General features: G+C 66.7%; 39 protein-coding genes, 1 tRNA gene and 2 pseudogenes. 22 read left to right on the top strand and 20 right to left on the bottom strand.

What is annotated here, in order from left to right; all coding sequences use genetic code 11:
* The first annotated feature begins 167 nt into the window (after nt 1–167).
* From glgA to L6D75_RS25130, 8 genes and pseudogenes are all read left to right on the top strand, one after another.
* On the top strand, nt 168–1,727 hold the full coding sequence (gene glgA / locus L6D75_RS25165) for a glycogen synthase GlgA (RefSeq protein ID WP_176517982.1): 1,560 nt from the start codon (nt 168–170) through the stop codon (nt 1,725–1,727).
* Between the two features lie 14 nt (nt 1,728–1,741).
* Complete coding sequence (treZ, locus tag L6D75_RS25160; RefSeq protein ID WP_176517983.1) at nt 1,742–3,484, top strand: malto-oligosyltrehalose trehalohydrolase; 1,743 nt, start codon at nt 1,742–1,744, stop codon at nt 3,482–3,484.
* Nucleotides 3,481–5,550: a 4-alpha-glucanotransferase gene (gene malQ / locus L6D75_RS25155; RefSeq protein WP_176517984.1), complete on the top strand. Its 2,070-nt coding sequence runs from the start codon at nt 3,481–3,483 to the stop codon at nt 5,548–5,550. The genes treZ and malQ overlap by 4 nt, the downstream gene beginning before the upstream one ends.
* Nucleotides 5,547–8,321, top strand: a complete 2,775-nt coding sequence (locus tag L6D75_RS25150; protein ID WP_176517985.1) for a malto-oligosyltrehalose synthase — start codon at nt 5,547–5,549, stop codon at nt 8,319–8,321. The genes malQ and L6D75_RS25150 overlap by 4 nt, the downstream gene beginning before the upstream one ends.
* Before the next feature lie 14 nt (nt 8,322–8,335).
* Nucleotides 8,336–8,599: pseudogene (locus L6D75_RS25145) on the top strand (DUF2934 domain-containing protein); the annotation flags it as partial.
* A 49-nt stretch (nt 8,600–8,648) separates the two neighbouring features.
* Entirely contained in the window at nt 8,649–10,802 is a 2,154-nt protein-coding gene (gene glgX, locus L6D75_RS25140; RefSeq protein ID WP_176517986.1) for a glycogen debranching protein GlgX, read from the top strand.
* Nucleotides 10,803–10,860: 58 nt separating this feature from the next.
* A complete protein-coding gene (locus tag L6D75_RS25135; protein ID WP_176517987.1) occupies nt 10,861–11,655 on the top strand; it encodes an endonuclease/exonuclease/phosphatase family protein in 795 nt (264 codons plus the stop codon).
* A 319-nt stretch (nt 11,656–11,974) separates the two neighbouring features.
* A complete protein-coding gene (locus tag L6D75_RS25130; protein WP_176517988.1) occupies nt 11,975–13,054 on the top strand; it encodes an autotransporter domain-containing protein in 1,080 nt (359 codons plus the stop codon).
* Between the two features lie 108 nt (nt 13,055–13,162).
* Here L6D75_RS25130 and glgB read toward each other — a convergent pair whose 3' ends face one another.
* The 3 genes from glgB to L6D75_RS25115 all read right to left on the bottom strand — a co-directional run bounded on the left by glgB (nt 13,163) and on the right by L6D75_RS25115 (nt 20,878).
* Entirely contained in the window at nt 13,163–15,373 is a 2,211-nt protein-coding gene (glgB, locus tag L6D75_RS25125; protein ID WP_176517989.1) for a 1,4-alpha-glucan branching protein GlgB, read from the bottom strand.
* A complete protein-coding gene (gene treS, locus L6D75_RS25120; protein ID WP_176517990.1) occupies nt 15,374–18,691 on the bottom strand; it encodes a maltose alpha-D-glucosyltransferase in 3,318 nt (1,105 codons plus the stop codon).
* A gap of 168 nt (nt 18,692–18,859) precedes the next feature.
* Nucleotides 18,860–20,878, bottom strand: coding sequence for an alpha-1,4-glucan--maltose-1-phosphate maltosyltransferase (locus L6D75_RS25115; protein WP_176515657.1), 2,019 nt, complete (start codon nt 20,876–20,878; stop codon nt 18,860–18,862).
* 144 nt (nt 20,879–21,022) lie between these two features.
* Here L6D75_RS25115 and L6D75_RS25110 point away from each other — a divergent pair, with 144 nt between their 5' ends.
* Nucleotides 21,023–21,184, top strand: coding sequence for a hypothetical protein (locus L6D75_RS25110; RefSeq protein WP_008089933.1), 162 nt, complete (start codon nt 21,023–21,025; stop codon nt 21,182–21,184).
* A 116-nt stretch (nt 21,185–21,300) separates the two neighbouring features.
* Here L6D75_RS25110 and L6D75_RS25105 read toward each other — a convergent pair whose 3' ends face one another.
* Nucleotides 21,301–22,971: an AMP-binding protein gene (locus L6D75_RS25105; protein WP_176515655.1), complete on the bottom strand. Its 1,671-nt coding sequence runs from the start codon at nt 22,969–22,971 to the stop codon at nt 21,301–21,303.
* A gap of 227 nt (nt 22,972–23,198) precedes the next feature.
* On the opposite strand from L6D75_RS25105, the gene L6D75_RS25100 reads away from it, so the two are divergent.
* From L6D75_RS25100 to L6D75_RS25085, 4 genes are read left to right on the top strand one after another with little or no spacing between them, the layout of a single operon-like run.
* Nucleotides 23,199–24,362 carry an isovaleryl-CoA dehydrogenase gene (locus L6D75_RS25100; RefSeq protein ID WP_176515653.1) on the top strand — a complete coding sequence of 388 codons (1,164 nt, stop codon included), beginning with the start codon at nt 23,199–23,201 and terminating at the stop codon, nt 24,360–24,362.
* A gap of 20 nt (nt 24,363–24,382) precedes the next feature.
* A complete protein-coding gene (locus L6D75_RS25095) occupies nt 24,383–25,990 on the top strand; it encodes a carboxyl transferase domain-containing protein (RefSeq protein ID WP_176515651.1) in 1,608 nt (535 codons plus the stop codon).
* Between the two features lie 3 nt (nt 25,991–25,993).
* The gene (locus L6D75_RS25090; protein ID WP_176515649.1) at nt 25,994–26,809 is read left to right on the top strand and encodes a gamma-carboxygeranoyl-CoA hydratase; all 816 of its coding nucleotides are present in this window, start codon (nt 25,994–25,996) and stop codon (nt 26,807–26,809) included.
* Nucleotides 26,806–28,758, top strand: coding sequence for an acetyl/propionyl/methylcrotonyl-CoA carboxylase subunit alpha (locus tag L6D75_RS25085; protein ID WP_176515647.1), 1,953 nt, complete (start codon nt 26,806–26,808; stop codon nt 28,756–28,758). Before L6D75_RS25090 ends, L6D75_RS25085 begins: the two co-directional genes overlap by 4 nt.
* Nucleotides 28,759–28,864: 106 nt before the next feature.
* Here the strand turns inward: L6D75_RS25085 and L6D75_RS25080 are convergent, their stop codons facing one another.
* Complete coding sequence (locus L6D75_RS25080) at nt 28,865–29,572, bottom strand: LexA family transcriptional regulator (protein ID WP_176515645.1); 708 nt, start codon at nt 29,570–29,572, stop codon at nt 28,865–28,867.
* Nucleotides 29,573–29,660: 88 nt separating this feature from the next.
* Between L6D75_RS25080 and L6D75_RS25075 the strand changes: the two genes are divergently transcribed.
* From L6D75_RS25075 to L6D75_RS25065, 3 genes are all read left to right on the top strand, one after another.
* Nucleotides 29,661–29,972, top strand: coding sequence for a DUF6124 family protein (locus tag L6D75_RS25075; protein ID WP_176515643.1), 312 nt, complete (start codon nt 29,661–29,663; stop codon nt 29,970–29,972).
* A gap of 435 nt (nt 29,973–30,407) precedes the next feature.
* On the top strand, nt 30,408–30,923 hold the full coding sequence (locus L6D75_RS25070) for a DUF4880 domain-containing protein (protein WP_176515641.1): 516 nt from the start codon (nt 30,408–30,410) through the stop codon (nt 30,921–30,923).
* Nucleotides 30,924–31,098: 175 nt separating this feature from the next.
* A complete protein-coding gene (locus tag L6D75_RS25065; protein WP_176515639.1) occupies nt 31,099–32,247 on the top strand; it encodes a M14 family metallopeptidase in 1,149 nt (382 codons plus the stop codon).
* A 101-nt stretch (nt 32,248–32,348) separates the two neighbouring features.
* Here L6D75_RS25065 and L6D75_RS25060 read toward each other — a convergent pair whose 3' ends face one another.
* From L6D75_RS25060 to L6D75_RS25030, 7 genes are read right to left on the bottom strand one after another with little or no spacing between them, the layout of a single operon-like run.
* Nucleotides 32,349–33,320 (bottom strand): Csu type fimbrial protein, encoded by a 972-nt coding sequence (locus L6D75_RS25060; protein WP_176515637.1) that lies wholly within the window; start codon nt 33,318–33,320, stop codon nt 32,349–32,351.
* Nucleotides 33,317–35,701 carry a fimbria/pilus outer membrane usher protein gene (locus L6D75_RS25055; RefSeq protein WP_236193884.1) on the bottom strand — a complete coding sequence of 795 codons (2,385 nt, stop codon included), beginning with the start codon at nt 35,699–35,701 and terminating at the stop codon, nt 33,317–33,319. Before L6D75_RS25055 ends, L6D75_RS25060 begins: the two co-directional genes overlap by 4 nt.
* 15 nt (nt 35,702–35,716) lie before the next feature.
* Nucleotides 35,717–36,481 carry a fimbrial biogenesis chaperone gene (locus tag L6D75_RS25050; protein WP_176515635.1) on the bottom strand — a complete coding sequence of 255 codons (765 nt, stop codon included), beginning with the start codon at nt 36,479–36,481 and terminating at the stop codon, nt 35,717–35,719.
* Between the two features lie 39 nt (nt 36,482–36,520).
* On the bottom strand, nt 36,521–37,024 hold the full coding sequence (locus L6D75_RS25045) for a Csu type fimbrial protein (protein WP_176515633.1): 504 nt from the start codon (nt 37,022–37,024) through the stop codon (nt 36,521–36,523).
* Nucleotides 37,025–37,033: 9 nt separating this feature from the next.
* Entirely contained in the window at nt 37,034–37,567 is a 534-nt protein-coding gene (locus L6D75_RS25040) for a Csu type fimbrial protein (RefSeq protein ID WP_176515631.1), read from the bottom strand.
* Nucleotides 37,568–37,586: 19 nt separating this feature from the next.
* Entirely contained in the window at nt 37,587–38,123 is a 537-nt protein-coding gene (locus L6D75_RS25035; RefSeq protein WP_176515629.1) for a Csu type fimbrial protein, read from the bottom strand.
* A gap of 30 nt (nt 38,124–38,153) precedes the next feature.
* Nucleotides 38,154–38,681: a Csu type fimbrial protein gene (locus L6D75_RS25030; RefSeq protein WP_176515627.1), complete on the bottom strand. Its 528-nt coding sequence runs from the start codon at nt 38,679–38,681 to the stop codon at nt 38,154–38,156.
* Nucleotides 38,682–38,931: 250 nt separating this feature from the next.
* On the opposite strand from L6D75_RS25030, the gene L6D75_RS25025 reads away from it, so the two are divergent.
* The 3 genes from L6D75_RS25025 to L6D75_RS25015 are packed head-to-tail and all read left to right on the top strand — an operon-like array spanning nt 38,932 to nt 44,080.
* The gene (locus L6D75_RS25025) at nt 38,932–41,202 is read left to right on the top strand and encodes an ATP-binding protein (RefSeq protein ID WP_176515625.1); all 2,271 of its coding nucleotides are present in this window, start codon (nt 38,932–38,934) and stop codon (nt 41,200–41,202) included.
* 15 nt (nt 41,203–41,217) lie between these two features.
* A complete protein-coding gene (locus L6D75_RS25020; RefSeq protein ID WP_176515623.1) occupies nt 41,218–41,679 on the top strand; it encodes a response regulator in 462 nt (153 codons plus the stop codon).
* 13 nt (nt 41,680–41,692) lie between these two features.
* Entirely contained in the window at nt 41,693–44,080 is a 2,388-nt protein-coding gene (locus tag L6D75_RS25015) for a hybrid sensor histidine kinase/response regulator (protein WP_176515621.1), read from the top strand.
* Nucleotides 44,081–44,241: 161 nt separating this feature from the next.
* On the opposite strand, the gene L6D75_RS25010 is transcribed toward L6D75_RS25015, so the two are convergent.
* Nucleotides 44,242–44,316 (bottom strand) — tRNA-Gln (locus L6D75_RS25010).
* A 271-nt stretch (nt 44,317–44,587) separates the two neighbouring features.
* Here L6D75_RS25010 and L6D75_RS25005 point away from each other — a divergent pair.
* Both L6D75_RS25005 and zapE read left to right on the top strand, forming a co-directional pair.
* Nucleotides 44,588–44,830, top strand: a complete 243-nt coding sequence (locus L6D75_RS25005) for a hypothetical protein (RefSeq protein ID WP_176515619.1) — start codon at nt 44,588–44,590, stop codon at nt 44,828–44,830.
* A 103-nt stretch (nt 44,831–44,933) separates the two neighbouring features.
* Nucleotides 44,934–46,004 carry a cell division protein ZapE gene (zapE, locus tag L6D75_RS25000; RefSeq protein ID WP_176515617.1) on the top strand — a complete coding sequence of 357 codons (1,071 nt, stop codon included), beginning with the start codon at nt 44,934–44,936 and terminating at the stop codon, nt 46,002–46,004.
* Nucleotides 46,005–46,089: 85 nt separating this feature from the next.
* Here the strand turns inward: zapE and L6D75_RS24995 are convergent, their stop codons facing one another.
* Entirely contained in the window at nt 46,090–47,979 is a 1,890-nt protein-coding gene (locus L6D75_RS24995) for a propionyl-CoA synthetase (RefSeq protein WP_176515615.1), read from the bottom strand.
* A 183-nt stretch (nt 47,980–48,162) separates the two neighbouring features.
* Between L6D75_RS24995 and L6D75_RS24990 the strand changes: the two genes are divergently transcribed.
* Complete coding sequence (locus L6D75_RS24990) at nt 48,163–49,029, top strand: LysR family transcriptional regulator (RefSeq protein WP_176515613.1); 867 nt, start codon at nt 48,163–48,165, stop codon at nt 49,027–49,029.
* On the opposite strand, the gene L6D75_RS24985 is transcribed toward L6D75_RS24990, so the two are convergent.
* The 6 genes and pseudogenes from L6D75_RS24985 to L6D75_RS24960 form a co-directional block, all read right to left on the bottom strand.
* Entirely contained in the window at nt 49,003–50,160 is a 1,158-nt protein-coding gene (locus L6D75_RS24985; protein WP_176515611.1) for an HPP family protein, read from the bottom strand. The genes L6D75_RS24990 and L6D75_RS24985 overlap by 27 nt on opposite strands.
* A 291-nt stretch (nt 50,161–50,451) precedes the next feature.
* The gene (locus L6D75_RS24980) at nt 50,452–51,771 is read right to left on the bottom strand and encodes an ATP-binding protein (protein ID WP_176515610.1); all 1,320 of its coding nucleotides are present in this window, start codon (nt 51,769–51,771) and stop codon (nt 50,452–50,454) included.
* The gene (locus tag L6D75_RS24975; protein ID WP_176515609.1) at nt 51,768–52,436 is read right to left on the bottom strand and encodes a response regulator transcription factor; all 669 of its coding nucleotides are present in this window, start codon (nt 52,434–52,436) and stop codon (nt 51,768–51,770) included. Before L6D75_RS24975 ends, L6D75_RS24980 begins: the two co-directional genes overlap by 4 nt.
* Complete coding sequence (locus L6D75_RS24970) at nt 52,437–52,751, bottom strand: PepSY domain-containing protein (protein ID WP_176515608.1); 315 nt, start codon at nt 52,749–52,751, stop codon at nt 52,437–52,439.
* On the bottom strand, nt 52,751–53,059 hold the full coding sequence (locus L6D75_RS24965) for a PepSY domain-containing protein (protein ID WP_176515607.1): 309 nt from the start codon (nt 53,057–53,059) through the stop codon (nt 52,751–52,753). The genes L6D75_RS24970 and L6D75_RS24965 overlap by 1 nt, the downstream gene beginning before the upstream one ends.
* A gap of 177 nt (nt 53,060–53,236) precedes the next feature.
* Nucleotides 53,237–53,352, bottom strand: a pseudogene (locus L6D75_RS24960) (IS110 family transposase); the annotation flags it as partial.

The following is a 53,352-nucleotide window of genomic DNA, read 5'->3' as shown; positions in this document are numbered from 1 at the left end:
CCCCAACCCGCTCACTCGCCTTCGGCCGGAATGCCGATTGCGCCGTGCCTGCGCGCACGACCCTGGGGCAAGGACCGCACTACGAAGATACGAACCAGAGAAAACCAACAACGAAACAAGAGCAACGGGTGCCAGCACCCGGCCACAACATAGGGACGGAGAGAAGTATGATCAGTGCCGCTGTCGAACCTCACGTAGATTCATTCAACCCGGAAAACCGCGAACCCCTCACCCCAGGCTTCGCCACGACAGCCAAGGCACCCGGCGCCCAGCGCCAGCACAACCCGAACAAGCGCAAGATCCTGTTCGTCACTTCGGAGATCGCTGACCTTGTGAAAACCGGTGGCCTGGGCGACGTTTCCGCCGCACTGCCCCGGGCCCTTGCGCACCTGCACGATGTGCGGGTACTGATCCCCGGCTACAGCCAGGTGATGGAAAGCGACAACCCCATCCATATCGTCGGCGAACTCGGTGGCCACGCCGCCCTGCCGCCGTGCAAGATCGGCCGCATGGACATGGCCGACGGCCTGGTCATCTACGTGCTCATCTGCCCCGAGCTGTACCAGCGCGACGGCACGCCCTATGGTGCCAACAACGGTCGCGACTGGCCCGACAACCACATCCGTTTCGCCCGCCTGGGCCTGGCCGCCGCCGAAATCGCTGCCGGCGAAGGCAAGATCCACTGGAAGCCCGAAGTGGTGCACGCCCACGACTGGCCTGCCGGCCTGGCCCCGGCCTACATGCACTGGCGCGGCCTGAATACGCCGACCCTGTTCACCATCCACAACCTGGCCTACCAGGGTGTGTACAGCCGCGCCTGCAGCCCGGAGCTGGCGATCCCCGACCATGCCATGCAGCAGGAAGGCATGGAGTTCTACGGCAAGCTGTCGTTCCTCAAGGCCGGCCTTGCCTACTCCAGCCACATCACCACGGTCAGCGCCACCTACGCCCGTGAAATCACCACCCCGGAATTCGGCTGCGGCCTGCACGGCTTTCTCGCCAGCAAGGCCCAGCAAGGGCTGCTCGGCGGCATTCCCAACGGCATCGATGAGAGCTGGGATTCGGCCACCGACACCCACCTGCAGCACAATTTCAGCATCAACGACTGGGAGGGCAAGGCACGCAACGCCGAAGCGGTGCGCCGCCTGTTCGAACTCGAACCGTCCAGCGGCCCGTTGTTCGCCGTGGTCTCGCGCCTGGTGTACCAGAAGGGCCTGGACCTGACCCTGGGCGTGGCCGACTACATCGTCGAGCAAGGCGGCCAGATCGCCATCATCGGCCGCGGCGAGCCGGAAGAAGAACAAGCCATGCGCGAACTGGCGCTGCGCCACCCGGGCCGCATCGGCGTGCGCATCGGCTTCAACGAAACCGATGCCCGGCGCATGTTCGCCGGCAGCGACTTCCTGCTCATGCCATCGCGCTACGAGCCCTGCGGCCTGAGCCAGATGTACGCCCAGCGCTTCGGTTCGTTGCCGGTGGCGCGCAACACCGGCGGGCTGGCCGACACCATCGAGAACGGCGTCACGGGTTTTCTGTTCGACGAATCGACCGTGGAAAGCTACCGCGAGGCGCTGAGCCGGGCCTTCTATATCTATGGGAAGAAGAACCTGCTCAATGCCATGCGCTGCCTGTCCATGACCCAGCCGTTCAACTGGTGCCAGGCGGTCGAACCCTACGCCCGCCTCTACGAGGACCTGGTCAAGCAGGCACAGTTCAGCCACTACTGAGCGGGGAGTCGAAGATGCACAGGCATGGCGCACACCTTCTGGACGCCACGTCGGCGCGCTTCGCCCTGTGGGCGCCCGATGCGCGCAGCGTGAGCTTGGAGTTGCAGCAGCAGCCGGCAATCGAGCTGCTGCGCGAAGACAATGGCTGGTTCACCGGCGTGGCGCCCTGCCAGGCCGGGGACCGCTACCACTACCGCATCGATGGCCAGTTGCAGGTGGCCGACCCGGCCTCGCGCTACCAGCCCGAAGGGGTGCAGGGCCCAAGCCAGGTGGTCGACACCCAGGCCTATGCCTGGCAACACCCCTGGCATGGCCGGCCCTGGCACGAAGCGGTGATCCAGGAACTGCACGTCGGCGTGCTGCAAGGCTACGACGGCGTCGCCCGGCAGTTGCCGCGCCTGGCCGAGCTTGGCATCAGCGCCATCGAGCTGATGCCCATCGGGCAGTTCCCCGGCGAGCGCAACTGGGGCTATGACGGCGTGCTGCCCTATGCACCGCAGCACAACTACGGCAGCCCCGAGCAACTGTGCGCGCTGGTGGATCAAGCCCACGGCCAGCGCCTGATGGTGCTGGTGGACGTGGTCTACAACCATTTCGGCCCCGACGGCAACTACCTGCACCAGTACGCCAGCGCGTTCTTTCGCGAGGACCGGCAGACGCCCTGGGGCGCCGCCATCGATTTTCGCCGCGCCGAAGTGCGCGAGTTCTTCATCCAGAATGCCCTGATGTGGTTGTGCGAATACCGCTGCGACGGCCTGCGCCTGGACGCTGTGCACGCCATCGATGCACCGGACTTTCTCGTCGAACTGGCACAGCGTGTGCGCGCCGCCATCGAGCCAGGCCGGCACGTGTGGCTGGTGCTGGAGAACGAGCACAACCAGGCATCCTTGCTCGAACAGGGCTTCGATGCGCAGTGGAACGACGATGGCCACAACGCCCTGCACGTATTGCTGACCGGCGAAACCGAAGGCTACTACGCCGACTACCAGCAGCGGCCGATCGACAAGCTGGCCCGCTGCCTGGCCGAAGGCTTCGTGTTCCAGGGCCAGGCCAACCGCCACGGCACACCACGCGGCGAGCCCAGCGGCCACCTGGAGCCCAGTTCGTTCGTGCTGTTCCTGCAGAACCACGACCAGATCGGCAACCGCGCCCTGGGCGAGCGCCTCACCCGCCTGTGCCCGCCCCAGGCCCTGCGCGCAGCCACTGGCCTGCTGCTGCTGGCGCCGATGATCCCGCTGCTGTTCATGGGCGACGACGACGGCAGTTGCCGGCCCTTTCTGTTCTTCACCGACTTCCACGACGAACTGGCCGATGCCGTGCGCGAAGGCCGGCGCGGCGAGTTCGCCCACTTCAACGCCTTCGCCGACCCGGCCCAGCGCGAACGCATCCCCGACCCCAACGCCGAGCAGACCTTCGAAGCTTCACGGCCCCAGCGCCAGGAAGTCATCGCCGGTTGGCACGGCCTCTATCAACAGCTGCTGGCGCTGCGCCGCATCCATGTGATCCCGCACTTGCCCGGCAGCCGCGCGCTGGGCGCCGACGTGCTGGGCGACAAGGCCCTGACCGCACGCTGGCGCCTGGGCGATGGCAAGACCCTGCGCATCGACCTGAACCTTGCGCCCACGCCCCAGGCAGTCACCTTGCCCGCCGCCGAACGGCGCCTTTACGACAGCAGCGACACCACGCACCCAGACACCGCACTGTCGGCCTACAGCTGCGTGGTCAGCCTGCTTGCCCCTGGCCAGGAGAGCCCATGAGCGAAACCGCCCTGCACCGCCTGGCCGCCCGCGTGGGCCTTGCCCGCGACTGGGTCGATGCCAACAACCGGCCACAACAGGTCAGCGACGAGGTGCTGCGCAAGGTCCTCGCTGGCCTGGGCCACCCGGCTGGCGACGACCACGAGGTGCACAGCAGCCTACAGGCGGTGGCAACCGCCGAAGACAGCCAGCACCTGCCACCACTGCTGACCGCCGACGTGGATCAGCCGCTGGCCTTGGCGCACTACTTCCAGCCCGCCAGCACCGCGCGTTGCACCCTGGAAGATGGCAGCCAGCGCAACGTCGCCCTCGACAGCCAGGCGCGCCTGCCCGGTGTGTTGCCCGTCGGCTACCACCAGGTGGAAATCGAAGGCCAGCGCTTCACCCTGGCCGTGGCGCCTGCGCGCTGCCACAGCCTGGAAGACGCGGTGCAACCACCACCACCACGCTGCTGGGGCCTCGCCGTGCAGCTCTACAGCCTGCGGCGCAGCGGCGATGGCGGCTTCGGCGACTGCCTGGCCCTGGAGCAACTGGCACGCAGCGCCGCCGAGCGCGGCGCCGATGCCCTGGCCATCAGCCCGATCCATGCCCTGTCGGCGGTTGACCAACTGCACTACAGCCCTTATTCGCCCTCCAGCCGCCTGCTGCTCAACACCCTCTATGCCAGCCCCGCCGCCGTGCTAGGCGAGCGCGCCGTGCGCATGGCCATCGAGGCCTGCGGCCTGGAGCAGGCCCTCGAAGACCTGGAACAGCAACCGCTGGTCGACTGGCCTCGGGCCGCCAACGCCCGCCTGAGCCTGCTGCAGGCGCTGTACCAGGACTTCAGCCAGGGCGACCACCCGCTGCGCAAGGACTTCGACAGCTTCCGCGCCGCGGCCGGCCAGGCCCTGGAGCACCACTGCCGCTTCGAGGTGCTGCAGGCGCAAGCCGTGGACCACGGCCTGGGCGGTGACTGGCGCAACTGGCCCAGCGCCTGGCACGACCCCTACCACCCCGAGGTCGAAGCCTTCGCCAACGCCTACCCGGCCAAGGTCGAGTTCCACGCCTTCTGCCAGTGGCTGGCCGACCGCAGCCTGCAACGCGCCCAGGAAGCGGCGCGCAGCAACGGCATGGCGGTGGGCCTGATCGCCGACCTGGCGGTGGGCGCCGACGGTGCCGGCAGCCAGGCCTGGAGCCGCCAGGACGAGCTCTTGGCCAACCTCAAGGTCGGCGCGCCACCGGACATCCTCAACCGCTCGGGGCAGGACTGGGGCATCTGCGCCTTCTCCCCCGAAGGCCTCAAGCGCAATGGCTACCGCGCCTTCATCGAGATGCTGCGGGCCAACCTTGCGCACGCGGGCGGCCTGCGCATCGACCATGTGATGGGCCTACGCCGCCTGTGGCTGATCCCCCGCGGCTGCAAGCCCAGCGAAGGCGCCTACCTGCATTACCCGCTGCAGGACCTGCTGCGCCTGCTGGCCCTGGAATCGGCGCGCCACCAGGCGATCATCCTCGGCGAAGACCTTGGCACGGTGCCCGAAGGCCTGCGTGAAGCGCTGGCCGCCAAGCACGTGCTGGGCATGCGCGTGCTGCCCTTCGAGCAGACCCAGCCTGGGCACTTCAAGCCGATTCTCGACTGGCCGGACGATGCCCTGGCCACCACCGGCACCCACGACCTGGCGCCCCTGGCCGGCTGGCTGCAAAGCCGCGACATCGACTGGAGCCAGCGCCTGAAGCTGATCGACGCCGCCACCGAACTGCACTGGCGCCACGAGCGGCAGAAGGAGCGCGACGGCCTGCGCCGCACCCTGGAAGCCAACTACGGCCCGCAGGCGGACAACGACGCGCTGATCGATGCCGCCATCCGCTACGTCGGCCACACCCGCGCGCCGCTGGTGCTGATCCCCCTTGAAGACCTGCTGGGCAGCGATGAGCAACCCAACCTGCCCGGCACCACCGAAGGCCACCCCAACTGGCGCCGGCGCTTCGCCGCGCCGGTGCGCGAACTGCTCGACGATGACGATGCCGCACGCCGCCTGGAGCTGTTGGCCCAGGCCCGCGAACAAGCCTGGGAGCGTGACCGATGAAGCCCTTGAGCGCGACCCTGCGCCTGCAATTTCACAGTGACTTCACCCTCGACCACGCCGTGCCGCTGGTGCCCTACTTCGCCCAGCTGGGCATCAGCCATGTGTATGCCTCGCCGATCCTCAAGGCCCGCGCCGGCTCACGCCATGGCTACGATGTGGTCGACCCGACCCAGGTCAACCCGGAGCTCGGCGGCGAGGCTGCGCTGCAGCGCCTGGTGGCCGCCCTGCGCCAGCACGGCATGGGCCTGATCCTCGATACCGTGTCCAACCACATGGCTGTCGGCGGCGCCGACAACCCCTGGTGGCAGAGCCTGCTGGCCTGGGGCCGGCGCAGCCCCTATGCCGAGTTCTTCGACATCCAGTGGCACTCCAGCGACCCGCTGCTGGCGGGCCAACTGCTGCTGCCGTTCCTGGCCAACGACTACGGCCTGGTGCTGAAGAACGGCGAGATGCCGCTGCAGTTCGACGCCCAGCAGGGCGTGCTGCAGGTGGCCCACCATGAGCACCGCTTCCCCATCTGCCCGGTCGATTACGGCTGGATCCTTTCCCTGAGCCCGGAGCCGGCCTTGCAGGCGCTGGCCGAGCACTTCACCGCCCTGAGCGACGCCGCCGAGCCGCTGGCCGCCGCCGTGCCGTTGCACGCCGAACTGGCGCGCCTGGTGGCTGAAGGCGCCGACCTGGAATCGGCGCTGGTGGCCTTCGACAGCCGCTGCGAAAACGGCTTCAAGCGCCTGCACCTGCTGCTGGAGCGCCAGACCTACCGCCTGGCCAGCTGGCGTACCGCCGCCGACGACATCAACTGGCGGCGCTTCTTCGACATCAACGAGCTGGGCGGCCTGCGGGTGGAGCGCGCGGTGGTGTTCGAGGCCACCCACGCCAAGCTGTTCGAGCTGATCGAGCGCGGCCTGGTGGACGGCCTGCGCATCGACCATATCGACGGCCTGGCCGACCCGCGCGGCTACTGCCGCAAGTTGCGCCGGCGGGTCACCGGGCTGCTCGCCAGGCGGCCCCTGTCGGCGGCGCTGGAGCACTTCCCGATCTACGTGGAAAAAATCCTCGGCCAGGGCGAGCACCTGCACCGCGACTGGCTCACCGACGGCACCACCGGCTACGAGTTCATGAACCAGGTGTCGCTGCTGCAGCACGACCCGGCCGGCGAGGCACCGCTGACCGAGCTCTGGGCCGCCCTGAGCGAGCGCCCGGCGTTCGCCGAGGAAGTGCGCCAGGCCCGCCACCTGGTGCTCAACGCGAGCCTGGCCGGCGACTGCGAATCGGTGGCCCAGGCGCTGTTGCAGGTGGCCCGCGACGACCTGATGACCCGCGACCTGACCCTCGGCGCCATCCGCCGGGCGCTGCAGGCGCTGGTGGCGCACTACCCGGTGTACCGCACCTACTTCAACGCCTGTGGCCGCCCGGCCGAGGACGAGAAGTTCTTCCAGCAGGCCCTGGCCGATGCCCGCCAGGACCTCGCCGAAGCCGACTGGCCACTGCTCGAGCAGCTGGCGCACTGGCTCGGTGGCCAACCCTGGCGCCAGCTGCCGCCTGGCCGCCCGCGCAAGCACCTGCGCCATGCCTGCGTGCGCTTCCAGCAGCTCACCGCGCCGAGCGCGGCCAAGGCCGTGGAAGACACTGCCTTCTACCGCTCGGCGCGGCTGTTGTCGCGCAACGATGTGGGCTTCGAGGCCGAGCGTTTCAGCGCCGGCCCTGAGTACTTCCACAACGAAGCCCAGCGCCGCCTGCGCGACTTCCCCGACAACCTGCTGGCCACCGCCACCCACGACCACAAGCGCGGCGAAGACACCCGCGCACGCCTGGCGGTGCTGAGCGAACGCGGCCCCTGGCTGGCCAGCCGCATGGAGCACTGGCGCGAGCTGGCCGCGCCGCTGCGCGAGCAACTGGACGATGGCCTGGCGCCGAGCCCGGGTGATGAGATGCTGCTGTTGCAGACCTTGCTCGGCAGCTGGCCGCTAGGCCTGGACCTGAACGATGGCGCCGCCCTGCAGCACTACGCCGCGCGCATCCGCCAGTGGCAGCAGAAGGCCCTGCGCGAGGCCAAGCTGCGCAGCAGCTGGAACGCCCCCAACGAAGGCTATGAAGCCGCCTGCGCCGGCTATGTCGATGGCCTGCTGCTCGCCCGCGAGAACCAGCAGCTGCGCCAGTCGCTGGCCGATGCCGCGCAATTGATCGCCTGCCCCGGCGCACTCAACGGCCTGGTGCAGACGCTGCTGCGCATGACCGTGCCGGGGGTGCCCGACCTGTACCAGGGCAACGAGTACTGGGATTTCAGCCTGGTCGACCCGGACAACCGCCAGCCGGTGGACTACGCTTGCAGGCGGCGCACCCTGGACGACGCCAGCACGCCGGCCGAGCTGCTCGCGCACTGGCGCGACGGGCGCATCAAACAGGCCCTGGTGGCCCGTGTGCTGGACTGCCGCCAGGCCCATGCCGAACTGTTCCGCCGCGGCGCCTACCTGCCACTGACCGTGCAGGGCCGGCATGCCGACCAGGTGCTGGCATTCGCCCGCCTGGGTGAAGGCCAGCGCGCCATCATCGTCGCCCCACGCCTGGCCAGTGGCCTGCTGGGCGGCGCCACGACACCGTTGATCCCGGCGCAGAACTGGGACGACACCCGGGTGATCCTGCCGTTTGCCTTGTCACCTGCCAACTCGACGGGACTTTTCCCAAGTGCCGCTGTCAGCCCTTCAAAGGAACTGATGTTGCGCGCGGTACTGGCGGAGTTTCCGGTCAATCTGTTGATACAACAATCTTGAGCATCAGGAGCGTCATGATGAGTGTCGATGAAAAACGTGTTCGCGAATTCGCCTATCAGATCTGGGAGTCGGAGGGTAAGCCTGCCGGGCAGGAAGACCGCCACTGGGAGATGGCGCGCAAGCTGGCCGAGGCCGAGGCGCTAGCGCCTAAGGCTGCGCCACGCAAGAAGGCGGCGGCCAAGCCCAAGGCGCCTGCCGAGCCCAAGGCGGCAGCGCTGCCGGGGGTTAAACCGGCTGCGGCGAAGAAGCCGCGGGCGGTGAAGAAGCCTACTGCCGGCGATGGGGCCCTCACTGACACCCCACTCCCCCGGCCAATCGAGGACTGCCATGAGCCCCCGCACCCCGAAGAAAACCCGCTCCGTCGCCCCGTCGCGCATCCGCGAAGGCATGCCCTTCCCCCTCGGCGCCACCTGGGACGGCCTGGGTGTCAACTTCGCCCTGTTCTCGGCCAACGCCACCAAGGTCGAACTGTGCCTGTTCGACGACACCGGCGAGCATGAAATCGAGCGCATCGAGCTGCCCGAATACACCGACGAGATCTACCACGGCTACCTGCCCGACGCCCACCCGGGGCAGATCTACGGCTACCGCGTGCACGGCCCCTACGAGCCGCAGAACGGCCACCGCTTCAACCCCAACAAACTGCTGATCGACCCCTACGCCAAGCAGCTGGTCGGCAGCCTGAAATGGTCCGAGGCGCTGTTTGGCTACACCATCGGCCACCCCGACGGCGACCTGTCGTTCGATGAACGCGACAGCGCGCCCTTCGTGCCCAAGTGCAAGGTGATCGACCCGGCCTTCACCTGGGGCCGCGACCAACGCGTGCAGATCCCTTGGGAGCGCACCATCCTCTACGAGGCCCATGCCCGTGGCATCAGCATGCGCCACCCGGCGGTTCCCGAGGAGCTGCGCGGCACCTTCGCCGGCCTTGCCAACGACGAGCTGCTCAAGCACATCAAGGACCTGGGCGTATCGAGCATCGAGCTGCTGCCGATCCATGCCTTCGTCAACGACCAGCACCTGCTCGACAAGGGCCTGAACAACTACTGGGGCTACAACAGCATCGCCTTCTTCGCGCCGCACCCGCGCTACCTGGCCAGCGGCAAGATCGCCGAGTTCAAGGAGATGGTCGCGCACCTGCACGACGCCGGGCTTGAGGTGATTCTGGACGTGGTCTACAACCACACCGCCGAAGGCAACGAGCGTGGCCCGACCCTGTCGATGCGCGGCATCGACAACGCCTCCTACTACCGCCTGATGCCCGACGACAAGCGCTTCTACATCAACGATTCGGGCACCGGCAACACCCTGGACCTGAGCCACCCGTGCGTGCTGCAGCTGGTCACCGATTCGCTGCGCTACTGGGCCGGCGAAATGCACGTGGACGGTTTCCGCTTCGACCTGGCAACCATTCTTGGCCGCTACCACGACGGCTACAGCGAGCGCCACGGCTTTCTCGTCGCCTGCCGCCAGGACCCGATGCTCAGCCAGGTCAAGCTGATCGCCGAGCCCTGGGACTGTGGCCCGGGCGGCTACCAGGTGGGCAATTTCGCCCCAGGCTGGGCGGAATGGAACGACCGCTTCCGCGACACCGTGCGCGCCTTCTGGAAAGGCGACGAAGGCCAGCTGGCCGACTTCGCCTCGCGCATGACCGCCTCGGGCGACATGTTCAACAACCGCGGCCGGCGCCCCTACGCCTCGGTCAACTTCGTCACTGCCCACGATGGCTTCACCCTGCGCGACCTGGTGTCGTACAACAGCAAGCACAACGAGGACAACGACGAGAACAACCAGGACGGCACCGACAACAACCTGTCGTGGAACTGCGGCGTCGAAGGCCCCACCGACGACCCCGAGATCAACGCCCTGCGCATGCGCCAGATGCGCAACTACTTCGCCACCCTGCTGCTGGCCCAGGGCACGCCGATGATCGTCGCCGGCGACGAGTTCAGCCGCACCCAGCATGGCAACAACAATGCCTACTGCCAGGACAGCGAGATCGGCTGGATCAACTGGGACCTGGATGACAACGGCAAGGAGCTGCTGGCCTTCGTCAAGCGCCTGACCCGCCTGCGCCTGGCCTACCCGGTGCTGCGCCGCTCGCGTTTTCTGGTCGGCGACTACAACGAGGCGATCGGGGTCAAGGACGTCACCTGGCTGGCCCCCGATGGCAGCGAGATGACCGTGGAGCAATGGGAAGACCCGCACGGGCGTTGCCTGGGCATGCTCATCGACGGGCGCGCGCAGGTCAGCGGCATTGCCCGGCCAGGGTCGGAGGCGACCATGCTGCTGATCGTCAACGCGCACCATGATGTGGTGCCGTTCCAGTTGCCGACCGTGCCCGAGGGCGAGTACTGGAGCTGCCTGGTCGACACCGACCGGCCGGAGATGCGCAAACCCCAGCACCTGCAGTTCGACAGCACCTTCGAGGTCAAGGGGCGCTCGTTCCTGCTGATGGTGTTGCAGCACGAGGAAGACTGAACCGGGGCGGCCTGGGCCTGTCCCAAGACTATCCATAGGCTGCCATCAAGGAGGCACCGTGAACCCCGAAACCGGTCGTCCAGGTTTCGCCAGCGTCGACCAGGCCCCAGCCGTGCAGCGGCTGCGGGTGCTGACGGTGAATACGCACAAGGGGTTCACGGCCTTCAACCGGCGCTTCATCCTGCCTGAACTGCGCGAGGCGGTGCGCAGCACCCAGGCCGACCTGGTGTTTCTCCAGGAAGTGCTCGGCAGCCACGACCGCCATGCCGCGCGCTACCCAGGCTGGCCGCAGACCTCGCAGTACGAGTTTCTTGCCGACAGCATGTGGAGCGACTTCGCCTATGGGCGCAACGCCGTGTACCCCGATGGCCACCACGGCAACGCGCTGTTGTCCAAATACCCGATCATCGAGCACCGCAACCTCGACGTGTCGATCACCGGCCCCGAGCGCCGCGGCCTGTTGCACTGCATCCTCGACGTACCCGGCCAGCACCAGGTGCACGCCATCTGCGTGCACCTGTCGTTGCTGGAGAGCCACCGCCAGCAGCAATTGCAGCTGCTGCGCAAACTGCTCGACGGCCTGCCCGAAGGCGCCCCGGTGATCATCGCCGGCGATTTCAACGACTGGAAACTGCGCGGCAACCGCACCCTGCGCCTGCAGCGCGACCTGCACGAAGCGTTCGAACGCCACCATGGCATGCTTGCACGCACATATCCGGCGCGCCTGCCTTTACTGGCCCTGGACCGCATCTACCTGCGCAATGCCGAAAGCCACGCACCGAAAATCCTCAGCCACAAGCCTTGGACGCACCTTTCCGATCACCTGCCACTTGCCGTGGAAGTCAGGTTGTAGCAATCATTCGGCATAGCCACGCAGCGGCAAATAACGAACCCCACTATCCCCCTCTCATTTACCCCGAAAATCAATGCGTTGATGCCTTTCACAGAACCTCGACAATGGCTTAACACATTCTTGACGCAGCCCCCCGCCTCACCTTAGCTGAACTATTACCTAGTCGTTGAAAACGTGCGCCGGGCCTCTAGCTCGCGCCTTCCTGCGCGCTCGCGAAAGCGGGCGCGAGGGTTTGGTTCGTCCACTGTTCTTGCCGTACAGCTCGTGACAACCGGCCAGGTGCTTGGGCTGTACAACAAGAAACCAGAGGATATCCGCCATGAAAAGAACCTCGAACTCGTTGCGCTTCGATCGTATTTTCTACGCGGTTTCCACGTCGATGCTTCTGGCAACCCCGGTGGAAACCTTCGCCTTCGACCTGCAGGACGACCCCATGTCCCCGGGCTTCCTGCAGCAGCCGGCGCAGCCCCAGCAACTGTCGCTCGACCCGGTCAGCGCCAGCGGCCTGAGCCTGGGCACGCTGGCTGCCTTCGGCGAGCAGATGAGCGAGCGCCATGCCCTGGTGGCTCCCATGCTGATGGCCAGCCCCTGGAGCCAGTTCTTCCCCACCACCTCGCGGCCCGGCGCGCAGCCGCCAGAGCAGCTCGAAGCGCCCAGCCAGCAGCTGATGATTGGCCCGGATCTGTTCGTGCGTGAAACCGCCGATGGCAACGTGCACCGGGCGGGGATCTTCGTTGGCCACAACAACCTGCAAAGCAGCCTGAGCGGCGCCCGGCCACTGCTTGGCGACAAGCAGCGCAATGCGGTCAACCTCAGCGGCGAGAGCCTGGGCATGTACTGGAGCATGACCCACGCCCAGGGCTGGCACCTGGATGCCGTGGCCATGGGCTCGCGCATCGATGTGCAGGGCCGCGGCGACAACGGCCAGCGCCTGGATGACAGCGGCCATGCCATGACCTTTTCCGTGGAGGGTGGGTTCCCCATCAGCCTGGGCGGCGGCTGGGTGGTCGAGCCGCAGGCGCAGTTGATCAACCAGCAGTTCTTCCCGGGCAACCAGGTGCAGGCGCAGACCTTGCAGGCCTTCGACAGCCAACCGACCTGGAGCGGCCGGGTCGGCGCCAAGTTGTCCGGGCGCTACGAGGTCAAGGGCATGCCGATCGAGCCCTATGTGCGAACCAACGTGTGGTACGACTTCAGCAATGCCGACGAGGTCAAGCTGGACCAGGTGGACAAGATCTCCAGCTCGCGGTACTCGACCACGGTGGAACTGGGCTTGGGGCTGGTGGCGCGGGTGACGCCTTCAGTGGCGCTGTTCGTCAGTGCCGACTACAGCAGCGATGTGGATGACAACGACCTGAACGGGTTGATTGGCAGCCTCGGGGTGCGGATGCGCTGGTAGACCGTTGCGGCCCTATCGCCGGCAAGCCGGCTCCCACAGGGTCCCCAGCAGCCCTGGGATATCTGTGGGAGCCGGCTTGCCGGCGATAGGGCCAGCACAGGCAGCCAATCAAGCCGGCTTCATCACCAGTACCCCCAGCGGCGGCAGGTTCAAGGCCAGCGACAGCGGCTGCCCATGGCTGGCGACCTCGTCACTCTCCACCGCCCCGAGGTTCCCCACATTCGACCCCGCATACAGCTCGGCATCGCTGTTGAGCAGCTCCTGCCAGCGCTCGCCGAACGGCACGCCAATCCGATACCCCTCGCGCGGCACCGGGGTGAAGTTGGCCACCACCAGCAACGGCTCGCCCTGGCTGCTCCAGCGCAGCCAGGCAAACACGCTGTTGTGCGCATCATCGCCGATCAGCCACTGGAAGCCCTGGGGCTGGCAGTCCTGCTCGTGCAACGCCGGCAGGTCCCGGTACAGCCGGTTGAGGTCACCGACCAGGCGCTGCACGCCCTGGTGCTCGGGGTATTGCAGCAAGTACCAGTCCAGCTGGTGGTCGTGGTTCCACTCGCGCCACTGGCCGAACTCGCAGCCCATGAACAGCAGCTTCTTGCCAGGGTGCGTCCACATGAAGGTCAGGTAGGCCCGCAGGTTGGCGAACTTCTGCCAGCGGTCGCCGGGCATCTTGTCGATCAGCGAGTGCTTGCCGTGCACCACCTCGTCGTGGGAGATCGGCAGGATGAAATGCTCGGAGTAGGCGTAGATCAGGCCGAAGCTCATTTCGTTGTGGTGGTGGGCGCGGTGCACCGGGTCGTTCTGGATGTAGTGCAGGGTGTCGTGCATCCAGCCCATGTTCCATTTGTAGGCAAAGCCCAGGCCGCCCTGCTGGGTCGGCTGGCTGACGCCCGGCCAGGCCGTGGATTCCTCGGCGATGATCAACGCACCCGGGGCCTCGACGGCCGCCACGCCATTGAGGTGGCGGATGAAGTCGATGGCTTCGAGGTTCTCGCGCCCGCCATGGCGGTTGGGCACCCACTCCCCGGCCTTGCGCGAATAGTCGCGGTACAGCATCGAGGCCACCGCATCGACCCGCAGGCCGTCGATGTGGAAGTGCTTGAGCCAGTGCAGCGCCGAGGCCAGCATGAAGCCGCGCACCTCGTTGCGGCCCAGGTTGTAGATCAGCGTGTTCCAGTCCTGGTGGAAGCCCTCGAGCGGGTTGTCGTACTCGTACAGCGCGGTGCCATCGAAGCGCGCCAGGCCGTGTTCGTCGGTGGGGAAATGCGCCGGCACCCAGTCCAGGATCACGCCGATGCCGCCCTGGTGGCAGGCGTCGATGAACGCCGCGAAATCTTCCGGGCTGCCATAGCGCGAGGTCGGCGCGAACATCGACAGCGGCTGGTAGCCCCAGGAGCCGCCGAACGGGTGCTCCATGATCGGCAGCAGCTCGATGTGGGTGAAGTTGAGCTGCTGCACGTAGGGCACCAGGCGCTCGGCCAGCTCACGCCAGTTGTAGAAGCGCGACACTTCGCCCACATCGTCCAGCTCGCACTGCCAGGAGCCGGGATGCAGCTCGTAGATCGACAGCGGCGCACTGTAGGCATGGCGCTGGGCGCGGTGCTCCATCCAGTCGTGGTCGTGCCATTGGTGGCTCAAGGTGCCTGCCACCTTCGACGCCGTGCTGGGCGGCAACTCGGTGGCGCGGGCCAGCGGGTCGGCCTTGAGCGGCAGGATGCCGTCCTTGCCCAGCACTTCGTACTTGTAGGTTTCACCCACGCCCAGGCGCGGAATGAACAGCTCCCAGACCCCGGCGCTGTGGCGCAGGCGCATGGGGTGGCGGCGCCCGTCCCAATTGTTGAAATCGCCCACCACCGACACCCGCCGCGCATTCGGCGCCCACACCGAGAAGCACACGCCATCGACGCCATCGACCTGGGTCGGCTGCGCACCAAAGCGCCCGGACAGGTCGCGGTGGTTGCCTTCGGCGAACAGGTAGAGGTCCATGTCGCCCAATTGCGGGCCGAAGCTGTAAGGGTCTTCGGTGACCTGCTCGCCGCCGGCCCAGACGATCTGCAGCCGATAGGCCTGCGCCTGGTCCAGGTGCGCGGTGAACAGCCCGGGCAGGCTGCCCTGCACCATTTCGGCCAGCACCCGTCCGTCATCCCGGGCGAGCACCTGCGCGCTCAGGGCACCCGGCAGGAACGCCCGTACCCAACTGCCGCCGGCGCCATCGCCATGGGGGCCCAGTACTGCGAACGGATCGGCGTGCTCGGCGCGGGCAAGGGCATCGAGCTCCCGCTGCCGAAGGCCACCGTTGTCACGCGTGCTTGCATTCATCTATGACTCTCCCCAGGTACTGATCAATCCATGCAGGCCATGCAAAGGCACGGCCAGCCAACTAGGCCGGTTCTCGGCTTCATAGGTAATCTCGTAGGCGGCCTTTTCCAGGCAGAACAACTCCAGCGCGGCGCGCTCGCCCTCGGCCTGTTGCCAGGCATGGGGCATGGCCGCGGTGGCCAGGCCGTAGGCTTCGACGAAGGCGTGGCGCGACTGGTGCAGGTACTGCCGGGCGACCCGCTGACGAGCCTGCCGCGCGGCCTCGGAGAGGTCTACCGCCGAGGCGCTGCGCAGGATCATCGCAGCAGCATAGTCGAAGGATCGCAGCACGCCGCTGACATCCTTGTAAGGGCTGTGCTTGGCCCGGCGCTCCTGCAACGGGCGCGACGGCTCACCCTCGAAGTCGATCAGGTAGGCATCGCCCTGCACCACCAGCACCTGGCCCAGGTGCAGGTCGCCGTGCACCCGCATCAGCAGGCCGCCCTGGGCTTGATGGGCCAGCTCGTCGATGTGCTGGGCGAGGCCTTCGCGCTGTTGCTGCAGGTCGTCGACCAGGGCCTGGCTGTCGCTGTCGAGGTGCTCGCGGTGCTGGGCCAGCAGGTCCAGCGCGTGGGCCAGTTCGGTGTTGATCTGCGTGCTCCAGCGGGCGCTGTCCTGGGCATCGCTGGCGCGCGGCGCGAAGGCTGGGTCCGTGCTGGGCGCGGCCAGCAGCAGGTGCATCTCGCCCAGGCGCTGGCCGAGCAAGCCGGCGAAGGCGCCGAGCTCGGCCAGGGCGTCGGTGTGCGCGTCGGGGTCGCTGCTGGGCGGCTCCATCTCGTCGCGGATCGCCCGCTCCAGGGTGTTCTGGGTCCAGGCCCAGGCATCGCCCTGGTTGCTCAGGTAACCCTGGGCAATCATCAACAGGTGCGGCGCCTCGCTTTCGTCCACGCGGCTGACCCAGGCCAGCAGCGGCGAGATGTTGGCAAAGCCGGCGGCGGTGAGGTAGGCGCTCATCTCCAGCTCCGGGTGGATGCCGGCATTGACCCGGCGGATCAGCTTGAGCACCAGGCGATCGGCCACCACCACCGAGCTGTTGGACTGCTCGGCGCTCAGGTAGCGCACCGGGCTTTGCTCATCGAGCGCCAGCCGGGCCAGTTGCTCGGTGCAGGCAAAGCGCAGCTCGCCCTGGCCGTTGCCGCATGGCAGGCGCAGGCCATCCTGACAGGCGCGCAGCACGGCGCGGATGAACGGCTCGAGGACGAAGGCATCGGTGATCAGGCCGACCTGGCGGCCGCGGCGTACCCGCGACAATGCCAGCTGTTGTGGCAGCGCGGTGTTGATCTGCTCTTCGGGCAGGAAGCCGAACGGCAACTGGTACTGGTTGGCCACGCCATCGCCGAGCACCTCGATCTCGCTGAGCAGCACCGGCGTGCTGGCGGTGCCAAAGCGCACGCCGTAACGCAGGCGCACCTGGTCGATCGGGCCTTCCTTGCCGGCGAACCAGCGCCGCTTGGGCAGGTATTGCGCCAGTACCGAGCCTTCGAGGGTGTCGCGCGACGGCGCTTCGAGCAGTTCTTCCATGCGTTTGCGCAGTACCAATGTGGTCAATTCCGGTAACCCCTCGGTGGCTTGGACGTGCCAGCTGGGCATGCGGTCGTGCTCGGCCAGCAGGAACCAGTAGAAGGCATAGGGCGGCAAGGTGAGCAGGAACGGCAGCTGGCCGATCGGCGGGAAGGCGCTGCCGCCGAGCATCTCCACCGGCACCTTGCCGGCGTACTGTGACAATTCCAGCTCCGCCGCCTGCGCCGCGCGCGAGACGTTGGCGACGCACAGCAGGGTTTCGCTGTTGCCCTGGGCGTCGGTGTATTCGCGAAGGTAAGCCAGGATGCGCCGGTTGCTCGGGGTGAGCGTGCGCAGGCTGCCGCGGCCGAAGGCCTTCTGCTGGTTGCGCACCGCCAGCAGGCGGCGGTTCCAGTTCAGCAGCGAATGCGGGTCGTGGGACTGGGCCTCGACGTTGACGGTCTGAAAGCCGTACAGCGGGTCCATGATCGGCGGCAGCACCAGGCGCTGCGGGTCGGCTCTGGAGAACCCGCCGTTGCGGTCCGGCGACCACTGCATGGGGGTGCGCACGCCGTCGCGGTCGCCCAGGTAGATGTTGTCGCCCATGCCCAGCTCGTCGCCGTAATACAACGTCGGCGTGCCGGGCATCGACAGCAGCAGGCTGGTGAGCAGCTCGATGCGCCGGCGGTCGCGTTGCAGCAAGGGCGCCAGGCGGCGGCGGATGCCCAGGTTGATGCGCGCGCGGCGGTCTTCGGCGTAGTAGTTCCAGAGGTAATCGCGCTCGCGGTCGGTGACCATCTCCAGGGTCAGCTCATCGTGGTTGCGCAGGAAGATCGCCCACTGGCAGTTGGCCGGGATTTCCGGGGTCTGGCGCAGGATGTCGGTGATCGGGAAGCGGTCTTCCATGGCCAGCGCCATGTACATGCGCGGCATCAGCGGGAAATGAAAGGCCATGTGGCATTCGTCGCCATCGCCTTCGCCGAAATACGGGCGGGTGTCCTCGGGCCACTGGTTGGCCTCGGCCAGCAGCATGCGGTCGGGGTAGTTGGCGTCGATTTCGGCGCGGATCGCCTTGAGCACCTGGTGAGTTTCGGGAAGGTTCTCGTTGTTGGTGCCATCGCGCTCGATCAGGTAGGGGATGGCGTCCAGGCGCAGGCCGTCGACGCCCAGGTCGAGCCAGAAGCGCATCACGCCGATGACGGCCTTGAGCACCTGCGGGTTGTCGAAGTTGAGGTCGGGCTGGTGCGAGTAGAAGCGGTGCCAGAAGTACTGGCCGGCCACCGGGTCCCAAGTCCAGTTGGACTTTTCGCTGTCGAGGAAGATGATCCGCGTGCCGTCGTATTTCTGCTCATCGTCCGACCACACGTAGAAGTTGCGCAGCTTGCTGCCGCGCTTGGCGTGGCGCGCGCGCTGGAACCAGGGGTGCTGGTCGGAGGTGTGGTTGATGACAAGCTCGGTGATCACCCGCAGGCCGCGCTTGTGCGCCTCGGCGATGAAGCGCCGGGCGTCGGCCATGCTGCCGTAGTCGGGGTGCACGGCCTTGTACTCGGCGATGTCGTAGCCGTCGTCGCGCCGCGGCGAGGGGTAGAACGGCAGCAGCCAGAGGGTGTTGACGCCCAGCTCGGCGATGTAGTCGAGCTTGCTGATCAGGCCGGCGAAATCGCCGATGCCGTCGTTGTTGGCGTCGAAGAACGACTTGACGTGCAACTGGTAGATCACGGCGTCCTTGTACCACAGCGGGTCGTCGATGAAGGCTGCCGGGCGGGAACGCTTGGCCATGTGCGACTCCTTGGTGTTTCTGGTTCAACGCAGTTGCCTGTAGGAGCGGCCTTGTGTCGCGAAAGGGGTGCGGAGCAGCCCCCTGCAATGTAAGCGTCGCTGAGAACCTGGGGGCGCTTCGCACCCCTTTCGCGACACAAGGCCGCTCCTACAAGGCCAGCGTGGTTTCTAGCGGGCTTTCTCTATGCGCCAGATGCCAAACGGCTGGTGCCAGGGCTCGATGCGCATCCACTGGGTCTTGCCGTGCCAGGTCCAGCGGTGGCCGTTCATCAGGTCTTCGCCCAGAGTATCGGCGTTGTCGTCCAGCCCCAGCTCCCACAGCGGCAACTCGAAGCTCGCCTCCTGGGCGTTGTGCGGGTCGAGGCTGATCGCCACCAGGATGAAGTTGTCGCGCTCGGCGGTACGCTTGGCGAAGTACAGGATGTTGTCGTTCCAGCAGTTGAAGAACGCCACCCCCAGGTGCGTCTGCAGGGCGCGGTTCTGCCGGCGGATGCGGTTGAGCTGGGCGATCTCGGCGATGATGTTGCCGGGCTGGGTGAAATCGCGCGGGCGGATCTCGTACTTCTCCGAGTCCATGTACTCCTCCTTGCCTGGCAGCGGCGTGGCTTCGCACAGCTCGAAGCCCGAGTACATACCCCACAGGCCCGAGCCCATGGTCGCCAGGGCTGCGCGAATGAGAAAGCCGGCGCGGCCCGAGGTGTGCAGGAAGAACGGGTTGATGTCGGGCGTGTTGACGAAGAAGTTCGGCCGGTAGCATTGGCTCCACGGCGGCTGGTTGAGTTCTTCGAAATACTCGCGCAGCTCCTGCTTGGTGTTGCGCCAGGTGAAGTAGGTGTAGCTCTGGGCGTAGCCGACCTTGCCCAGGCGCGCCATCATCGCAGGCTTGGTGAAGGCCTCGGCGAGGAAGATCACCTCGGGGTGCTGGCTGCGCACATTGGCGATCAGCCATTGCCAGAACGGCAGCGGCTTGGTGTGCGGGTTGTCGACGCGGAAGGTCTTGACCCCCTCCTCGACCCAGCCGACCACCACATCGCGCAGCGCCAGCCACAGTGAGGGCACGGCCTCGGCGGCGTAGAAGTCGACGTTGACGATGTCCTGGTACTTCTTCGGCGGGTTCTCGGCGTAGCGGATGGTGCCGTCGGGGCGCCAGCTGAACCAGCCGGGGTGCTCCTTGAGCCAGGGGTGGTCCTGGGAGCACTGGATGGCGAAGTCCAGGGCGATTTCCAGGCCATGCTCGGCCGCGGCGGCGACCAGGCGGCGAAAATCTTCGCGGGTGCCCAGCTGCGGGTGGATGGCGTCGTGGCCACCCTCGGCGCTACCGATGGCATAGGGGCTGCCCGGGTCGCCGGGCTCGGCGCGCAGGGCGTTGTTGCGGCCTTTGCGAAACTGCGTGCCGATCGGGTGGATCGGCGGGAAGTACAGCACGTCGAAGCCCATGTCGCGGATCATCGGCAGGCGTTCGTGCACGTCGTTGAAGGTACCGTGGCACTCGGGGCTGTCGGTGATCGAGCGCGGGAACAGCTCGTACCAGCTGGCGAACTGCGCCGCCGGGCGGTCGACATCGAGCGGGAACTCGACGCTGCGGGTCAGGTAGCTGCGGTGCTCGGCCTCGACCATCAGGCGCGTGGCCTCGCCGCCCAGCAGCAGCGCCACCTGCTCGTCCACCGGCAAGCCCGGCAGGCGCGCCTGCAAGGCCTCGATCTCCTCGCGCAATATCCCTTCGCTGCGCGCCGCGCCCTGGCCCAGCAACAGCCTGCCCTCCTCCAGTTCGAGCTTGACCTCGACACCGGCGTGGTACTTCTTCTCAAGGTCATAGCAGTAGGTGGCGAAGGGGTCGATCCAGGCTTCGATGCTGAACAGGTGCGGGCCCAGTTCGAGGGGGGTGAACTCGGCCAGCCACAGGTCATTGCCCGGCGAATGCATCGGCACGCAGTGCCAGCGCCGGCTGTTGGCCTGGCGCCAGTTGAGCACCACCGCCAGGCGGTCGTGGCCATCGCTGTAGACCTTGCTGCTGACCGCCACCGGCTGGCCGCTGATGGCCTTGGCGGCGAAGGTGCCGCCATCGAGCACCGGCTGGGTGTCCTCGACCACGATGCGCGGCGCGAGCAGCGCCTGGGACAGGCTCACGGCCTGGTCCGGGTGGTCGTTTGCCATGGGCACGCTTTCGAAGGGCTCGTTTCGTGACATCGGACCTTGCTCCCTTAGGCTGGTGGCGGTAAGGGTTCAGAGCCGGGCACAGGCGTGGGGGTTCAAAAAGATTGAGCGAATGGCAGCAGCCCGCAGTCGAAGCCTGCACTACCTCTTCACATCCACCCCACGCGAGGTCAGGCCATGAACATTCCCATTCCACCGGAAACACCAGACCCCAACATCGACGACCCCAGCCTGCCGCCGCCCGTGCCGGAAGAAGACCCGGACGAGCTGCCGATCAAGCCGACCGTACCGCCGACGGTGGGGGACCCACCGAGTGATGAGCCACCGGTGAAGGTCTAAGCGTAGACAAGGATTTTGCGTAGGTTTTACTGGCCCTATCGCCGGCAAGCCGGCTCCCACAGGTATTGCACTGAGTCTGTGGGAGCCGGCTTGCCGGCGATGGGGCCTTGAGGTCACTACGCAGTCAGCTCCTCCACACTGATCTCGCGCATGCGAAACTTCTGCACCTTGCCGGTCACCGTCATCGGGAATTCCTCGACGAACCGGTAATGCCGCGGCACCTTGAAGTGCGCGATGCGCGCCTTGCACCAGTCCTGCAGCTCTTCGGCGCTGGCCACATGCCCCGGATGCAGCTTGATCCACGCCACCACTTCCTCGCCGTACTTGCTGCACGGTATGCCGATAACCTGGGCATCGGCCACGGCCGGGTGGGTGTAGAAGAACTCCTCCAGCTCACGCGGGTAGATGTTCTCGCCACCGCGGATGATCATGTCCTTGTTGCGCCCGACGATGCGCACATAGCCCTGCTCGTCCATCACCGCCAGGTCGCCCGAATGCATCCAGCCGGCCGGGTCGATGGCGTCGCTGCTGGCCTGGGGGTTGTTCCAGTAGCCGAGCATCACGCTGTAGCCGCGGGTGCACAGTTCGCCGATTTCGCCGCGGGCGACGATGCAGCCTTCGGCGTCCACCAGTTTGGTTTCCAGTTGCGGATGGGTGCGCCCGACCGTGGTCACGCGCAGCTCCAGCTCGTCGTCGGGGCCGGTCTGCAGCGACACCGGGCTGGTTTCGGTCATGCCATAGGCGATCTGCACCTCGGCCATGTGCATCTGGTCGATCACCCGGCGCATCACCTCGATCGGGCAGGTGGCGCCGGCCATGATGCCGCTGCGCAGGGTCGAGAGGTCGAGCTGCGTGCGTGACGGGTGGTCGAGCATGGCGATGAACATGGTCGGCACGCCATAGAGGATGCTGGCGCGCTCCTCGGCCACGGCCTTGAGCGTGAGCTCGGCATCGAAGGCATCGTTGGGGTAGACCATGGTGCTGCCGTGGGTGATGCAGCCGAGGTTGGCCATGACCATGCCGAAGCAGTGGTACAGCGGCACCGGGATAACCATGCGGTCGCCGGCGGTCAGGCCCAGGCTTTCACCGACCATGAAGCCGTTGTTGAGGATGTTGTAGTGGCTGAGCGTGGCGCCCTTTGGCGCGCCGGTCGTGCCCGAGGTGTACTGGATGTTCACCGGCTGGTCGAACTGCAGGGTTGCCTGGCGCGCCTGATAGGCCTCCATAGGCGTCTGCCCTGCCCGCTCGGCCAGCGCCTGCCAAGGCACAAACCCAGACGGCGGGTTGGCCGCCAGGCTGACCACACCGCGCAGCTCCGGCAGCCCTTCGCTGGCCAGTTCCCCGACGCCGGCACTGGCCAGCTCCGGCACCAGCTGCTGGACCATGGCATGGTAATCGGACGTCTTGAAGGCGTCGGCGCACACCAGCCAGCGGCACCCGGACTGGCGCAGCACATACTCCAGCTCGCCCACGCGATAGGCCGGGTTGATGTTGACCAGGATGGCGCCGACCTTGGCGCTGGCCAGCTGCAGGATGCACCACTGGGCGCAGTTGGGCGACCAGATGCCGACGCGATCGCCGGTATCCACCCCCAGGGCCATCAGCGCGCGGGCGTGGATATCGACCTGCTCGGCCAATTGCAGCCAGGTGTAGCGCAGGCCCTGGTGGCGCACCACCAGCGCTTCGCCTTCGGCATGGCGGGCCACGGTGGCATCGAAGGCCTGACCGATGGTCAGGGTCAGCAAGGGTTGGTCCTGACGACCGCGGGTGTAGCTGGGTTGACTCATGGGTGTCCCTTCTTGTGGTTGTTCTGGGCACGGCTGAAGCGAGCGCCAATTACTCTGGCGCAGATTTACGTTTACGTAAAGGTGATGAGCGGATTGACACTGACCAAAGGCAGGTTTACGTTAACGTAAAGGTGATGAACGACATCCGCACTTGCCGGTCCGCACCGCTCGGTGCAAAGCCCATGAGCTACGGTGTTTCCTAATTTCAAGAACAAGAAGGTGCCCACATGCATTACCCCTCCCTGAACTTCGCCCTGGGCGAAACCATCGACATGCTCCGCGACCAGGTACGCAGCTTCGTCGCCGCCGAGCTGGCGCCGCGCGCCGCGCAGATCGACCACGACAACCTGTTCCCCGCCGACATGTGGCGCAAGTTCGGCGACATGGGCCTGCTGGGCATCACCGTTTCCGAGGAATATGGCGGCGCCGGCCTGGGCTACCTGGCCCACGTGGTGACGATGGAAGAAATCAGCCGTGGTTCGGCGTCGGTGGCCCTGTCCTATGGCGCCCACTCCAACCTGTGCGTCAACCAGATCAACCGCAACGGCACCCACGAGCAGAAACTCAAATACCTGCCCAAGCTGATCAGCGGCGAGCACATCGGCGCCCTGGCCATGAGCGAGCCCAACGCCGGCTCCGACGTGGTGTCGATGAAACTGCGCGCCGAAAAGCGCGGCGACCACTACGTGCTCAACGGCAGCAAGACCTGGATCACCAACGGCCCCGACGCCAACACCTACGTGATCTACGCCAAGACCGACCTGGACAAGGGCGCGCACGGCATCACCGCGTTCATCGTCGAGCGCGACTGGAAAGGCTTTAGCCGCAGCAACAAGTTCGACAAGCTGGGCATGCGCGGCTCCAACACCTGCGAGCTGTTCTTCGACGGCGTCGAGGTGCCTGAACAAAACATCCTCGGCCAGCTCAACGGCGGCGTGCGGGTCCTGATGAGCGGCCTGGACTACGAGCGCGTGGTGCTCTCCGGCGGCCCGACCGGCATCATGCAAAGCTGCATGGACCTGGTGGTGCCTTACATTCACGACCGCAAGCAGTTCGGCCAGAGCATCGGCGAGTTCCAGCTGATCCAGGGCAAGATCGCCGACATGTACACCCAGCTCAACGCCAGCCGCGCCTACCTGTACGCCGTGGCCCAGGCCTGCGACCGTGGCGAGACCACCCGCAAGGACGCCGCCGGGGTGATCCTGTACACCGCCGAACGCGCCACCCAGATGGCCCTGGAAGCGATCCAGATTCTCGGCGGCAACGGCTACATCAACGAATTCCCGGCTGGCCGCCTGCTGCGCGACGCCAAGCTGTACGAAATCGGCGCCGGCACCAGCGAAATCCGCCGGATGCTGATCGGCCGCGAACTGTTCAACGAAACCCGCTGAGCACAAGGGGACGGGCGCACATGGCTACCTTGCACACCCAGATCAACCCGCGTTCGGCAGAGTTCGCCGGCAACAGCGCGGCCATGCTCGAACAAGTCCAGGCCCTGCGCGGGCTGCTCGCCCAGGTGGCCCAGGGCGGCGGGGCCAAGGCCCAGGAGCGGCACACCTCGCGCGGCAAGCTGCTGCCGCGCGAACGCATCGACCGCCTGCTCGATGCCGGCTCGCCGTTCCTCGAAATCGGCCAGCTGGCCGCCCACGAGGTGTACGGCGAAGACGTGCCGGCAGCGGGCGTGATCGCCGGCATCGGCCGCGTCGAAGGCGTGGAATGCATGATCGTGGCCAACGACGCCACGGTCAAAGGCGGCTCCTACTACCCGCTGACGGTGAAAAAGCACCTGCGCGCGCAGACCATCGCCCTGCAGAACCGCCTGCCGTGCATCTACCTGGTGGACTCCGGTGGCGCCAACCTGCCACGCCAGGACGAAGTGTTTCCGGACCGCGAGCACTTCGGGCGGATCTTCTTCAACCAGGCCAACATGAGCGCCCTGGGCATCCCGCAGATCGCCGTGGTGATGGGCTCGTGCACCGCCGGTGGCGCCTACGTGCCGGCCATGGCCGACGAGGCGATCATGGTGCGCCAGCAGGCGACCATCTTCCTCGCCGGCCCGCCTCTGGTGAAGGCCGCCACAGGCGAGGTGGTGAGCGCCGAAGACCTCGGCGGCGCCGACGTGCATTGCCGCACCAGCGGCGTGGCCGACCATTACGCCGACAACGACGAGCACGCCCTGGCCATTGCCCGGCGCAGCGTCGCCAACCTCAACTGGCACAAACTCGGCAAGCTGCAGCGCCTGGCACCGGTGGCGCCGCTGTATGCGGCCGACGAGCTGTATGGCGTGGTACCGGCCGATGCCAAGCAGCCATTCGATGTGCGCGAAGTGATCGCGCGCCTGGTCGACGGCTCGCTGTTCGATGAGTTCAAGGCCCTGTTCGGCACCACCCTGGTGTGCGGCTTCGCCCACCTGCACGGCTACCCGGTGGCGATCCTGGCCAACAACGGCATCCTCTTCGCCGAAGCTGCGCAAAAAGGCGCGCACTTCATCGAGCTGGCCTGCCAGCGCGGCATCCCGCTGCTGTTCCTGCAGAACATCACCGGCTTCATGGTCGGCAAGAAGTACGAGGAAGGCGGCATCGCCAAGCACGGCGCCAAGCTGGTGACCGCGGTGGCCTGCGCCCAGGTGCCGAAGTTCACGGTGATCATCGGCGGCAGTTTCGGCGCCGGCAACTATGGCATGTGCGGCCGAGCCTACGACCCGCGCTTTTTGTGGATGTGGCCCAATGCACGCATCGGCGTGATGGGCGCAGAGCAGGCGGCCGGGGTGCTGGCCCAGGTCAAGCGCGAGCAGAGCGAACGCAGCGGCCAGGCCTTCAGCGCCGAGGACGAGGCAAGACTCAAGCAGCCGATCCTCGACCAGTACGAGCACCAGGGCCACCCCTACTACTCCAGCGCAAGGCTGTGGGACGACGGCGTCATCGACCCGGCGCAAACCCGTGACGTACTTGGCCTGGCGTTGTCCGCCGCGCTGAACGCGCCGATCGAACAGAGCCGCTTCGGCATTTTCCGGATGTGACCCATGAGCGATTTCAGCACCATCGAAGTGACTCGCGACCCCCGTGGTTTCGCCACCCTGTGGCTGAGCCGCGAGGACAAGAACAACGCCTTCAACGCGCAGATGATCGGCGAGCTGATCCAGGCCCTGGATCAGTTGGCCGAAGACGCCGAGCTGCGTTTCCTGCTGCTGCGCGGCCGTGGCCGGCACTTCAGCGCCGGCGCGGACCTGGCCTGGATGCAGCAGTCGGCGCAGCTGGACTTCAACCGCAACCTGGACGACGCCCATGAGCTGGGCGAGCTGATGTACGCCCTGCACCGCCTCAAGGCCCCGACCCTGGCGGTGGTGCAAGGCGCGGCCTTTGGCGGCGCCCTGGGCCTGATCAGCTGCTGCGACATGGCCATCGGCGCCGACGATGCGCAGCTGTGCCTGTCGGAAGTGCGCATCGGCCTGGCCCCGGCGGTGATCAGCCCGTTCGTGGTCAAGGCCATCGGCGAGCGCGCCGCGCGCCGTTACGCCCTGACCGCCGAGCGTTTCAGCGGGGTGCGTGCCCGCGAGCTGGGCCTGCTGGCCGAGGTGTACCCGGCCGGCGAGCTGCAGGCGCAGGTCGAGGCCTGGGTCGACAACCTGCTGCTCAACAGCCCGCAAGCCCTGCGCGCCACCAAGGACCTGCTGCGCGAAGTGGACGACGGCGAACTCAGCCCGGCCCTGCGCCGCTACTGCGAAAACACCATCGCCCGCATCCGCGTCAGCGCCGAAGGCCAGGAAGGCTTGAACGCCTTCCTGGAAAAACGCCGCCCCGCCTGGCAAACCGAGCACAAGAAGGAGCCGCGCCCATGAGCCGCCCCACCCTGACCACCCTGCTGGTCGCCAACCGCGGCGAAATCGCCTGCCGGGTCATGCGCACCGCCAAGGCCATGGGCCTGACCACCGTGGCCGTGCACAGCGCCACCGACCGTGACGCACGGCACAGCCGCGAGGCCGATATCCGTGTCGACCTGGGCGGCACCAAGGCCGCCGAAAGTTACCTGGTGGTGGAGAAACTGCTGGCCGCGGCCAAGGCCAGCGGCGCCCAGGCGATCCACCCGGGCTATGGCTTCTTGTCCGAGAACGCAGGGTTCGCCCGCGCCATCGAAGAGGCAGGGCTGATCTTCCTCGGCCCACCGGCCAGCGCCATCGATGCGATGGGCAGCAAGTCGGCGGCCAAGGCCTTGATGGAAGCGGCCGGCGTGCCGCTGGTGCCGGGTTACCACGGCGAAGCCCAGGACCTGGAAACCTTCCGCGCCGCCGCCGAGCGCATCGGCTACCCGGTGCTGCTCAAGGCCAGCGCCGGTGGTGGCGGCAAGGGCATGAAAGTGGTCGAGGAGGAAAGCCAGCTGGCCGACGCCCTGGCCTCGGCCCAGCGTGAGGCACAGGCCTCGTTCGGCGACGCGCGCATGCTGGTGGAAAAGTACGTGCTCAAGCCGCGCCACGTGGAAATCCAGGTGTTCGCCGACCAGCACGGCAACTGCCTGTACCTCAACGAGCGCGACTGCTCGATCCAGCGCCGCCACCAGAAGGTGGTGGAGGAAGCCCCGGCCCCGGGCCTTTTCCCAGCGCTGCGCCAGGCCATGGGCGAGGCGGCGGTACGCGCCGCCCAGGCCATCGGTTATGTCGGCGCCGGCACCGTGGAATTTCTGCTCGACGCCCGTGGCGAATTCTTCTTCATGGAGATGAACACCCGCCTGCAAGTGGAGCACCCGGTCACCGAAGCCATCACCGGCCTTGACCTGGTGGCCTGGCAGATCCGCGTGGCCTGCGGCGAAGCGCTGCCGATCACCCAGGCGCAGGTGCCGCTGATTGGCCATGCCATCGAAGTGCGCCTGTATGCCGAAGACCCGGCCAACGAATTCCTGCCGGCCACCGGCACCCTGGCGCTGTACCGCGAGTCGGCGCCGGGCGAAGGCCGCCGGGTGGACAGTGGGGTCAGCGAAGGGGATGTGGTGTCGCCGTTCTACGACCCGATGCTGGGCAAGCTGATCGCCTGGGGCGAGAACCGCGAACAGGCCCGCCTGCGCTTGCTGGCGATGCTCGACGAGTTCGCCATTGGCGGGCTGAAGACCAACATCGCCTTCCTGCGCCGCATCCTCGCGCACCCGGCATTTGCCGCAGCCGAGCTGGACACCGGGTTCATCCCGCGTCACCAGCAGGTGCTGCTGCCAGCCCCGCACGCCTTGCCCGCCACCTTCTGGGAAGCCGCCGCCGAGGCCTGGCTGCAGGGCCAGGCGGCGCATGAGCGTGCCGATGACCGGCACTCGCCCTGGGCACCTCGCAGTGGCCTGCGCCTGGGCTTGCCGGCGCGCAGCAGCCTGCACCTGCAAAGCGGCGGCCAATGCCAGGCCGTGGCGCTGGAACGCAGCGCGGCCTCGGCCTGGCAGCTCGAGGGCGAGCAGCTTGGGCAGGACCAGGGGGGTGTGCGTCGCCGGCATCTGGCGGTACGCCGGGGCGGCACGCTGTACTTGCGCTGGGATGGCGAGGTGCATGCCATCGAGGCCTTCGACCCGATTGCCGAAGCCGAAGCCAGCCACAGCCAGCAAGGCGGGCTGGGTGCGCCGATGAACGGCAGCATCGTGCGGGTGCTGGTGGAGCCTGGGCAGGCGGTGGAGGCTGGGACTGCGCTGGTGGTGCTGGAGGCGATGAAGATGGAGCACAGCATCCGCGCGCCGCAGGCGGGGACGGTGAAGGCACTGTTCTGCCAGGAAGGGGATATGGTCAGCGAAGGGACGGTGCTGGTCGAACTGGTGGAGTGAGGGGCCGCTTGCGGCCCCATCGCCGGCAAGCCGGCTCCCACAGGCACAGCGCTGGCCTTGTGGGAGCCGGCTTGCCGGCGATGAGGCCAGTACAAGCAACGAAGCTTTAAAAGACCCCGTGCACCCGCACGACCACCCCAAGAAACTCGCACCCCGGCTCACATACCAACGCCGGATAGGTGCTGTTCAACGCCTTCAGGTACCGCTGCCCACCCTCTTCGGCCAACTCGCGCAGGATCGCCGACTTGCCAGGCTGGCGCGCAATCACCAGGCGCCCAGGCCCGGCCTCAAGCCCAGGGTCCACCAGGATCCGCATGCCCTGGGGCACGCTGCGGCCACTGGCCGAACTCATCGCGTCATTCTCGACGGTCAGCCAGAATGCCTTGCCCTGGGCCAGGTACTCGGTCTGCTCGTACACCGTACCCTCTTCAGGCGCCGCTTCGGCCAGCGCATCCCAGTTCCGCAGCGGGTAGCGAAAGCACACGATGTATTGCATCAGGTCGATGTCGTCATCGTCCTCATCGACCACATAGCGCCCCTTGTCCTCGCCCACCTGGCCAAGTACCCGCAGCTGCAGGCTGACGTGGTAGTGGGGCATGCCCAGCTCGACGAACACCCGGTTCATCGAATCGACCTTGGGCTGGCGCCGCTTGTTCACCCAGTGCCCCACGCTGCCCTGGGACACCCCGACACGTTCGGCGAGCTGTTCCTGGGAGATATCGAGTTCCTCCATCCGGTCACGGACGAGGGCAATCCATTTATCCATATTCATCGCTGGCACGATACGGACTGCCTTCTGGCGCTCAATAAACATTCAGTATTATTTATCGAAATGCCTTTAAATACCTTAAGTATTAGACTCGACCAGAAGCTTTTCCCTATTGGCATGCGCAGGTATCAGGATGAAACCCACGAAAAACGACGTAACAGATCTCGACAGCGAAGCCGCCCGCCGCGCTCTCGACTATTACCTCAACCCCAACCCCACCCGCCCCAGCGAGCACAACAAGATCTGGACCCTGCATGAAGGGGTCGGCAACGAACAGGCACAGGAACACGCCATTTCCCTGCTGCGCTGCGCCGCCGCCACGGCCCACGAAACCGCCATTCATCAGGAAGGCAGCACGCGCGAGCTGATCTTGACGCTGATGCACATGATGGACATGGCCAGGGCGCTGCTCGAGCACAAGCACACGGTAAACGGCGGGTTGTAGAGGCATAACGGAAGGGAGAAACGTGAGGCTGGGTACCGGCAAGGGCGCCGGGTACCGCAACGAGGAAGCGCATCGGTAAAAGTTTTTTACCGAATAAATGAAAATTCATTTGACTGGCAAATGATAACGATTATTATTGCACTCAGCTGATCGCGAGATCTGCTGGATAACCCGGAGCTTAGGTCGCTCCAGATTATCTCCTCATCAGGCTAATCACGGTTTTTGACCCGGCTTTTTGCCGGGTCTTTTTTTTTGGCTCTTCAGGCTAATGAAGATCGTTGATGGCCGCCATGATAGCAAAAGTGTGTCAGAGCGTGAACGCTCATTACAAAACTTTGCGGAATCAGCACTTGAGAATCAATCTCGTTTCGCCTACTCTGGTGGCGCGTCACGGATGATGCCCCCATCCCCACCCTCTTGAGCAAGGAGCTGTCCATGAGCCGTCTGCTGCTGCCCCTTGAGCACCCCACGCCCGCGGCCGAGCAGGCTGCCGACGATGCACTGCTGCATGGCCTCAAGCGCTTGCCCCGGCGCGTGCAGCAAGTGTTCCTGCTCAACCGCCTCGACAACCTCGACTTCGCCAGCATCGCCGCCCGCCTCGGCCTGCCCTTGCTGAGCATCGAGCGGCACATGAACCAGGCCTTGCAGACCACCCGCCCACACGGCGATGCGGTGGCCAGCGCCGCTGCGCAATGGTATGTGCGCCTGCAAAGCCCTGAAGCGACCTCCTGCGAACGCATCGATTTTCGCCGCTGGCTCGATGCCGAGCCGGCGCACCTGCAAGCCTTCCATGACACCGAACTGCGCTGGCGCAGCCTGCTCGCCCCTGCGCGCGAGCTGGGGCACGACGGCTGGTACCGGCAAGGGCGCGCGGCGATATCGTTGGGTGGCTGCTCGCTGGCCGTAGGCCTGGGCGTAGCGGCGGTGTTGCTGTTCGGTTACTGGGCCTGACCCAGCGCCCATCTCGGCACTAAGCACAATGGGCGGGATGACGGTCATCTTGAGCGTCCAGATTTGTTGAGGGATCGGTAGCTGACTGATCGAATGCGCTAACTGTCTTTTAGCGTCCAGCTACCTGATCAAGCGGTGTACAGTACCCCCACAACAAATCCCAAGGAGCCCGCCAATGACCGTGACGCTGTCCCCCCTGCAGATCGACTGCGACTTCGACTCCGGCAACATCCAGGTCGTGGACGCCAGCAATCCGTCCAACGTGCACCTGGCCATTCGCCCGGACACCCACAGCGGCCACTTCCAGTGGTTCCACTTCAAGGTCAGCGGCCTGACTCCCGGCCAGGCCCACCGCTTCAGCCTGGGCAACGCCAGCGAGTCTTCTTACAAGAACGCCTGGGCCGGCTACAACGCCGTGGCTTCCTACGACCAGCACACCTGGTTCCGCGTGCCCAGCCAGTTCGATGGCAAGGCCTTGTCGTTCGAGCTCAAGGCTGAGCACGAGCAGGCCTGGTTCGCCTACTTCGAACCTTACCCCCGCGCGCGCCACAACCAGCTGATCGAGCGGGCGCAGCAGATTCCGGGCGTCGAGCTGCTGGCTCACGGGCGCAGCGTGCAGGGCCGCGATATCCCGCTGCTGCGCGCCGGCAACGGCGCGGCAGGCAAGCGCAAGCTGTGGCTGATTGCCCAGCAGCACCCCGGCGAGCACATGGCCGAATGGTTCATGGAGGGGGTGATCGATCGGCTTCAAAGCAATGATGCGACGGTGCAGGCGCTGCTGGCCAAAGCCGACCTGTACCTGATCCCGAACATGAACCCCGATGGCGCCTTCCTCGGCCACTTGCGCACCAACTTCAAGGGCAAGGACCTCAACCGTGCCTGGCAGGACGCCAGTGTCGAGGCGACCCCGGAGGTGTTCTTCGCCCAGGCGCAGATGAAGCAGTACGGGGTGGATGCGTTCATCGATGTGCATGGCGATGAGGAAATCCCCCATGTGTTCACCGCCGCCTGCGAGGGCAACCCGGGGTACACGCCGCGCCTGGCCAAGCTGGAAGAGCAGTTTCGCAGCACCTTGTGCAGCGTTACGGCGGACTTCCAGACCCAACATGGCTACACCCGCGATGAGCCGGAGCAGGCCAACACGACGCTGGCGTGCAACGCGGTGGGCATGGCGCATGACTGCCTGTCGCTGACCCTGGAGATGCCGTTCAAGGACCATGACGATGCGCCCAACCCGGTTACCGGCTGGTCGGGGGAGCGGTCGAAGGCGTTGGCGGGGGCGGTGCTGCAGACCCTTTTGCAGATGGTCGACGATTTGCGTTGAGGCTACTGGCCCCATCGCCGGCAAGCCGGCTCCCACTGAAGACCTGCGATGTACCTGTGGGAGCCGGCTTGCCGGCGATGAAGGCTGCGCGAGATATCGGCTCAGAACTGCACATCCAGCACCACCGTGTCGGTATAGCTCGCCGCCGGCGGCGTGCCCTGGTCGGTATAGACCTTGGCGTTGTAGTTGAACACCTGGCTGCCGGTGCCGGTGCCCAACCCCGGGTTCACATCGGCATCGCTGCTGGCCCGCCGCGCCGTGCTCACCGAGCCCCAGCGCGTGGTGCCGGCGCTCTTGAAGATGTCGTAGGCCAGGTAATTGCTGGCACTGGACTTCATCCTGCGGCGCCCGCCCGACACATTCTGCCCATCATCCAGCCCCACCGTGTAGGCACTGCCCTTGGTGCACGACAGGCTCACGCTCTGGTTCACGGTACCGAACCCGGCCACCACCGGCGCGCTGCCGAAACTGATGTTGGGCGTGGTGATCTGGCAGTCGTTGCTCACCGTCAGGCTGACGTTGAGGGTCTGGTTGCCGGAGCCGATATCGCGCCCCAGGCAGACGTTGCCGATGCCAATCCCCGAACAGTAATTCCAGCTCCAGGCGACAGTCAGCGCTTCCCGGTACACGCCCGCCGCCACATTGCTGCCGACCTGGGTGCGCAAGTACAGCGGCACGGTCTTGGGCGTGGAGCTGCCCAGCAGGCCGAGCAGGTCGATGATGCCATTGCGCGCCAGGTCGAACTGCACGTTGCGGGCGATCGGGTAGTTGGTGCTGTTGTCGGCGTACAGGGTGTAGCCGATGACATCGCCCGTCGGCCCCACCAGGCCACCCGTGCTGGAGCTGATGGTGAGCCAGACATGGTCGGAGGAAGTGAGCAGGCTCAGCAGCGAGCCGGTGCATTGCAACCCCGCATTGGTGGTGGAAGCGTTTTGTACGGTGGTGCGAACGGCAGTCGAGTTGACGGTACCTAACGCGATCGGACTGGTCGTCACAACCGAGCATGCCGCCCAGGCGGAACCTGCCGACAGCAGCACAAGGCCGCCCAGCACAGATCGCACAAGCCTGTTCATCGGCACTCCAGTGGGCCGATCAAGGGAATCGAGCCCTGCCCCGGCGGCAAATCAAACTCGACCTGGCACTGCCCGCCCCCTTCGATCGCGACCTGCAGGTTGTTATGCGCCGACAGGTTCTCCAGGTACACCAGGCCATCCCAGCCCACCACGGCCTGGCTGCCGCTTTGCTGGTGGGTCACCTTGCTGCCCAGCTTCAGCGGCTGGCGGCTGCCGTCCACCAGTTCGATGCTGGCCGCCAGCACGCGCTTGAGCGGGAACTCCAGCAGGTAACCGCTGCCACGGCGCACGGCCACGCGCTGCTCCACCTCGGGGGCCAGCACATCGGGCGGCAGGTCCATCGGGTCGATCTCGTACTTGCCGCGGTAGTAGCCGCTGCTGTAGGGCACCAGCAGATGCCCGCGCTTGTCGGTGCGGCCGATTTCCTGGTTCTCGTAACGCACCGGCACATCGGCGTACCCGTCGGTACTCACTACCACGAAGGCATCGTCGATGCGGTTGGCGGCGAACACGCCGGCGTCCATCCACACCAGCGAGCCGCTGGCATCGGCCCAGCGGGTCATCTCGCCGCTGCTGCCGTATACCCCGGCCTGCAACTGCACCGACTGCAGGCGCCAGGTGACGTCGGCCTGGCGGTAGTCGGCGCGGTGGCTGCCGGTGGCGTAGCCGAGGTTGTAGCCCACGCCGGTGCCCACCGGCACCGCGCGGCTGTAGTTGACCCGCTGCAGGTCTTCGCCGTCCTTGTTGCGCTCCAGCCCCACTGCCAGGGTGCCGTTGAAGTCGAACGGGATCACCAGTTGCGCCTGCACCGCCCACTGGCTGTCGCCGACCTCGCGGTTGGCCGACAGGTAGACGCTGCTGTTGCCCCACAGCGGCTTGCTCCAGCTCAGGTTGACCAGCCGGGTGCGCGTGCCGTCACCGGCGTGCACGTCGAAATAGCCGGCCCCGAGGCTGCCGTACTGGTCGAGGTTCAGGCTCAGGGTGACCTGCTCGCTGCGCTGGCTCAGCTGCATCTCGGGGGTGTCGACGCGGCTGAGGTCGGCATACTCGCCATGGCGCTGCAGGCGCTGGTAGCTGAAGCCGATGCGCTGGCTGTTGTACTGGTAGCCCAGGGCAACCTGGTGGCCCTTGTCACCGTCGAACTGGCTCTGCGCCAATGCCGCGTTGAGCACGCCGAAATTGCCCAGCCGCATGTTGCCGCCCAGGCCGCCGAGCAACAGCGATTCGGCGCTTTCGAGGTGGCTTTCCAGGGTGAAGAAATCGCTGATGCCATGGCGCAGGCTGGCCGAGGCGACGCCGGGGCCATAGCTGAAATCCTCCACCGCGTAGTCGCGGCGCAGGCTGCCGGCGGCCACCGAGAAATCCGACAGGCCCTTTTGCAGCAGGCTGCTGGTGACATAGAACGGCAAGGTGGTGGACACCTGGCGGCCGAGGGCATCGGTGGTCACCACCACCGCTTCGCCGGCGCCGTTGATGAACGGCACGTTGGTCAGGGTGTAGGGCCCAGGTTGCAGCTCGGTGGTGCTGGACTTGTAGCCGTTGATGAACAGGTCCAGCGAGGTCGGCACCGCCGCTTCGCCGGCGAACGCGGGCAGCGGGTAGGTGACCAGGTCCGGGCGCGCGGCAAAATCCCGCGACAGCTGCAGGCCACCGACGCGCACCGAACTGGTCCAGGGCAAGGCACCGGTGACGAAGTCGCCGGCTTCATAGGTCAGCAGCCGCTGTTCGTCGGTGAAGCGCCAGGTGGTGTCGTAACGCAGGAAACCCTGGCGGCTGTCATCACCCGGCGCGCCGTTGAACGACTGGCGCCACTGGCCGGTGCTGGCGAAGGTGCCCCAGCTGTCGAACAGCCGCAGCTCGTTCCAGGCCGCCAGGTAGGTGCCGCCGTCGTCGGTGTCGTTGAGGTACAGGTCATAGTTGAACAAGGCCCCGAAGCTGCTGCGCGCCTCGCTGGGCGGGTACAGGTTGCGATCGCCCACCTGCTGGTCCGGCAGCCAGGCCGGGGGCACCTGCAGCAACAGGCGCTGGTTGGGGCTGTCGTAGTCGCTGTGCAGGCCCGCCACGCTATCGAGTGCGACTTCGCCCTGGGGGGCGCCCGGCAGCTTGATCCCGGCGGCGCGCAGCACCTCGCTGCCCAGGTACAGGCGCCCGGCCCGTTGCTGCACGGGCACCAGTTCAGCCTTGGGCATCTGGTTCACCAGCAGGTCCAGGTACAGCGTGGCGTCGGCCACCGCGGCGGCCTCGGTGGGCGGCGGCGGCAGGTCGTCGGCCAGCGCCAGGCCCGGGCCGAACAGGGCCAGGCCAAGGCAACACCGGGTGGCCCGTGACCACCACTTCACGCACGGATTCCGACCATTGCTGGGTCCTCCCTGGGCCCTCATTGGGTAACCGGCTCATCACTCCTGGCGGATCGCTTCGGCCACTTCCTGGCCGTTGACCCTCCCCTTGAGCCCTGCCGCTGCCACCGGCGCCGGCCAGCGCATGCTGGCGCCGGGCAGCACATAGCCGAGCAGCCCTTCGGCCAATGGCCGGGCCTGGCCACCCTGCTGCACCACCACGTCGGTCAGGCGGGCGTGCACCGGGCCGGTGTTGCGCAACTCGACATAAGGCTTGCCCTGCACCGTCACCGGGCGCCAGCTCAACTGCGGCTTGCCCACGCCACTGGCGCTGCGCTTGCCCTCCGGGTCCGGCTTGCCCCACAGGCCCTCGCCATACACGAACAGCGGCACCGAGTAGCGCATCTGCAGGCGGATGGCCGCGCTGGCACCCTGGCTATTGGTATCGGCCGGCAGCGGCGAGGGGATTTCATCGATGATGATGCGGTAGGCCTGCTCCTGGCCGGCGGGCGAGCTGCCGGTGCGGGTCAGGCGGATGAGCTGCTTCTGCCCGGGGGCGATGTTGGCCACCGGCGGGCTGCCGATGATCTCGCGCTGGGCCTGGAACTGCTCCTGGTAATCGCCCTGGCGCCAGGCGAACACCCGCACCTGCAGGCTGGCCGGCGCACTGCCGCGGTTTTCCAGCCACAAGGCACCGGCCTTCTGGTCAGCTTCCAGCACCGGGTCGATGGGCCAGATCAGCACCGAGGTGGCCGCCCCCGCGGGCACGCTCGCCAACAGCAACAACCCGATCAACCCCTGCGCCCACTTCGCGCCTGCCCGCATGCCGCTCTCCTTGGTTGCTTGTCTGGGGTGGCGGTGCCATCACCAGCTCACCGTCACTTGCACTACGTCGGTATAGGTCCCGGCCGGCAGGGTGCCGGTCAGCTGCGTGCGGCCATAGACCGGCAGCTTGATCGCCGTCGGGTCGCTGTAGCTCACCACCACGCTCTGGCCAATGCCCAGGGCCTGGCTGAACGCCGCATCGCGAAAAAGCTGGTAGGCCAGCACTTGCGTGCCGCCGCTGCGCTTGAGGTAACGCGTGTTGCTGGCGCTGTTCTGGCCCCCGTCCAGGCTCATGCTCAGGCTCACCCCGGGGGTGCACTGGAAGGTCACCGTGGTGCCGCCCAGGGCCGTGCTCAGGGCCGAGGTGGCCAGCGCCGACTGGGTGCCGAAGTCGAGCACGCCATAGCTGGTCACGCCGCCGCCCACCAGGCAGCCGGCGACAACCTGCGCGCTCACCTGGAAGCTGCTGGTGGTCGCCGCGTCCAGCGGCGTCGCCAGCGCCAGGCCCAGCCCCGTCAGGCAGCCACCCAACCAGGCGTTCATGGCCGCGCCTCAGAACGACAGCTCGACAGCCACCGTGTCGGTGTACACCCCCGCCGGCAGGCCGGCCTTGCCGCGGGCCTGGCCGTACAGGTTGACGGTCTGCGCCACGCCGGTACTGGTCGGCAGGGTGATGGTGCCGTCGATGGCCAGCAGCTGGGAGTGCCCGGCGTCGGTGTAGAAGTCATACGGCACGAAGTTGCCGGCACCATCGGCAAGCGCCCGGGTGCCACCGGGCGACTGGCCATCGTGGCTGCCCGCGCGCACGCGGATCGCCGGCACCGTGCCGGCAGAGCAGAGGATGCTCATGGCCCCGCCGCCACCGCCCAGCACCTGGCCGTTGGCGGTGGTGAACAGAGCGTCCTGGGTGCCGAAGTTGAGGGCACCGAAGTTCAGCCCCGAGGTGCCGCCGCTGCCATTGACCTGGCAGGCGGAGATCAGCGTCAGGGTGGAACTGATGGTGCCGGTCACCGTGGCGGCTTGCGCGTGGGCGGCCATGGCCAGGCCAAGGCCGGCGAGGATGCAATGGGTCAGGTTCGTTCGCATCGGGGTCTCCTTGCGGTTGTTACCAGTCCAGGGTCACTCTCAAGGTGTCGCGGTACAGCCCGGCAGGCAGCGCGCGCGGTTGCGCCACCACTACGCCGTAGATCGGGATCGGAATCTGCTCGCTGCTGCTGATGGTGAAGGCTCGGGCCTGGCCGATGCCGTAGCGGCTGTTGCCGCCGGGGTCCACAGCCAACTGATAAGGGATGGTTTCGCGTCCGTTGCTCAGGCGCCGCACGCCATCGCTGCCGTTCATGCCGCCGTTGATGCGCACATTGAAGGCCCTGACCTGGGGCGTGCAGCTGATCTGCAGGCTGCCCTCGCCGCCGGCCTCGTCGACCCGGCTGCGCAATGGCCGGTCCCAGTTCGGGCCGCGGTCACCAAAATCCATCAAGCCGGGGTTGCCCAGGGTGGCCGGTGGCTGGTCGCCGCTGTTGATCTGGCAGGCGGCGCTGATCACCAGGCGGGCCTGGATGAAGCCGGTGGTGGTGCCATGTACGGTGCCCGCCGGCAACAGCAGCGGGCCCAAGCTGAGCAACAGCAATGAGGTGCGGTTCATGGCGTGACGTCCTTGTGCATGGCGGCCTCGCTACCAGGTGACCGTGACTTTGAGCAGGTCGGCGTACTGCCCGGCGCGGGGCACCCAGGCCAGTTTGTCGATCCGCGCGTAAAGCGGCAGCTCGACCGTGCCGCTGTCCGGCACCCGCGCCGCGTGGGCTTCGCCGACCACCACCGGGTCGCGCCAGGCCGGGTCGCGGTAGAGGCGATAGGGAATCGGCCGGGCCTTGGCATCGTCGCTGGCCAGGAAGCGCAATTCGCCGACGCCGCCGTGCTGGCCACCGTCGATGCGTACCTGGTACGGCGTGTCGGGGTTGCATTCCAGGCGCGGCGGGCGGCGGTTGAGCAGCACGCCGCTGAGCGGGGCGTCAGGGCCATCCAGGCGCGCCGCCAGCCCCAGGTCGATCTGCCCCAGGGCCTGCGCACCGGCGTCGCGCTGCTGGCCGACCAGCATGCAGCCACGCTGCACCTGCACGCGCACCTCCACGAGAAAGTCCGTCGCCCCCGCCAGGCCACTCAACGAAAGGCCCAACAGCGCGGCCAGAAAGCGTTCCGTCACGGCGTGTTCCTTGCTCTTTTCTTCTGCATTTGAGCGTAGCAGCCACGGGAAAAACCCTTACTGGCTGGGTGCCATTCTTTGGTGCTAGCGATAAAGAATGAACGGCAGCGAACATTTTTCCGTTCGGCAGCGAACCCCTGCCCTTCCTGCGCCTCCAATGGCCATGGGCCGGCAGAGCGGCGCACATTCTGGTACGGTGCAGCTCGGGCCGCCGGCCAGTATCAATCGCATGCGCCAGGCATGGACGAACATGACAGGAGCGTATTCATTGAGCACCGCAGACAAGCTACTTGCCCAAGCCGTGGAACGCTGCGCCCAGGAACCCATCCAGGTACCGGGCAGCATCCAGCCACAGGGCTTCATGCTGGTGCTGGACGAACCGGGCTTGCGCATCCTCCAGGCCAGCGAAAACGCCGAGCGCTGGCTGGGCGTGGCCGCGCAGGCGCTGATCGGCTGCAGCTTCGCCCAAGTGGTCAGCGCCAGCTTCGACCTGCGCGCGCAGTTGCAGCGCCTGCCCGTCGAACAGATATTCCCCTTTCACCTGGGCGATGTGCGCCTGCGCCCCGACGCCCCGTTCAGCGACAAGCTGCGCCTGCTGGCCCACCGTCACGACCAGGTGCTGATCGTCGAATTCGAACCCCTGAGCCTGCCCGCCGAGCTCGCCGACCACGGCGACTACTACCCGCTGGTGCGCGAGTTCGTCGGCAACCTTAACGGCGCTGGCGACCTGCAGGCGCTGTTGCAGCAGACCGTGCGGCAACTCAAGCGCATCACCGGTTTTGGCCGGGTCAAGGCCTACCGCTTCGATGCCGAGGGCAACGGCCAGGTGCTGGCCGAGGTCGCCGACGACGGCTACCCGTGCTACCTGGGCCTGTGCTTCCCGGCCTCCGACATCCCGCGCCAGGCCCGCGAGCTGTACCGGGTCAACCGCATCCGGGTGATCGAGGACGCCAACTACCAGGCCTCGCCGCTGCTGCCTGCGCTCAACCCGCGCACCGGCAAGCCGCTGGACATGAGCTTCGCCGCCTTGCGCAGCGTGTCGCCGGTGCACCTGCAGTACATGCGCAACATGGGCACCCTGGCCTCGATGTCGCTGTCGATCGTGGTCGATGGCCAGCTCTGGGGCTTGGTGTCGTGCCACCACGCGCAACCGCGCGCGGTCGACCTGCGCACCCGCACCGCCTGCGAGCTGCTGGCCAGCGTGCTGTCGCTGCAGATCGAATCGCGCGAATCCCACGCCAATACCCGCCAGCTGCTCGACCTGCGCCAGCACATCGTGCGGATGATTTCCGCCATGGCCGACCACGACAGTGTCAGCGACGGCCTGCGCGCCCTGCCCCAGGTGCTGCTGGATTTTGCCGGCGCCAGCGGCGCCGCGGTGATCTCCGCCGAGCGCTGCGACCTGTTCGGCCTGACGCCGCCCGCCGCCCAGGTCAATGCGCTGGTCGACTGGCTGGCCCGGCGCGGCGGTGAAACGGTGTTCCACAGCGACAACGTGCGCCGCGACATCGACGAGCTGCCCGAACTGGCCGCACATGCCGGCGGCGTGCTGGCGGTGGCGATCTCGCAGATCCACTCGCACTACCTGCTGTGGTTCCGCCCCGAGCAGGTGCGCACGGTGCACTGGGCCGGGCGGCCCGACAAGCAGATCGGCCCGCAGGGCGCGCTCAACCCGCGGCACAGCTTCGAGCACTGGCAGGAACAGGTCGGCGGCTACTGCCAGGCGTGGGACCCGCTGATCATCGAAGGCGTGCAGGAACTGCGCAGCGCCGTGCTCGGCATCGTCTTGCGCAAGGCCGAGGAGCTGGCGCAGCTGACCAATGAGCTGCGCCACTCGAACAAGGAGCTGGAGGCGTTTTCCTATAGCGTGTCCCACGACCTGCGCGCGCCGCTGCGGCACATTGCCGGCTACACCGAGCTGCTCAGCGAAATCGAAGGCCAGGGCATGAGCGAACGCGGCCGGCGCTTCCTTGCGCACATCGAGGAGGCCGCCCGTTTCGCCGGCAGCCTGGTGGACAACCTGCTGAACTTCTCGCAGATGGGCCGCTCGGCCCTGCGCCTGTCGGATGTCGACCTCAATGCCCTGGTCGACGCCATTCGCCAGGACCTGGCGCCAGACTACGCAGGCCGCGAGGTGGTCTGGGCCATCGAGGCGCTGCCCAAGGTGCACGGCGACCCGGCGTTCATCAACCTGGCCCTGCACAACCTGATCGCCAATGCCCTGAAGTACACCCGCGAGCGCACCCCGGCGCGCATCGAGATCGGCGCGCGCGAGCACAAGGGCGAAATCGAGGTCTATATTCGCGATAATGGCGTGGGCTTCGACATGGCCTACGCCAACAAACTGTTCGGCGTGTTCCAGCGCCTGCACCGCATGGAAGACTTCGAAGGCACCGGGATCGGCCTTGCCAGCGTGCGCCGGATCATCGAGCGCCACGACGGCCGGGTCTGGGCCGAAGGCCAGGTCGGCCAGGGCGCGTGTTTCCATTTCACCCTTCCCCGTCATCCCGAAACAAACTGAGGCACCCGTACCATCATGCTCAAGCCCATCCTGCTGGTAGAAGACAACCCCCGGGACCTGGAACTCACGCTCCTGGCCCTGGAGCGCAGCCAGTTGGCCAACGAAGTCATCGTCCTGCGTGACGGTGCCGAAGCGCTCGACTACCTGCTGCGCCGCAACAGCTATGCCGACCGCGACGACGGCAACCCCGCCGTGCTCCTGCTGGACCTGAAACTGCCCAAGGTCGACGGCCTGGAAGTGCTCAGGGAAGTGCGCGCCACCGCCGAGCTGCGCAGCATCCCCACGGTGATGCTGACCTCCTCGCGCGAGGAGCCCGACCTGGAGCGCGCCTACGAACTGGGCGTCAATGCCTACGTGGTCAAGCCTGTGGAGTTCAAGGAGTTCGTCGCCGCCATCTCCGACCTCGGGGTGTTCTGGGCGGTGCTCAACGAACCACCACCCGGATCCCTGCGCCTGAACCGGCGCGGCAGCAACTGAGGCCATTGCGAAGATGCTGCCAACGCCGCTGAAGCTGTTGATGGTCGAAGACAGTTCGATGGACGCCGAACTGACCCTGCTGAGCCTGGAGCGCAGCGGGTTGCAGATCCGCTCGCGGCTGGTGTTCGACCACCAGGCCGCCGAGCATGCCCTGCTCGAAAGCCGCTACGACCTGATCCTCTGCGACTGCGTGCTGCCAGGCTCGTCCGGCACCGATGTACTGGCCATTGCCCAGCGCCTGGCCCCGGACACGCCGTTCATCTTCCTTTCCGGCATCTACGGCGAAGAGCACGCGGTGGAGATGATCCGCCTGGGTGCCACCGACTATGTGCTGAAGAAAAACCTGCCGCTGCTGCCCAAGGCCGTGCGCCGCGCCCTGACCGAGGTGCAGGAGCGCCAGCGGCGGCGGCGCGCCGAAGAGGCGCTGGCCGATGTCGAGGCGCGCGCGCGCATCGCCATCGATGCCGCCGGCATGGGCACCTGGGACCTGCGCCCGCAGGAAAACCTGCTGATCTGGGACGACCGCTGCAAGACCCTGTTCGGCCTGCCGGTGGACACCGAGATGACCCTGGCGGTGTTCTACGCCGGCATCTACCCGGACGACCTGGCGCGGGTGCGCAACGCCGTCGAGCAGGCCATGCGCCCGGACAGCGACGGCCTGTACCGCGTCGAGTTTCGCATCGCCCAGCCCCGGGGCCTGGAGCCGCGCTGGTTGCTCAGCAGCGGCCAGTGCCAGTTCGTCGATGGCCAGTGCACGCGGTTTTCCGGCGTGCTGCAGGACATCCACACCCAGCGCCTGGCGACCCAGGCGCTCAAGCAGCTCAACGAGATGCTCGGCGAGCGGGTCGAGCGCCGCACCCGTGAGCGCGACCGCGCCTGGGAGCTGTCACAGGACTTGCTCGCGGTGCTCAACAAGGACCTCACCCCGGTCGCCCTCAACCCGGCCTGGGAAGCCAGCCTGGGCTTCTCGCGCGAGCGCCTGAGCCAGGCTTCGCTGTTGCAGCTGCTGCCCGAACCCGACCAGGAATCGCTGCTGGCCGAACTGGCCGCGCTCGCCCACGGCCGCACCAGCGCCCGCTTCGTCGGCCGCATCCGCCATGCCAGCGGCCAGCTGCGCTGGCTGTCGTGGGTGGTGGTGCCGGAAGACACCTTGCTTTATGTGGTGGCCCGCGACATCACCAGCGAGCGGGAAACCGCCCTGGGCCTGGCCGAGGCCAACGACCGCCTGCGCGAGCAGATTACCGAGCGCGAGCGCATCGAGGCCGCCCTGCAGCAGATGCAGCGCCTGGAAGCGGTAGGCCAGCTCACTGCAGGCGTGGCCCATGACTTCAACAACCTGCTGACGGTGATCCTCACCGGCTCCAGCTTCCTCGAGCGCGACCTGGCCAAGGGCGATGTGGCCAAGGCCCGCTCGCGCCTCACCCACATCCGCGAAGCCGGCGAGCGCGGCGCCAAGCTGACCTCGCAACTGCTCGCCTTCTCCCGGCGCCAGCGCCTGGAGCCGGTGCCGCTGAACCTCAACCGCACCTTGGGCGGGCTTGAAGAGCTGCTGCGCCGCACCCTGGGCGGCAACATTTCCGTGCGCCTGGACCTGGACCACAGCCTGTGGCAGGCGCTGACCGACCCGACCCAGACGGAAATGATCATCCTCAACCTGGCGATCAACGCCCGCGATGCCATGCCCGAGGGCGGCCAGCTCACCCTGTCGACCCGCAACACACGGATCAAGGCCCGCGCGCAGCGCCCGGAAGACCCCGAGCCTGGCGAATACGTGATGCTGAGCATCCGCGACACCGGCTGTGGCATGAGCGAGGACGTGCTGGCCAAGGTGTTCGAGCCGTTCTTCACCACCAAGGACATCGGCAAGGGCTCGGGCCTGGGCCTGGCCCAGGTGTTCGGCTTCGCCAAGCAGTCCGGTGGCGGCGTGCGCATCGACACCGAGCCAGGCCATGGCACCCAGGTGGCGGTGTACCTGCCGGCGGTGAAAGGCCAGGAGGCCTGCGAGCCGGTTGCCCCGGTGCTGGACCAGGCCAATGGCGACAGTGGCCGCGACCGCACGGTGCTGCTGGTGGACGACGACCACCTGGTGCGCGACCTGCTCGGCGATGTGCTGCGCCAGTATGGCTACCAGGTGCGCCAGGCCCACAACGGCGAACAGGCGCTGGCCTTGCTCGATGAAGGCATCGACCTGTTGCTCACCGACTTCGCCATGCCCGAGTTCAACGGCGCGCAGCTGGCCGTGGCCGCGCGCGAACGGCACCCGCGCTTGCCAGTGGTGTTTCTCACCGGCTATGCCGAGTTGCAGGGGCTGGACCTGCCGGGCAGCCTGGTGCTGCAGAAACCGGTACAGGCCGAGGAGCTGGCGCGGGTGCTGGATGAGCTGCTGAGGGTCAACCGGTAGGCTGCACTGCCCCCCATCGCCGGCAAGTCGGCTCCCACAAAGCAGCGGTGCAACCTCTGTGGGAGCCGGCTTGCCGGCGATGAGGCCAGCCCAAACGCCAGAAACGCGAAAACCCAGCGCCGACGTCATCTGCACTGAGTAGGAAGCAAGTATTGATAAAATGGCAGGGGCGGCTGGATTCGAACCAACGCATGGCAGGATCAAAACCTGCTGCCTTACCGCTTGGCGACGCCCCTGTATCGGATGCAGCTGATGCTGCTCTGACAATTCCAACGAGGTGACAACTGGGTTGTTGTCTTGGAATGCGCGGCACTTTAACAACATTCTTTTAACCTGTGAACCCCCTGACGTAAAAAAAATGCTTTAAAACAGCAAGTTAGTGTTCGCCTGCCGATTTCTGGGCATCGCGGCCAACCATCCGTCGTTTTTCCGCTGCCTTGCGCCAACACAATCGCATTCCACCTTTCCAATCAGGTAAGCGAACTGCAATTACCAAGGAAGCCCCCGATGCCTGTTTCCCACGACCTGTACCAGGACTTGCACTACCCTCGCGAGATCGTCCAGCAACGCCGCCAGCAGGACCAGGCCCTCGACCGCCTGCTCGACGAGTACATGGACATCGACAACCAGGTGCTGGCTGCCGAATCCATCTCCGCAGGCAACTTCCAGGACGACGACCTGCGCCAGCTCAAGGAACGTCGCCTGACCGTCAAGTACATGATCGAGCGCCAACTGGAACGCAAGGCCTGACCTATCGCGGCAGGCGATCAATCCGCGGCAGTTTTTCCATTGGTCAAATCCGCCCGCCTCGGGCAAGCTGCGGCCTGCCCGCCATTGCCCGAGGAGCTGCGTCTTGCCCGCCTGGATCCCTACCCCACTGCGCCAGCTCGGCCAGCGCCTGCGCAGTGCGCCGCATGCCCAGGGCGAACTGCTCGGCTGGTTCGAAGACAAGGCGCACAGCCGCGGCTACGTACTCAGCGAAGGCCAGCGCCGGGTCATCCAATGCATGGCCGAGCAACTGGCGGCCTTGCCGGCTGGCCAGCCTCGCAGCCTTTATCTGTACGGTTCGGTAGGCCGCGGCAAGAGCTGGCTGCTCGATGGCTTTTTCCAGGCCGTGCCGGTCGAAGCCAAGCAGCGCCTGCACTTTCATGACTTCTTTGCCCGCCTGCACCAGGGCATGCACCGCCACCGGCTGCTGGATGACGCGCTGGGGGCGACCCTCGACGAGCTGCTGGGCGACTGCCAGGTGCTGTGCTTCGATGAATTCCACGTGCATGACATTGGCGACGCCATGCTGCTCACGCGGCTGTTCAATGCATTGTTCGAGCGCGGCGTGTTGTTGCTGGTGACCTCCAACTACGCACCCGAGGGGCTACTGCCCAACCCGCTGTATCACGAACGCTTCCTGCCGGTGATCCGCCTGATCAATGGCCGCATGCAGGTGCTGGAGGTGGCGGGCGATACCGATTTTCGCAGCTTGCCGGCCAACCGCGAGCACCAGCGTTTTACCCGCGGGCACTATGTATGGCCTGGGGATGCGGCGCAGCGCCTGGCGTTGAATGTGCCAGTTGGGCCGCCGGTGCTGCTCGAGGTGAACAAGCGCCCCTTGCGCGCCCTGGCCGTGGATGGCCGGCGGGCGCTGTTCGCCTTTGACGACTTGTGCGAGAAGGCCACGGCGGTGATCGATTACCTGGTGCTGGCGGGGCAGTACGAGGAGTGGATCATCGAGGGGCTGGATGACCTGTCCGAATGCACGCTGGCGGCGCAGCAGCGTTTCGTCAACCTGGTGGACGTGCTGTATGACCAGGACCGGCACGTGACGGTGATCGGCCGGCGGCCGCTCGAGGACAGCCTGGGTGGGCCGCTGGCCGACCTGATGCGTACCCGCAGCCGGCTGGGGCAGTTGCATCGGGTCGGGCCTTAGCGCCCCATCGCCGGCAAGCCGGCTCCCACAGGGGGCAGCACAGGCTCAATGTAGGAGCCGGCTTGCCGGCGATGAAGCCAAAGCCTCACCCTGCCCTGGGCAAATCCGCCAGCACCCCCTCGATCTCCCCCAGCACCGCCGGATCATCCAGCGTCGACGGCGGCACATAGGCCTGCCCGTCGGCAATCTTGCGCAGCACTGCACGCAGGATCTTCCCCGACCGGGTCTTGGGCAAGCGCTTGACCAGGCGCACCCGGTTGAAACACGCCAGCGGCCCGATCTCCTCGCGCACGCTGCCCACCAGCTCCACCAGCAACTGCGCCTCGGCGATGCCCTCGCCATCCTTGAGCACCACCAGCGCCAGCGGCACCTGCCCCTTGATCTCGTCGTGCACGCCAATCACCGCGCACTCGGCCACCGCCGGGTGGCGCGCCACCAGGTCCTCCATCTCGCCGGTGGACAGGCGATGGCCGGACACGTTGATCACATCATCGGTACGGCCCATGATGTAGACGAAACCCTCGTCATCCAGGTAGCCGCCATCGCCGGTGTGGTAGTAGCCCGGGTAGGTGTGCAGGTACGCCTGCAGGTAACGTTCGTGATCGCCCCACAGGGTCTGGCTGCAGCCTGGCGGCAGCGGCAGCGCGATGACGATGGCGCCCTGGTGGTTCGGGCCGAGCAGGTGGCCGTCGTCGTCCAGTACCTGCACGTGGTAGCCCGGCACCGCCCGGTTGCTCGAGCCCGGGCGCGCCGCACTGCCTTCCAGGCCCACGCACGGTGCGGTGACCGGCCAGCCGGTCTCGGTCTGCCACCAGTGGTCGTGCACCGGCTTGCCGCTGACCCGCTGCAGCCATTCGTGGGTGCTGGAGTCGAGTTTCTCCCCAGCCAGGAACAGTTGGCGCAGCGAGCTCAGGTCGTGCCTGCGGATCAGCTCGCCGTCCGGGTCTTCCTTGCGGATCGCACGCATCGCGGTAGGCGCGCAGAACAAGGCATTGACCCGGTACTGCTCGACCACCCGCCAATAGGCCGAGGCATCCGGGGTACGAATCGGCTTGCCCTCGTAGAACACCGTGGTGCAGCCACTCATCAGCGGCCCGTAGACGATCAGCGAATGGCCCACCACCCAGCCGACATCGGAAATGCCCCACCACACGTCGCCCGCCTGCATGCCATAGATGTGGCGCATGGCGTAGCGCAGGGCGACCGCATTGCCGCCGTTTTCGCGCACGATGCCCTTGGGTTTGCCGGTGGTGCCGGAGGTGTACATGATGTACAGCGGGTCACCGGCCTCCAGCGCCACCGGGGCGACCGGCTGGGCATCCACCAGCGCTTCAGCCCAGTCCAGGTCACGCCCGGCCTGCAGCGTGGCACGGGCCTGGGGCCGCTGCAGCACCAGCACATGGCGGGGCTGGTGGCGGGCCAGTTGCAGGGCGCGGTCGACCAGCGGCTTGTACTCGATCACCCGCTCGAACTCCAGGCCACAGGACGCCGTGAGCAACAGCGTCGGCCGCGCATCGTCGATACGCAGGGCCAGCTCGTTGGCGGCAAAGCCGCCGAACACCACCGAATGCACCGCGCCGATCCGCGCGCAGGCCAGCATGGCCATGGCCGCCTGGGGCACCATGGGCATGTAGATGATCACCCCATCGCCCTTGCCCACCCCAAGCGCACGCAGCAGGCCGGCCAGGCGCGCCACCTGGTCATGCAGTTGCTGGTAGGTGAACGACTGCTGCAGGCCGGTGACGGGCGAGTCGTAGATCAGCGCCGTCTGCTCGCCACGGCCTTGCTCGATCTGGTGATCGAGGGCCAGGTAGCAACTGTTGAGGCGCCCATCGGCGAACCAGCGATGGGTGCCATCGGGGTTTTCCTGCAGGGCCAGGGAAGGTTTGCGGTACCAGGCCAGTTGGTCGGCCTGTTCGGCCCAGAAGCTGGCTGGGTCGGCGATGGAATGGTCGTAGCTGTGCTGGTAGCTCATGGTGACAAAACCCGGTACTTGTTGTTATTGAAGGGCGAACCTTGAGTATGGCCCGCCACGCCGGGCCCGCCATGGGACTAAAGTCACAACCCATATGCAGATTTGCAGCGCCGGCAACGGCGCCCGCCCCACTACGGTGCAAAGGCTCTAGAATAGGCAACCTTCTTTTTCACCGAGCACAGCATGGACATCGATCAGGCCCGTACCTTTCTGGAAGTCGTGCGCTGCGGCAGCCTGGTCGCCGCCGCCGAACGCCTGTTCGTGTCGCAGACCGCCATCACCGCCCGGGTGCAGCGCCTGGAGCAGCAGCTGGGTTGCCAGCTGTTCGTGCGCAGCCGCAGTGGCGCCAGCCTGACCAGCGACGGCGAGGCCTTCGTCAGTTATGCCAACCAGCTGGTGCAGACCTGGGAAGCGGCCCGCCGCGACCTGCCCTTGCCCCAGGGCTGCCAGCAGCTGCTGCACGTGGGTGCCGAGGTGAGCCTGGGCAACCCGATGCTGCTGGACTGGGTCAGCGCCCTGCACCGCGAACTGCCCAGCCATGCCATCCGCAGCGAGGTGAGCGACGGCGAGTCGCTGCTGCGCAAGGTGGAGATGGGCCTGCTGGATGCCGCGCTGGTGTACCAGCCGACCTATGGCCCGGGCCTGCAGGTGGAGCAGCTGATGGAGGAGAAATTGATCCGCGTGCGCCGGGTCGATCGGCCCGAGCCGTACATCTACATCGACTGGGGCGAAGCCTTCCGCCGCCAGCACGACGCCGCCCTGCCCGACTGCGCCCGCCCGGCGCTGAGCTTCAACCTCGGGCCGCTGGCCCTGCAGTTCATTCTCGACCAGGGCGGCAGTGGCTATTTCCGTACCCGCGTGGTGCAGGCCTACCTGGATAACGGGGTGTTCGAGCGGGTACCTCAGGCGCCGGAATTCACTTACCCCACCTACCTGGTGTACCAGCGCGAGCGCGACAGCCAAGCCCTGCAGCAGGCCTTTGCCGTGCTGCGCCGGCTGGTGGAGGCCGGCGCCAGCGATTGGTCACAGCGCTGGGACCCGGTGATCTGAAACAGCGCCGCCAGCGCTGAGCAACTGGCGCTTGAGGCCGGCGATCAGGTCGGTCTGGGTAATCACCCCCACCAGCTGGTCGCCATCGAGCACCGGCAGGCAATGCAGGCCCTGCTCGCACAACAGCGGCAACAGGCGCTCCAGCGGGTGCGCGCTGCCGACGCTGACCACCCGCCGGCTCATCACCTGCTCCATGCGCACCGCCTTGCGGCCGAACAGGCCGCGCCAGCTGAAGCGCCCCCGCTGCATGGCCGGGCCGACCAGGTCGCTGAGGCTGACGATGCCGACCAGCTTGCCCTGCTCAAGCACCGGCAAGGTCTTGAGGTGATGGCTGGCGAGCATGGCCCAGGCCTGCTCCAGGGTGGTGTCGGGGCTGGCGAACTGCACATCGCGCGACATCACCGAGGCGGCAGTGATGCCACCGAGGCTGCGCTGCAGGGCGTGCTGTTCGGTGGCCAGGATGATGCGCTCGAGTTCGTCGCGGGTGACGTCGACGAATTCGCCGAGCTCTTCCAGGGCCTGGTCCAGGTCCGCGCCACGGATGCCGACCCGCTCGCTGGGCAAGGGGTCGTGGGTGTGGTGCAGGTCTTTGCGCGGCGCCGCGCCCTTGGGGTAGCGCACGCCGGTCAGGCGGTTGTAGAGCACCGCCACCGCTACCAGGATCAGCGCATTGAGCATCACCGGTTCGAGCAGGTGGTCGCCCAGGGCCGTAAGCCCCGAGTCGGCCAGCACCGCACTCACCGCCACGCCGCCACCTGGCGGGTGCAGGCAGCGCAACAGGCACATCACCAGCAGCGAAAGGCCCAGGGCCGCGGCCGCCACCCACAGCTCGGCGCCGAAGGCCTCGCGCAGGGCCAGGCCCACCACGGCCGCCAGGGCGTAGCTGCCGAGCACCGGCCAGGGCTGGGCCAGCGGCCCGGAATGCACGGCGAACACCAGCACCGCCGAGGCGGCCAGCGGGCCGAGCAGGTGCAAGGCGATGCTCGGGCCGTAGGCCAGGCTGGTCAGCCAGCCGGCCAGGAACAGGCCGAGCAGTGCGCCGATCGCGGCACGCAGCCATTGTTTGGGGGGGATGTTGAGGGGCGCAGGCAACAGCCGCTGCAGACGACTTTCGGGACGCGAGGCAGGCATGTGGGTGATCGTGTCGGTTTTCTTTGATTAAAAAGAAAGCCCAGCCGGGGTGGCCTGGGCCCTAGGGGGCTCCGTCCGTGGAGAGATGGAAACCGCAGGGTTTCGTGGGGGGATTGTGCCGGGTGGCGGTGGGGTTGGGCCAATTCAAAAAAATGCGCCTGTACTGCAATTTTTTTGCAGTGCTGATATGGCCCTATCGCCGGCAAGCCGGCTCCCACAGGGTGAGTGCCGCATTCAAGACCTGCGATATTCCTGTGGGAGCCGGCTTGCCGGCGATAGGGCCAACACCAATCAACGCCCCTTGCGCGGCAATTCGATGCTCACCCGCAACCCGCCCAAAGGGCTCTCCAGCAAAGCCAGCGACCCACCCCAGGCATCGACGATATCGCGCACGATGCCTAACCCCAACCCATGCCCATCGACCTGCTCATCCAGCCGCGACCCACGCTCCAGCACCTGCAAGCGCTGGCCTTCAGGAATGCCCGGGCCATCATCGTCGACCCACACCTGGTAGCCGTTGCCAGCAGGCGCAATGCCCAGGCGCACCTCGCTGTCCGCCCACTTGCAGGCGTTGTCCAGCAAGTTGCCAAGCAGCTCCAGCACATCCTCGCGGTCCCACGGCAGCACCAGCCCCGGCGGCACATCCCGCTCCAGCAGCAGCCCTTCGCCATGGATCATGCCCAAGGTGGCGAGCAGCCCCGGCAGCTCGGCATCACAGTCGAACTGCGCCCCCGGCAAGGCATCGCCGGCCAGGCGCGCGCGGTTCAGCTCACGCGCCAGGCGCTGCTGGATCTGCTCGAGCTGCTCGCGCAATTGCGCGCGCACTTCGGGCAAGCCGTTCAGGCGCTCGCTGGAGGCCAGGCTCAACAGCACCGCCAGCGGCGTCTTCAGCGCATGGCCAAGGTTGCCCAGGGCATTGCGCGAGCGGCGCAGGCTGTCTTCGGTGTGGCTGAGCAGGTGGTTGATCTGCCCCACCAGCGGCGCCAGCTCGCTGGGCACCTCGGCATCGAGCTGCGAGCGCTGGCCCTGCTGCAACTGGGCGATCTGCTGGCGCGCGCGCTCCAGCGGGCGCAGCGAGCGGGTGACGGTGATGCGTTGCAGCACCAGCACCAGCAGCAGGGCCACCAGCCCCATGCCCAGGCCGATCTGCTGCAGGCGCCGGAAGCTTTCGCGCACCGGCGAGTAGTCTTGCGCCACGCTGATCGAGATGTTCTGCCCCAGGCGCCGGTAATCGGCGCGCAAGGCCAGCAGTTGCTGGCCTTCCGGGCCCAGCTCGTGGCTGTCGGAAAGGCCCGGCGCAGCCGGCTTGGGCATGTCCAGGTCCCACAGCGAACGGGAGCGCCAGGTGCCCTGCTCGAAGTCGATGCGAAAGTAATAGCCCGAGAACGGGCGCTGGTAGGCTGCGGAAATACGCCGCTCATCCAGCTGCAGCCCTGAAGGCCCGCGCACCAGGGCCACCAGCAGGTTCTCGCTTTCCTTGCGCAGGCCGTTTTCCAGGTAGCGCTGCAAGCCGGCCTCGAACAGCCACAGGGTGAGCTGCGCCAGCAACACCCCGACCACCACCAGCACGGCCACCAGGCCCAGGCTCAGGCGCGCCTGGATCGACTTCATGCGTTGTGCCCGGCGTACAGGTAGCCTTGCCCGCGGCGCGTCTCGATGACGCTGCGGCCCAGCTTGCGGCGCAGGTGGTTGACGTGCACTTCAAGCACGTTGGAATCGCGCTCGGTCTCGCCGTCGTAGAGGTGCTCGGCCAGGTGGCTCTTGGACAGGATCTGCTGCGGGTGCAGCATGAAGTAGCGCAGCAGGCGAAACTCGGCGGCGGTGAGCTGGATGTCGACTCCGTCGCGGCTCACGCACTGGCGGCTTTCATCCAGGTGCAGGCCGGCCGCTTCGAGCTTGGGCTGGTTGGCAAGGCCCCGGGCCCGGCGCAGCAAGGCCTGGATGCGCAGTTGCAGCTCTTCGGGGTGGAACGGCTTGCTCAGGTAGTCGTCGGCCCCGGCCTTGAGCCCTTCGATGCGCTCGGCCCACGAGCCGCGCGCGGTGAGGATCAGCACCGGGGTGGCCAGGCCGCCGGCGCGCCACTGGGCCAGTACTTCAAGGCCCGGCAAGCCTGGCAGGCCGAGGTCGAGAATGATCAGGTCATAGGGCTCGCTCTGGCCCTGGTACACCGCATCGCGGCCATCGGCCAGCCAGTCCACGGCATAGCCCTGGCGCTGCAGGGCGGTGGTCAGTTCGTCGGCCAGGGGGACGTTGTCCTCTACAAGCAACAGGCGCATTCAGTCGTCTTCCTCGTCTTTGAGCAGGGCACCGGTGCTGGCGTCGAGCTTGATCTCGCGCACCACCCCTTGGGTGGTCAGCAGCTCGACCTCGTATTCGTAGCGGCCATCGTCTTCTTCCAGCTCGGCCTCCAGCAGACGCGCCCCGGGGTAACGCCCCAGGGCGGTGTCGAGCAGTTGTTCGAGCGGCAGGATGATGCCTTTCTGGCGTAGCTTGAGGGCTTCATCCTGGTCCAGGTCGCGGGCAACGGCCAGGGAGCAGACGGCCAGCAGCGAGAGCGCCAGGTAACGCGCCGGCCGGGGGATGTGGATCATCAGCTGTCTCGTGCGTCCTTGAGTACTTCGCCGGTCTTGGCGTCCAGGTCGACGTCCCATTCGACGTTCTGCTGGTCACGCAGCTCGACCTTGTAGATGTAGCGGCCGTATTCGTTTTCCAGCTCCGAATCCTTGACGGTGGCGCCTGGGTGCTTGGCCATGGCCGCCGCCTTGAGTTCATCCAGCGACTTGATGGTCTTGTCGTTGACCAGCTTGACCACTTCGTCAGGCTGAACGTCCTTGGCCAGGGCAACGTTGGCACCGAAGGCCAGTGCAGCGGCGGTGAACAGGGCAGTCAGAGTTTTCATGGGGTCTCTCCATCGAGGTGTGCAAATGTGTCTACGGGGTGCAGATTAACCACCGGTCCTTAACTCAACCTGAAAACAGCTGGCGACATGATAGCGCAGCTGGAGAGCGCGTCGCCTTGATCGCCGGCAAGCCGGCTCCCACGGGGCCCATGCCCTGCAGGGACGGTGTGGGAGATTCTATGGTTGGGGGCAAAGTTTTTTGCCCCCGTTACTGATGTATTCGCTTTGGTTTTTCATCAGGGCGAACGCAATTCTGGCTAATTTCCGGGACAGGATGACGAGGGCCTGCGTGG

Source organism: Pseudomonas faucium, assembly GCF_021602585.1.
In the GTDB taxonomy this organism is placed as follows: domain Bacteria; phylum Pseudomonadota; class Gammaproteobacteria; order Pseudomonadales; family Pseudomonadaceae; genus Aquipseudomonas; species Aquipseudomonas faucium.
This window is presented reverse-complemented; position numbering and strand designations above follow the sequence as displayed.

Coding starts and splice junctions, on each gene's coding strand:
- L6D75_RS25015 (WP_176515621.1), top strand. CDS start 41,693: ATGCTGCCAACGCCGCTGAAGCTGTTGATGGTCGAAGACAGTTCGATG.
- L6D75_RS25150 (WP_176517985.1), top strand. CDS start 5,547: ATGAAGCCCTTGAGCGCGACCCTGCGCCTGCAATTTCACAGTGACTTC.
- L6D75_RS24980 (WP_176515610.1), bottom strand. CDS start 51,771: ATGAAGTCGATCCAGGCGCGCCTGAGCCTGGGCCTGGTGGCCGTGCTG.
- L6D75_RS25055 (WP_236193884.1), bottom strand. CDS start 35,701: ATGAGGGCCCAGGGAGGACCCAGCAATGGTCGGAATCCGTGCGTGAAG.
- L6D75_RS25025 (WP_176515625.1), top strand. CDS start 38,932: ATGACAGGAGCGTATTCATTGAGCACCGCAGACAAGCTACTTGCCCAA.
- L6D75_RS25130 (WP_176517988.1), top strand. CDS start 11,975: ATGAAAAGAACCTCGAACTCGTTGCGCTTCGATCGTATTTTCTACGCG.
- L6D75_RS25090 (WP_176515649.1), top strand. CDS start 25,994: ATGAGCGATTTCAGCACCATCGAAGTGACTCGCGACCCCCGTGGTTTC.
- L6D75_RS25100 (WP_176515653.1), top strand. CDS start 23,199: ATGCATTACCCCTCCCTGAACTTCGCCCTGGGCGAAACCATCGACATG.
- L6D75_RS25115 (WP_176515657.1), bottom strand. CDS start 20,878: ATGTCACGAAACGAGCCCTTCGAAAGCGTGCCCATGGCAAACGACCAC.
- L6D75_RS25070 (WP_176515641.1), top strand. CDS start 30,408: ATGAGCCGTCTGCTGCTGCCCCTTGAGCACCCCACGCCCGCGGCCGAG.
- glgX (WP_176517986.1), top strand. CDS start 8,649: ATGAGCCCCCGCACCCCGAAGAAAACCCGCTCCGTCGCCCCGTCGCGC.
- L6D75_RS24995 (WP_176515615.1), bottom strand. CDS start 47,979: ATGAGCTACCAGCACAGCTACGACCATTCCATCGCCGACCCAGCCAGC.
- L6D75_RS24990 (WP_176515613.1), top strand. CDS start 48,163: ATGGACATCGATCAGGCCCGTACCTTTCTGGAAGTCGTGCGCTGCGGC.
- L6D75_RS24970 (WP_176515608.1), bottom strand. CDS start 52,751: ATGATCCACATCCCCCGGCCGGCGCGTTACCTGGCGCTCTCGCTGCTG.
- malQ (WP_176517984.1), top strand. CDS start 3,481: ATGAGCGAAACCGCCCTGCACCGCCTGGCCGCCCGCGTGGGCCTTGCC.
- L6D75_RS25105 (WP_176515655.1), bottom strand. CDS start 22,971: ATGAGTCAACCCAGCTACACCCGCGGTCGTCAGGACCAACCCTTGCTG.
- L6D75_RS25080 (WP_176515645.1), bottom strand. CDS start 29,572: ATGTTTATTGAGCGCCAGAAGGCAGTCCGTATCGTGCCAGCGATGAAT.
- L6D75_RS25085 (WP_176515647.1), top strand. CDS start 26,806: ATGAGCCGCCCCACCCTGACCACCCTGCTGGTCGCCAACCGCGGCGAA.
- L6D75_RS24985 (WP_176515611.1), bottom strand. CDS start 50,160: ATGCCTGCCTCGCGTCCCGAAAGTCGTCTGCAGCGGCTGTTGCCTGCG.
- L6D75_RS24965 (WP_176515607.1), bottom strand. CDS start 53,059: ATGAAAACTCTGACTGCCCTGTTCACCGCCGCTGCACTGGCCTTCGGT.
- L6D75_RS24975 (WP_176515609.1), bottom strand. CDS start 52,436: ATGCGCCTGTTGCTTGTAGAGGACAACGTCCCCCTGGCCGACGAACTG.
- glgA (WP_176517982.1), top strand. CDS start 168: ATGATCAGTGCCGCTGTCGAACCTCACGTAGATTCATTCAACCCGGAA.
- treZ (WP_176517983.1), top strand. CDS start 1,742: ATGCACAGGCATGGCGCACACCTTCTGGACGCCACGTCGGCGCGCTTC.
- L6D75_RS25040 (WP_176515631.1), bottom strand. CDS start 37,567: ATGCGAACGAACCTGACCCATTGCATCCTCGCCGGCCTTGGCCTGGCC.
- L6D75_RS25020 (WP_176515623.1), top strand. CDS start 41,218: ATGCTCAAGCCCATCCTGCTGGTAGAAGACAACCCCCGGGACCTGGAA.
- L6D75_RS25035 (WP_176515629.1), bottom strand. CDS start 38,123: ATGAACCGCACCTCATTGCTGTTGCTCAGCTTGGGCCCGCTGCTGTTG.
- L6D75_RS25110 (WP_008089933.1), top strand. CDS start 21,023: ATGAACATTCCCATTCCACCGGAAACACCAGACCCCAACATCGACGAC.
- L6D75_RS25045 (WP_176515633.1), bottom strand. CDS start 37,024: ATGAACGCCTGGTTGGGTGGCTGCCTGACGGGGCTGGGCCTGGCGCTG.
- L6D75_RS25065 (WP_176515639.1), top strand. CDS start 31,099: ATGACCGTGACGCTGTCCCCCCTGCAGATCGACTGCGACTTCGACTCC.
- L6D75_RS25005 (WP_176515619.1), top strand. CDS start 44,588: ATGCCTGTTTCCCACGACCTGTACCAGGACTTGCACTACCCTCGCGAG.
- treS (WP_176517990.1), bottom strand. CDS start 18,691: ATGGCCAAGCGTTCCCGCCCGGCAGCCTTCATCGACGACCCGCTGTGG.
- L6D75_RS25095 (WP_176515651.1), top strand. CDS start 24,383: ATGGCTACCTTGCACACCCAGATCAACCCGCGTTCGGCAGAGTTCGCC.
- L6D75_RS25060 (WP_176515637.1), bottom strand. CDS start 33,320: ATGAACAGGCTTGTGCGATCTGTGCTGGGCGGCCTTGTGCTGCTGTCG.
- glgB (WP_176517989.1), bottom strand. CDS start 15,373: ATGAATGCAAGCACGCGTGACAACGGTGGCCTTCGGCAGCGGGAGCTC.
- L6D75_RS25075 (WP_176515643.1), top strand. CDS start 29,661: ATGAAACCCACGAAAAACGACGTAACAGATCTCGACAGCGAAGCCGCC.
- L6D75_RS25050 (WP_176515635.1), bottom strand. CDS start 36,481: ATGCGGGCAGGCGCGAAGTGGGCGCAGGGGTTGATCGGGTTGTTGCTG.